At 73.1% G+C, this 55,370-nt stretch carries 53 protein-coding genes (2 of these 53 cut by a window edge); 24 read left to right on the top strand and 29 right to left on the bottom strand.

Going from position 1 to position 55,370, the window contains the following annotated elements:
* Positions 1-1,198, bottom strand: the 5' portion of a protein-coding gene (locus ACGF3A_RS02375) for an NAD(P)H-quinone dehydrogenase (protein ID WP_393724905.1). It extends 245 nt beyond the left edge of the window; only the first 1,198 of its 1,443 coding nucleotides appear in the window; it begins with the start codon at positions 1,196-1,198; its stop codon lies beyond the left edge, outside the window.
* A 99-nt stretch (positions 1,199-1,297) separates the two neighbouring features.
* Here ACGF3A_RS02375 and ACGF3A_RS02370 point away from each other — a divergent pair, with 99 nt between their 5' ends.
* Positions 1,298-1,735 (top strand): gamma-glutamylcyclotransferase, encoded by a 438-nt coding sequence (locus ACGF3A_RS02370; protein ID WP_393724903.1) that lies wholly within the window; start codon positions 1,298-1,300, stop codon positions 1,733-1,735.
* On the opposite strand, the gene ACGF3A_RS02365 is transcribed toward ACGF3A_RS02370, so the two are convergent.
* Together ACGF3A_RS02365 and ACGF3A_RS02360 are read right to left on the bottom strand one after the other, a co-directional pair.
* Positions 1,707-2,243: a tetratricopeptide repeat protein gene (locus tag ACGF3A_RS02365; protein WP_393724901.1), complete on the bottom strand. Its 537-nt coding sequence runs from the start codon at positions 2,241-2,243 to the stop codon at positions 1,707-1,709. The genes ACGF3A_RS02370 and ACGF3A_RS02365 overlap by 29 nt on opposite strands.
* Before the next feature lie 10 nt (positions 2,244-2,253).
* The gene (locus ACGF3A_RS02360) at positions 2,254-2,865 is read right to left on the bottom strand and encodes a CGNR zinc finger domain-containing protein (RefSeq protein ID WP_393724899.1); all 612 of its coding nucleotides are present in this window, start codon (positions 2,863-2,865) and stop codon (positions 2,254-2,256) included.
* 21 nt (positions 2,866-2,886) lie between these two features.
* Between ACGF3A_RS02360 and ACGF3A_RS02355 the strand changes: the two genes are divergently transcribed.
* From ACGF3A_RS02355 to ACGF3A_RS02335, 5 genes are all read left to right on the top strand, one after another.
* Positions 2,887-3,360, top strand: a complete 474-nt coding sequence (locus ACGF3A_RS02355; RefSeq protein WP_393724897.1) for a VOC family protein — start codon at positions 2,887-2,889, stop codon at positions 3,358-3,360.
* Between the two features lie 244 nt (positions 3,361-3,604).
* Positions 3,605-4,426 (top strand): purine-nucleoside phosphorylase, encoded by an 822-nt coding sequence (locus ACGF3A_RS02350; protein ID WP_393724895.1) that lies wholly within the window; start codon positions 3,605-3,607, stop codon positions 4,424-4,426.
* A gap of 34 nt (positions 4,427-4,460) precedes the next feature.
* Positions 4,461-6,170: a phospho-sugar mutase gene (locus ACGF3A_RS02345; protein ID WP_393724893.1), complete on the top strand. Its 1,710-nt coding sequence runs from the start codon at positions 4,461-4,463 to the stop codon at positions 6,168-6,170.
* A 60-nt stretch (positions 6,171-6,230) separates the two neighbouring features.
* Positions 6,231-7,070: an arylamine N-acetyltransferase gene (locus ACGF3A_RS02340; protein ID WP_393724891.1), complete on the top strand. Its 840-nt coding sequence runs from the start codon at positions 6,231-6,233 to the stop codon at positions 7,068-7,070.
* Positions 7,071-7,153: 83 nt separating this feature from the next.
* Positions 7,154-9,223, top strand: coding sequence for an NACHT domain-containing protein (locus tag ACGF3A_RS02335; protein WP_393724889.1), 2,070 nt, complete (start codon positions 7,154-7,156; stop codon positions 9,221-9,223).
* On the opposite strand, the gene ACGF3A_RS02330 is transcribed toward ACGF3A_RS02335, so the two are convergent.
* From ACGF3A_RS02330 to ACGF3A_RS02290, 9 genes are all read right to left on the bottom strand, one after another.
* Entirely contained in the window at positions 9,220-9,963 is a 744-nt protein-coding gene (locus ACGF3A_RS02330; RefSeq protein WP_393724887.1) for a PH domain-containing protein, read from the bottom strand. The genes ACGF3A_RS02335 and ACGF3A_RS02330 overlap by 4 nt on opposite strands.
* 61 nt (positions 9,964-10,024) lie before the next feature.
* Complete coding sequence (locus ACGF3A_RS02325) at positions 10,025-12,667, bottom strand: M20/M25/M40 family metallo-hydrolase (RefSeq protein ID WP_393724885.1); 2,643 nt, start codon at positions 12,665-12,667, stop codon at positions 10,025-10,027.
* Complete coding sequence (locus ACGF3A_RS02320) at positions 12,664-14,472, bottom strand: AMP-binding protein (protein WP_393724883.1); 1,809 nt, start codon at positions 14,470-14,472, stop codon at positions 12,664-12,666. Before ACGF3A_RS02320 ends, ACGF3A_RS02325 begins: the two co-directional genes overlap by 4 nt.
* Positions 14,469-17,816, bottom strand: a complete 3,348-nt coding sequence (locus ACGF3A_RS02315; protein ID WP_393724881.1) for an amino acid adenylation domain-containing protein — start codon at positions 17,814-17,816, stop codon at positions 14,469-14,471. The genes ACGF3A_RS02320 and ACGF3A_RS02315 overlap by 4 nt, the downstream gene beginning before the upstream one ends.
* On the bottom strand, positions 17,813-18,667 hold the full coding sequence (locus ACGF3A_RS02310; RefSeq protein ID WP_393724879.1) for a class I SAM-dependent methyltransferase: 855 nt from the start codon (positions 18,665-18,667) through the stop codon (positions 17,813-17,815). Before ACGF3A_RS02310 ends, ACGF3A_RS02315 begins: the two co-directional genes overlap by 4 nt.
* A 9-nt stretch (positions 18,668-18,676) precedes the next feature.
* Positions 18,677-19,750, bottom strand: a complete 1,074-nt coding sequence (locus ACGF3A_RS02305; RefSeq protein WP_393724877.1) for an ornithine cyclodeaminase family protein — start codon at positions 19,748-19,750, stop codon at positions 18,677-18,679.
* Between the two features lie 85 nt (positions 19,751-19,835).
* Positions 19,836-21,122: an MFS transporter gene (locus ACGF3A_RS02300; RefSeq protein WP_393724875.1), complete on the bottom strand. Its 1,287-nt coding sequence runs from the start codon at positions 21,120-21,122 to the stop codon at positions 19,836-19,838.
* The gene (locus ACGF3A_RS02295) at positions 21,119-22,204 is read right to left on the bottom strand and encodes a pyridoxal-phosphate dependent enzyme (protein ID WP_393724873.1); all 1,086 of its coding nucleotides are present in this window, start codon (positions 22,202-22,204) and stop codon (positions 21,119-21,121) included. The genes ACGF3A_RS02300 and ACGF3A_RS02295 overlap by 4 nt, the downstream gene beginning before the upstream one ends.
* Positions 22,205-22,576: 372 nt before the next feature.
* Positions 22,577-23,980, bottom strand: coding sequence for an MFS transporter (locus tag ACGF3A_RS02290; RefSeq protein ID WP_393727110.1), 1,404 nt, complete (start codon positions 23,978-23,980; stop codon positions 22,577-22,579).
* 188 nt (positions 23,981-24,168) lie between these two features.
* Between ACGF3A_RS02290 and ACGF3A_RS02285 the strand changes: the two genes are divergently transcribed.
* Positions 24,169-24,735, top strand: a complete 567-nt coding sequence (locus ACGF3A_RS02285) for a TetR/AcrR family transcriptional regulator (RefSeq protein ID WP_393724871.1) — start codon at positions 24,169-24,171, stop codon at positions 24,733-24,735.
* Between the two features lie 25 nt (positions 24,736-24,760).
* Here the strand turns inward: ACGF3A_RS02285 and ACGF3A_RS02280 are convergent, their stop codons facing one another.
* On the bottom strand, positions 24,761-25,399 hold the full coding sequence (locus ACGF3A_RS02280) for a LysE family translocator (RefSeq protein ID WP_393724869.1): 639 nt from the start codon (positions 25,397-25,399) through the stop codon (positions 24,761-24,763).
* A 163-nt stretch (positions 25,400-25,562) separates the two neighbouring features.
* On the opposite strand from ACGF3A_RS02280, the gene ACGF3A_RS02275 reads away from it, so the two are divergent.
* The 4 genes from ACGF3A_RS02275 to ACGF3A_RS02260 all read left to right on the top strand — a co-directional run bounded on the left by ACGF3A_RS02275 (position 25,563) and on the right by ACGF3A_RS02260 (position 29,490).
* Positions 25,563-26,132 (top strand): hypothetical protein, encoded by a 570-nt coding sequence (locus ACGF3A_RS02275; RefSeq protein WP_393724867.1) that lies wholly within the window; start codon positions 25,563-25,565, stop codon positions 26,130-26,132.
* An 85-nt stretch (positions 26,133-26,217) separates the two neighbouring features.
* Positions 26,218-27,174, top strand: a complete 957-nt coding sequence (gene deoC, locus ACGF3A_RS02270) for a deoxyribose-phosphate aldolase (RefSeq protein ID WP_393727108.1) — start codon at positions 26,218-26,220, stop codon at positions 27,172-27,174.
* Between the two features lie 14 nt (positions 27,175-27,188).
* Complete coding sequence (locus tag ACGF3A_RS02265; protein ID WP_393727106.1) at positions 27,189-28,622, top strand: aldehyde dehydrogenase family protein; 1,434 nt, start codon at positions 27,189-27,191, stop codon at positions 28,620-28,622.
* Positions 28,615-29,490, top strand: coding sequence for an aldehyde dehydrogenase family protein (locus tag ACGF3A_RS02260; RefSeq protein ID WP_393724865.1), 876 nt, complete (start codon positions 28,615-28,617; stop codon positions 29,488-29,490). Before ACGF3A_RS02265 ends, ACGF3A_RS02260 begins: the two co-directional genes overlap by 8 nt.
* A 56-nt stretch (positions 29,491-29,546) precedes the next feature.
* Here ACGF3A_RS02260 and ACGF3A_RS02255 read toward each other — a convergent pair whose 3' ends face one another.
* A complete protein-coding gene (locus ACGF3A_RS02255) occupies positions 29,547-29,990 on the bottom strand; it encodes an ATP-binding protein (protein WP_393724863.1) in 444 nt (147 codons plus the stop codon).
* A 192-nt stretch (positions 29,991-30,182) separates the two neighbouring features.
* Between ACGF3A_RS02255 and ACGF3A_RS02250 the strand changes: the two genes are divergently transcribed.
* Both ACGF3A_RS02250 and ACGF3A_RS02245 read left to right on the top strand, forming a co-directional pair.
* Positions 30,183-31,061, top strand: a complete 879-nt coding sequence (locus ACGF3A_RS02250) for a helix-turn-helix domain-containing protein (protein WP_393724861.1) — start codon at positions 30,183-30,185, stop codon at positions 31,059-31,061.
* Positions 31,062-31,070: 9 nt separating this feature from the next.
* The gene (locus ACGF3A_RS02245; RefSeq protein ID WP_393724859.1) at positions 31,071-31,310 is read left to right on the top strand and encodes a DUF397 domain-containing protein; all 240 of its coding nucleotides are present in this window, start codon (positions 31,071-31,073) and stop codon (positions 31,308-31,310) included.
* Here ACGF3A_RS02245 and ACGF3A_RS02240 read toward each other — a convergent pair.
* Positions 31,270-32,481 carry a pyridoxal phosphate-dependent aminotransferase gene (locus tag ACGF3A_RS02240; protein ID WP_393724857.1) on the bottom strand — a complete coding sequence of 404 codons (1,212 nt, stop codon included), beginning with the start codon at positions 32,479-32,481 and terminating at the stop codon, positions 31,270-31,272. The two genes, ACGF3A_RS02245 and ACGF3A_RS02240, sit on opposite strands and share 41 nt — an antisense overlap.
* Before the next feature lie 82 nt (positions 32,482-32,563).
* Here ACGF3A_RS02240 and ACGF3A_RS02235 point away from each other — a divergent pair, with 82 nt between their 5' ends.
* On the top strand, positions 32,564-33,154 hold the full coding sequence (locus tag ACGF3A_RS02235; RefSeq protein ID WP_393724855.1) for a winged helix-turn-helix transcriptional regulator: 591 nt from the start codon (positions 32,564-32,566) through the stop codon (positions 33,152-33,154).
* A gap of 257 nt (positions 33,155-33,411) precedes the next feature.
* Here ACGF3A_RS02235 and ACGF3A_RS02230 read toward each other — a convergent pair whose 3' ends face one another.
* Positions 33,412-34,053 (bottom strand): MBL fold metallo-hydrolase, encoded by a 642-nt coding sequence (locus ACGF3A_RS02230; RefSeq protein WP_393724853.1) that lies wholly within the window; start codon positions 34,051-34,053, stop codon positions 33,412-33,414.
* Entirely contained in the window at positions 34,053-35,141 is a 1,089-nt protein-coding gene (locus ACGF3A_RS02225) for an S-(hydroxymethyl)mycothiol dehydrogenase (RefSeq protein WP_393724851.1), read from the bottom strand. The genes ACGF3A_RS02230 and ACGF3A_RS02225 overlap by 1 nt, the downstream gene beginning before the upstream one ends.
* Positions 35,142-35,249: 108 nt before the next feature.
* Here ACGF3A_RS02225 and ACGF3A_RS02220 point away from each other — a divergent pair, with 108 nt between their 5' ends.
* Positions 35,250-35,882 (top strand): uridine kinase, encoded by a 633-nt coding sequence (locus ACGF3A_RS02220; protein ID WP_393724849.1) that lies wholly within the window; start codon positions 35,250-35,252, stop codon positions 35,880-35,882.
* Between the two features lie 158 nt (positions 35,883-36,040).
* On the opposite strand, the gene ACGF3A_RS02215 is transcribed toward ACGF3A_RS02220, so the two are convergent.
* Positions 36,041-36,871, bottom strand: coding sequence for a SigE family RNA polymerase sigma factor (locus ACGF3A_RS02215; RefSeq protein WP_393724847.1), 831 nt, complete (start codon positions 36,869-36,871; stop codon positions 36,041-36,043).
* Between the two features lie 170 nt (positions 36,872-37,041).
* On the opposite strand from ACGF3A_RS02215, the gene afsQ1 reads away from it, so the two are divergent.
* From afsQ1 to ACGF3A_RS02190, 5 genes are all read left to right on the top strand, one after another.
* Positions 37,042-37,719 (top strand): two-component system response regulator AfsQ1, encoded by a 678-nt coding sequence (gene afsQ1 / locus ACGF3A_RS02210; RefSeq protein ID WP_344527775.1) that lies wholly within the window; start codon positions 37,042-37,044, stop codon positions 37,717-37,719.
* 92 nt (positions 37,720-37,811) lie between these two features.
* Positions 37,812-39,488 carry an ATP-binding protein gene (locus ACGF3A_RS02205; protein ID WP_393727104.1) on the top strand — a complete coding sequence of 559 codons (1,677 nt, stop codon included), beginning with the start codon at positions 37,812-37,814 and terminating at the stop codon, positions 39,486-39,488.
* On the top strand, positions 39,485-40,132 hold the full coding sequence (locus tag ACGF3A_RS02200) for a hypothetical protein (RefSeq protein ID WP_393724845.1): 648 nt from the start codon (positions 39,485-39,487) through the stop codon (positions 40,130-40,132). The genes ACGF3A_RS02205 and ACGF3A_RS02200 overlap by 4 nt, the downstream gene beginning before the upstream one ends.
* A 68-nt stretch (positions 40,133-40,200) precedes the next feature.
* Positions 40,201-40,770: a VanZ family protein gene (locus tag ACGF3A_RS02195; RefSeq protein ID WP_393724843.1), complete on the top strand. Its 570-nt coding sequence runs from the start codon at positions 40,201-40,203 to the stop codon at positions 40,768-40,770.
* A gap of 93 nt (positions 40,771-40,863) precedes the next feature.
* Positions 40,864-41,070 carry a PspC domain-containing protein gene (locus ACGF3A_RS02190; protein WP_393724841.1) on the top strand — a complete coding sequence of 69 codons (207 nt, stop codon included), beginning with the start codon at positions 40,864-40,866 and terminating at the stop codon, positions 41,068-41,070.
* Between the two features lie 90 nt (positions 41,071-41,160).
* On the opposite strand, the gene ACGF3A_RS02185 is transcribed toward ACGF3A_RS02190, so the two are convergent.
* Both ACGF3A_RS02185 and ACGF3A_RS02180 read right to left on the bottom strand, forming a co-directional pair.
* Positions 41,161-41,493, bottom strand: coding sequence for an ATP-binding protein (locus ACGF3A_RS02185; RefSeq protein WP_393724839.1), 333 nt, complete (start codon positions 41,491-41,493; stop codon positions 41,161-41,163).
* A 188-nt stretch (positions 41,494-41,681) separates the two neighbouring features.
* Positions 41,682-42,812 (bottom strand): adenosine deaminase, encoded by a 1,131-nt coding sequence (locus ACGF3A_RS02180; protein WP_393724837.1) that lies wholly within the window; start codon positions 42,810-42,812, stop codon positions 41,682-41,684.
* 152 nt (positions 42,813-42,964) lie between these two features.
* On the opposite strand from ACGF3A_RS02180, the gene ACGF3A_RS02175 reads away from it, so the two are divergent.
* On the top strand, positions 42,965-43,723 hold the full coding sequence (locus ACGF3A_RS02175) for an alpha/beta hydrolase (protein ID WP_393724836.1): 759 nt from the start codon (positions 42,965-42,967) through the stop codon (positions 43,721-43,723).
* Positions 43,724-43,933: 210 nt separating this feature from the next.
* On the opposite strand, the gene ACGF3A_RS02170 is transcribed toward ACGF3A_RS02175, so the two are convergent.
* Positions 43,934-45,115 (bottom strand): serine hydrolase domain-containing protein, encoded by a 1,182-nt coding sequence (locus ACGF3A_RS02170; protein ID WP_393724834.1) that lies wholly within the window; start codon positions 45,113-45,115, stop codon positions 43,934-43,936.
* A 349-nt stretch (positions 45,116-45,464) separates the two neighbouring features.
* Between ACGF3A_RS02170 and ACGF3A_RS02165 the strand changes: the two genes are divergently transcribed.
* Entirely contained in the window at positions 45,465-46,034 is a 570-nt protein-coding gene (locus ACGF3A_RS02165; RefSeq protein ID WP_393724832.1) for a TetR/AcrR family transcriptional regulator, read from the top strand.
* A gap of 7 nt (positions 46,035-46,041) precedes the next feature.
* On the opposite strand, the gene ACGF3A_RS02160 is transcribed toward ACGF3A_RS02165, so the two are convergent.
* A complete protein-coding gene (locus ACGF3A_RS02160) occupies positions 46,042-46,977 on the bottom strand; it encodes a class I SAM-dependent methyltransferase (protein WP_393724830.1) in 936 nt (311 codons plus the stop codon).
* A gap of 90 nt (positions 46,978-47,067) precedes the next feature.
* Complete coding sequence (locus ACGF3A_RS02155) at positions 47,068-47,964, bottom strand: LysR family transcriptional regulator (RefSeq protein ID WP_393724828.1); 897 nt, start codon at positions 47,962-47,964, stop codon at positions 47,068-47,070.
* A 164-nt stretch (positions 47,965-48,128) separates the two neighbouring features.
* Here ACGF3A_RS02155 and ACGF3A_RS02150 point away from each other — a divergent pair, with 164 nt between their 5' ends.
* Complete coding sequence (locus tag ACGF3A_RS02150; RefSeq protein ID WP_393724826.1) at positions 48,129-49,391, top strand: MFS transporter; 1,263 nt, start codon at positions 48,129-48,131, stop codon at positions 49,389-49,391.
* A 224-nt stretch (positions 49,392-49,615) separates the two neighbouring features.
* Here ACGF3A_RS02150 and ACGF3A_RS02145 read toward each other — a convergent pair whose 3' ends face one another.
* Positions 49,616-50,515 (bottom strand): LysR family transcriptional regulator, encoded by a 900-nt coding sequence (locus tag ACGF3A_RS02145; protein WP_393724824.1) that lies wholly within the window; start codon positions 50,513-50,515, stop codon positions 49,616-49,618.
* An 86-nt stretch (positions 50,516-50,601) separates the two neighbouring features.
* Between ACGF3A_RS02145 and ACGF3A_RS02140 the strand changes: the two genes are divergently transcribed.
* Positions 50,602-51,438, top strand: coding sequence for an oxidoreductase (locus ACGF3A_RS02140; protein WP_393724823.1), 837 nt, complete (start codon positions 50,602-50,604; stop codon positions 51,436-51,438).
* 7 nt (positions 51,439-51,445) lie between these two features.
* On the opposite strand, the gene ACGF3A_RS02135 is transcribed toward ACGF3A_RS02140, so the two are convergent.
* The 5 genes from ACGF3A_RS02135 to ACGF3A_RS02115 form a co-directional block, all read right to left on the bottom strand.
* The gene (locus ACGF3A_RS02135) at positions 51,446-52,045 is read right to left on the bottom strand and encodes a Uma2 family endonuclease (protein ID WP_393724821.1); all 600 of its coding nucleotides are present in this window, start codon (positions 52,043-52,045) and stop codon (positions 51,446-51,448) included.
* A 108-nt stretch (positions 52,046-52,153) separates the two neighbouring features.
* Entirely contained in the window at positions 52,154-53,428 is a 1,275-nt protein-coding gene (locus ACGF3A_RS02130) for a thymidine phosphorylase (protein WP_393727102.1), read from the bottom strand.
* 40 nt (positions 53,429-53,468) lie between these two features.
* Positions 53,469-53,879, bottom strand: a complete 411-nt coding sequence (locus tag ACGF3A_RS02125) for a cytidine deaminase (protein ID WP_393724819.1) — start codon at positions 53,877-53,879, stop codon at positions 53,469-53,471.
* A gap of 4 nt (positions 53,880-53,883) precedes the next feature.
* Positions 53,884-55,206, bottom strand: coding sequence for an ABC transporter permease (locus tag ACGF3A_RS02120; RefSeq protein ID WP_393724817.1), 1,323 nt, complete (start codon positions 55,204-55,206; stop codon positions 53,884-53,886).
* Positions 55,203-55,370 carry the 3' portion of an ABC transporter permease gene (locus ACGF3A_RS02115; protein WP_393724815.1) on the bottom strand. Its footprint extends 960 nt past the window's final position, so 168 of the gene's 1,128 nt are visible here — the last part of the coding sequence; its start codon lies off the right edge, out of view; it ends in the stop codon at positions 55,203-55,205. Before ACGF3A_RS02115 ends, ACGF3A_RS02120 begins: the two co-directional genes overlap by 4 nt.

Raw genomic sequence — 55,370 nt, 5'->3', positions numbered from 1 at the left:
GCGGGTTGCGCAGCAGCGGCAGCTTCACGACGCGGGCGTCGATCTTCCCGTTGTCCACGTCCGCCTGGCTGTAGCCGACGGTGGCGATCTCCGGGTCCGTGAAGACGTTCGCGGAGACGGCCCGGAGGTTGAGCGGCGCCACCGCGTCGCCCAGGAAGTGGTACATCGCGATCCGGCCCTGCATCGCGGCGACGGACGCGAGCGCGAAGACGCCGGTGCAGTCACCCGCCGCGTAGACCCCGGGGGCCGAGGTGCGGGACACCTTGTCGGTGCGGATGTGCCCGGAGTCCTTGAGCGTGACCCCGGCCTCCTCCAGGCCCATGTCCGCCGTGTTGGGGATCGCGCCGACGGCGACCAGGCAGTGCGAGCCCGTGATCGTACGCCCGTCCTGCAGCGTGACCTCGACGCGGTCGCCGACGCGCTTGGCGGACTGCGCGCGGGACCGGCTCATCACGTTCATCCCGCGCCGCCGGAAGACGTCCTCCAGCACGGCCGCCGCGTCCGGGTCCTCGCCCGGCAGCACGCGGTCGCGCGAGGAGACGAGGGTGACCTGCGAGCCCAACGCCTGGTAGGCGCCCGCGAACTCGGCACCGGTGACGCCGGAGCCGACCACGATCAGCTCCTCGGGGAGCTCCTCCAGGTCGTACACCTGCGTCCAGTTGAGGATCCGCTCGCCGTCGGGGAGGGCGTCGGGGATCTCGCGCGGGTGGCCGCCGGTGGCGACGAGCACGGCGTCGGCGGTCAGCTCCTGGGACGTGGAGTCGGCGGCGGTGACGGTGATCCGCCGCGAGCCGTCCGTGGCCTGCCCCGGCTCCAGCCGCGCGCGCCCGCGCATCACGCGGACACCCGCGCGGGTGACGGAGGCCGTGATGTCGTGCGACTGCGCCAGCGCGAGGCGCTTCACGCGGCGGTTGACCTTCCCCAGGTCGACGCCGACGACGCGCGCCGGGTCGTCCGGGTCGTGCGTCGTGTCCTCGACGCGGATGCCCAGCTCCTCGTACGAGGAGTCGAAGTTGGTCATCACCTCGGCGGTGGCGATGAGCGTCTTGGACGGCACGCAGTCGGTGAGCACCGAGGCACCACCGAGACCGTCGCAGTCCACGACGGTCACCTCCGCGCCGAGCTGCGCCGCGACCAGCGCAGCCTCGTATCCGCCAGGTCCGCCACCGATGATCACGATCCGAGTCACATACTCCATTCTCCCGCACGCGCCATCCGCCCACCCGGCGGGGGTTCGGGTCGGGCGTGACGCCCGTGTGAAAGAGAGGACCGTGTGGGTCGGCGTACCCTCGTGCGCATGTCGCTCTATGCCGCCTACGCCGGCAACCTCGACGCACGGCTCATGTCGCGCCGCGCCCCGCACTCCCCGCTGCGCGGCACGGGGTGGGTCACCGACTGGCGGCTCACCTTCGGCGGCGAGCACATGGGCTGGGACGGTGCGCTGGCCACGATGGTCGAGGCGCCACGCGCCCAGATCTTCGTCGCGCTCTACGACATCGCGCCGATGGACGAGGACTCCATGGACCGCTGGGAGGGCGTCGGCCTCGACATCTACCGGCGGATGCGCGTCCGCGTGCACACCCTCGACGGCGACGAGCCCGCGTGGTGCTACGTGCTCAACGGGTACGAGGGCGGCCTGCCCTCCGCCCGCTACCTCGGGGACATCGCCGACGCCGCCGAGTCCGCGGGCGCCCCGCACGACTACGTCATGGAGCTGCGGAAGCGTCCGTGCTGAGGTCCGTCGCGTAGTGCGCGAGCGCCGCGCGGTACTCCCGTACGGACGGGTCTTCGCTGGTGTCCGCGAGGAGGACCAGGAGCAGCCGCATGGCCTCCTCGTGCGCCCCCGTGTTGTGCAGCGCCATCGCGAGGAACGCGCGCAGCGCGCCGTCCTCCGGGTACGCCCCGGCGGCCTCGCGCAGCAGGGCGACGGCCCGTTCGTGCGCGCCCAGCACGCGGTACGTGCTGCCGAGGCCGAGCAGCGCGCCCCGGCGGTCGTCGTCGGTGAGGGGCGGGTCCTGCGCCGCCAGCGCGCGCTCGTAGAAGGGCACCGCCTCGCGCTCCAGGCCGAGCACGTCGTGGGCCCACGCGGTCTGGTAGGCGATCTCGGCGTCCTCCGGACGGTCCGCGCTCAGCGCGAGCAGGCGCTGCCGCGCCGTCTCCCGCTCCCCGGCGCCCCGGAGTCGTACGGCCTCGGCGAGCGCCTCGTCCCTGTTCCCGCTGTCCCCGCTCCCTGTGATCGCCACGGGGCGGAGTCTACGCACGGCGTTCGCGCAGGGCTCTGACCTTGTGGCGGTTGCCGCAGCGCTCCATCGAGCACCAGCGGCGGCGGCCGGGGCGCGAGGTGTCCACGTAGACCAGCGCGCAGTTCTCGCCGGAGCAGACCCGGACGCGGTGCGCGTACGGGCCGGTCAGGAGCTCGACCGCGTCGCGCGCGACCGTCGCGAGCAGCGCGGTGCCGTCGGCGGGCACGGCCCAGTGCCGCTCCGCGCCGTCCGCCGCGAGGACGGGGACGAGCGGGGGGTGCGCCGCCGCGCCGTTGAGCACGGCCACGTCGGCGGCGGACGGCTCCGCGCCGCCCGCGCGGGCCGTGGCGGCGCGGAAGAGGGCGTCGCGCAGCTCCCGTGCGGCGGCGACCTCGCTCTCCGCGATGTCCAGCACGGGCGTCGGCGTCAGCCGGGAGCGCTCGGCCCACGCGGCGAGGTCGGCGGGGCCGTGCAGCATCTCGAACCGCCTGTACGGGCCCGGGCCGCCGGTCGTCAGCAGCTCCAGGCTGAGCGCGCCGGGGTCGAAGCGGAAGGGCGCGCCGGTGAAGGGACGCATCAGGATCCCGGGGCCCGCTGCCCCGGTGCTTGCCGTCGAGTCCATGTAACTAGTATAACCAGTTACATGACGGCACTGAACTGGAAACTGGTCATCGACTCCCAGGACGCCCCCGCCCTCGCGGACTTCTGGGCGGCCGCGCTCGGGTACGAGGTGGAGGACCCGAGCCCCCTCATCGGACAGCTCCTCGCGGCGGGGCACATCGGCGAGGAGCTGGTCGCCGAGCACGGGGGCCGGAAGATCTTCCGGGGCCTCGCGGGGATCCGGCACCCGGAGGACCCGTTCGACGAGGCGAGCGGGGTCGGCAAGGGGCGTCGCCTCCTCTTCCAGGACGTGCCGGAGGAGAAGACCGTCAAGAACCGGCTCCACGTCGATGTGCACGCGGGCCCGGACGGCCCCGAGGGACCCGAGGACACGGACGCGCTCGTCGACCGCCTGGAGAAGCTGGGCGCCACCCGCGTCCGCGAGGTCGACCAGGGCCCGGCGGGCCGCTGGTTCGTGATGCGCGACCCGGAGGGCAACGAGTTCTGCGCGGCGTAGCCCTTCGGGGGGCCGCCGTCCCTTGCCCGTGCCCTCTTTCCGGGCCCCGGGCAGGGGGTGCCCCGGCTGTGCCTCGCGGGCGTCCGGTTTCGTCGTGGCTTGTCGCGCAGTTCCCCGCGCCCCTGAAGGGGCGCCCGGAGAGCCCCGGGTGATCGTCCGACCGGGCCGCGGGGGCCCCTGTCGTATCGTCCGGACTTGGCGCTGCCGTCTACGCGCGTAGGCCGAGACGGGCTACGCTCGTCGCGTGAACGCATCTCCCACTACGCACACCGACGACGACCCGTACCGTTCCGCCGACGCCGCCGCCGCGCGGTTGCGGGAGCTGACCGGGGCCGACAGCCATGACGTCGCCCTCGTGATGGGCTCGGGCTGGGTGCCCGCAGCGGACGCGCTCGGCGAGCCCGAGCACGAGTTCGCGGTGACCGAGCTGCCCGGCTTCCCGCCCCCCGCCGTCGCGGGCCACTCCGGGACCATCCGCTCGCACCGGATCGGCGACAAGCGCGCGCTCGTCTTCCTCGGCCGTACGCACTACTACGAGGGGCGCGGGGTCGCCGCCGTCGCGCACGGCGTGCGGACCGCCGTCGCCGCGGGCTGCAAGACCGTCGTGCTGACGAACGGCTGCGGCGGGCTCCGCGCGGGCATGCGCCCCGGTCAGCCGGTGCTCATCAGCGACCACATCAACCTCACGGCCACCTCGCCCATCGTCGGCGCAAACTTCGTCGACCTCACCGACCTCTACTCGCCCCGGCTGCGCACGCTCTGCCAGGAGATCGACCCCTCCCTGGAGGAGGGCGTCTACGTCCAGCTCCCCGGGCCGCACTACGAGACGCCCGCCGAGATCGGTTTCCTGCGCACCATCGGCGGAGACCTCGTGGGCATGTCCACCGTCCTGGAGGCCATCGCGGCGCGCGAGGCGGGGGCCGAGGTGCTCGGCGTCTCCCTCGTGACGAACCTGGCCGCCGGGATGACGGGCGAGCCGCTCAACCACGAGGAGGTCCTCCAGGCGGGCAAGGACTCCGCCACGCGGATGGGGGCGCTCCTCGCACAGGTCCTGGAGCGGGTCTGAGCCCGGCACTCCCCCACTACGAGAGGTGACCGACGTGACCACCGACGCGACCGACTCGACCGGCGCTGACCACGTCATCCAGGCGGCCCGCACCTGGCTGGCCGAGGACCCCGACCCGGAGACCCGCGAGGAGCTGGCGAAACTCATCGAGGCGGAGGCGCTGGACGAGCTGCGCGACCGCTTCTCCGGCACCCTGCAGTTCGGCACGGCCGGGCTCCGGGGCGAGCTGGGCGCGGGGCCGATGCGGATGAACCGCGCCGTGGTCGTGCGCGCCGCGGCCGGGATCGCCGCGTATCTGCGCCGTACGGCGCGGAGCGACGGCCTCGTCGTGATCGGCTACGACGCCCGGTACAAGAGCCTCGACTTCGCGCGCGACACCGCCGCCGTGATGGTCGGCGCCGGACTGCGGGCCGCGCTGCTGCCGGAGCCGCTGCCGACGCCGGTGCTGGCGTACGCCATCGGGCATCTGGGCGCCGCCGCCGGGATCATGGTCACGGCCAGCCACAACCCGCCGCGGGACAACGGGTACAAGGTCTATCTCGGCGACCGTACGCAGATCGTGCCGCCCGTCGACGCGGAGATCGCCGCCGACATCGCCGCCGTCGGCCCGCTCGCCGGGGTGCCGCGCCCCGGCTCCGGCTGGGAGGTGCTGGGCGAGGACCTGCTCGACGCGTATCTCGCCCGTACCGGCGCCGTCCTCACCGAGGGCTCGCCGCGCGATTTGCGTACGGTGCACACGGCGATGCACGGCGTCGGCTCCCGCACGGTGCGGCTCGCGTTCGAGCGCGCGGGCTTCCCCTCGCCGGTGCCGGTGGCCGCGCAGGCCGAGCCCGACCCGGACTTCCCCACCGTCGCGTTCCCCAACCCGGAGGAGCCCGGCGCGATGGACCTCGCGTTCGCCACGGCGCGCGAGATGGCGGGCGGGCCGCCCGACGTGATCCTCGCGAACGACCCGGACGCGGACCGCTGCGCCGTCGCCGTCCCCGACCCGGAGTCCGAGGCCGGGTGGCGGATGCTCCGCGGCGACCAGGTGGGCGCGCTGCTGGCCACGCACCTGATCCACAAGCGGGCGCGGGGCACGTTCGCGACGACGATCGTCTCCTCGTCGCTGCTCTCCCGCATCGCCCGCGCGGCCGGGCTGCCGTACGAGGAGACGCTGACCGGCTTCAAGTGGCTCGCCCGCGTGGACGGTCTGCGCTACGGCTACGAGGAGGCGCTCGGCTACGCCGTGGACCCCGACGGCGTCCGCGACAAGGACGGCGTCACCGCGGCGCTGCTCGTCGCCGAACTGGCCGCCGAGCTCAAGCAGGCGGGGCGGACGCTGGGCGAACTGCTCGACGACATCGATGTCGAGTACGGCGTCCACGCCACCGACCAGCTCTCGGTGCGCGTCGAGGACCTGTCGCTCATCGCCGACGCCATGGTGCGGCTGCGCGGGAACCCGCCGCGGACGCTCGCGGGGCTGCGCGTGGAGCGGGCCGAGGACCTCAGCGAGGGCTCGGAGAGCCTGCCCCCGACCGACGGCCTGCGCTACCACCTGGCGGGCGACGCGGAGCGCGGCATCGGCTCCGGGCGCGTGGTCGCGCGCCCGAGCGGCACGGAGCCCAAGCTCAAGTGCTACCTGGAGGTCGTGGTGCCGGTGGACGGCGCCGACGGGCTGCGGGACGCGCGGGCGCTGGCGGCGGACGTGCTCGCCGCCGTGAAGCGGGACCTGGCGGAGGCGGCGGGGGTCCCGGCCCCCTGAGGCCCGCGCCCGCTACGGCTGGGGCGGAATAGGCGTCGGGGACGGGAGGTTGTCCCGCACATGTGGAGCAGCGAGCAACTCGACCTCGACGCCTATCTCGCCCACCTCGGACACGAGGGCGACCGTTCCCCGACGCTGGAGACCCTGCGCGCCGTGCACCGGGCGCACGTCCTGACCGTCCGCTGGGACACGCTCGACAGCTTCCTCCACCACGAGGTCCGCCTCGACCTGCCGACGGTCCAGGAGAAGCTGCTCCGCCAGGGCCGCGGGGGTTACTGCTACGAGCACGCGACGCTCTACGCCGCGGCCCTGGAGAAGCTCGGCTTCCGCTTCACCGCCGTCTCCGGCCGTATCCAGATGGGCGCCGACAACCCCCGCCCCGCGACGCACGCGATGCTCCTCGTCGAGCTGGACGGCGTCCGCTGGCTGACCGACATCGGCTTCGGCGCCAGCCCGCTGGCCCCCATCGAGCTCAGGGACGGCGCCCGGCTGACGGCCGACGACGGGCGGTCGTACGAACTGCGGCACGAGGCGGTCGTCGGCGCCGACCCCGGCTGGGCGCTCTACGAGCAGCCGGACGACCCGGAGAAGCGGCTGCGCCGCCACATCTTCACCGAGAACCCGCAGTACCCGGTGGACTACGCGGTGGGAAACCACTTCGTGGCCTCGAACGCGCGCTCCCCGTTCGTCATCCGCCCCTTCGTCCAGCGCCTCCGCACCGACCGCCTCGACCAGCTCGACGCGCTCGTCTGGACGACCGAGCGCCCCGGCCGGGAGCCGGTCAAGGAGACGGTCCGGGCGGACGAGGTGCCCAAGCTGCTCGCCGACGTCTTCGACATCCGCGTCGCCCGGGACGAGGCGGAGCTGCTGGTGAGCAGGCTGACGGCGCTCGTGCCGTAGACCCGGCGCACCGGCGCGCCCGGGTTGTCAACTCCCTTGCCGTGCATCAGACTTCGGGAGGCATGAGGCAGCCCAGGAGGGCCGTGCGAGACAGGGCGTGGTGGCTCCTGCTCGTCTTCTTCCTCGCCGTGGGGGCCGCCTGGGTCGCGGCGAGCAGCACCTCGTTCGTGAGGGACTCGGCGCTGGCGGACGCGATGGGGATCTCGCTGACCGCGCTGTTGGCGCTGGGCCTCACCGTCTACACGATCATCGACACCCGCCGGGCCAGGCGGTCGGACAGGCTGCGCCGCCTGGCCGACTTCAAGAACGAGGTCGACGAGCGCCTCTACCAGGCGCCACAGGGCTGGTTCGCGGGATCCGACAACGTCGTCCCGGTCGGCTACCGGGTCTCCGGCCGTACCCCGCGGACCGTGACGGAGCCGCTCGGCAGTTGCTTCCAAGGGCTGCCGGCGGGGCGGCACCGCCTGGTGATCCTCGGCGAACCCGGCTCGGGCAAGACCGTCGCCGCCACCCAGCTCATGGCGTACCTCATGGCGGGATGGCAGGAGGGGCAGCCGGTCCCCGTACGCGTCTCGCTGTCCACCTGGAACACCCGGCGCACGCTGGAGGAGTGGCTCACCGACCATCTGACGGCGTCCGGCCTCACCCCCTCCAGGCCCGACGCGCGCGAGCTGCTCGACAACAGGCTCGTCCTGCCGATCCTCGACGGGCTGGACGAGATGGATCCGCCCGATGTCCCCGCCCGGGAGTCCCGCGCGCTGGAGGCGCTGAGGCAGCTCAACGAGGGCTACGGCGGAAGGACAGGCCGGGCACCGCTCGTAGTGGTATGCCGCAGGAAGCGCTACGCCGAGCTGGCGGCGAAGGAGCGGCTGCGCCAGGCCACCACCGTCACGCTCCAGCCGCTCGACAGCGAGCAGCAGCTCGAATTCCTCCGTCAGAGCGGCCTGGAGGACGACTCCGGGGACTGGCTGCCCGAATGGCGCGGCGTCGCCGGGGCTCTCACCTGGAGCGGCACTCCGCGAGGACTCGCCGCCGTGCTGCGCACCCCGCTGCTGATGTCCCTGCTCATCACCGCGTACACCGAGAAGGACGAGCACCACAGCCCCCTGCGCTCCCCGGACGACCTGCTCGCCATGGCTCCGGCCGAGGTTCACGACCATCTGCTCGGCCTCTACACCCGCGTGGCAGCCGCGTCGTTCAACCGTCACCAGGCCCGGGCGCACAGGCGGCGGCGCGACCCCGAGCGGGTCGAGCGGCAGCTCGCCCTGCTCGCGCGGCGCATGCGGGAGAGCAGCCGCCCCGGAAACGCCCCGGCCAGCGGGAACGGGCGGGACGCCGAGGACGAGGTGGTCGCAGAGACGGACCTTGTCCTGCACCGTCTCTGGCGGCTCGGCCGCGCGGACCCGGGCGTCGCGGAGGGCCTCCTCCAGGCCCTCGTCTTCCTCGGCTCGATCATGCTGGCCCGAAGGCTCGGCCTGTACCTTCCGCAGGATCTGACCTCGTTCGCCGCGCTGGCCGCGGTGCTGTGGTACGTGTGGCTGCCCCAGGTCACCACCGCCCGCCGCAGGCCCGTGCCGCGCCAGCTCCACTGGGGTCGCCTGCCCGACTGGCGGTTCGTCGTCCCGGTGCTCTTCTGGACGGCCTCGCTCGCCCTCTACCTGTGGGACGGGCTGCGCGATCAGCCGGCGCTGTACGGGGCCATCCTGTTCGGCTATTTCGCGCCGATCCCCGTCTGGTGGGCCAGCAGACCGATCGGGGACCATCCGCAGGCCACCCTCACCGGACCGCGTGACCCGCTGCGCGCCGAGCTGCGCTACGCCCTGGCCATGGCGGCCAGCGCCTCGCTGGCGTTCGGGGCGATCGCCTCGGACGTGATGGACTCCAGCGTGGGCTTCGCCTACGGCATCACGCTCACGACACTGCCGGCGTTGAGCCACTACGCCCCCGGCTGGCTGCGCTACCTCGGGTTCAAGTCCGAGACGAGCCGCCTGCTGCCTCCTCGGCTGGGCGCGTTCCTCGACTGGAACTGCGAAGCGGGCATCCTGCGCGTGGAGGGATTCGCGTACCAGTTCCGCCACCGCGAGCTCCAGGACTGGCTCGCGAGAAGCGGACCGGCGGGACCGGCGGACCGAGAGCCGGAGCCCGCCTCCTAACCCGTGGCGAGCAGCACGGCCAGGGCGATGGCGCCGACGAGGGCCGGGCCCACGACCTCGTACGCCCAGCGCACCGCGACGCCGCCCTGCGCCGCCTCGCTCTCGGCGTGCTGGTCCAGCAGCTCGCGCAGCTCGTCGACGGCCTGGTCGGAGGGGGCCCGCTTGTCGGACAGGTCGGCGGGGTTCGGCACGACCTCCGGGACGGCGCGGCCCCCGAGGCCGAAGACGCCGCCGGGGCGGGGCGCCGGGCCCTGGCCCGAGGCGATGCGCTCGTTGTGCCGGTTGGCCTTCTTCCGGGCGCGGAGCGAGACCGGGATCGCCCAGAGCTGGTACTTGGTGCCGTCGGCGACGACCTCGCTGGAGTACCCGGCCCGTACGGACTCGACGGCGCCCCACGGCACGGTGATCGTCCGGAACGGGTTGCGGATCCGCATCCGCGTGTCCCCCGCGTACACGGCGGGGCGCAGGGTGAACGCGATGACGAGCGGCGCGGCGCACACCAGCGCCGCGAGCGCGGTGAGGGGCGTACGGCCGTCACCGCTGAGCACGGCGTCCCCGACGAGCCAGACGCCCAGCGCCAGCAGCACCACGCCGCCCGCCATCGCGGCGGGCGACCGGTAGCACCGGTCGGCGAACTTCTGCTCCGGCTCGGTCTCCGGCGCCGGTTCCGACTCCGGCGCCGGTGGCTCCGGCGGCCCGTCCTCGCGCCGCCCCTCGCCGTTCTCTGCGTCCTCGCTCATACCGCCGATTCTGCCCGAAGCCCCGCCGGGTGGGCCCTGGCGGGGTGTGAGGACCCTCACCTCACGGGCGGCGGCGCAGCTCCCCCAGCAGCGCGTGGACCGTCTCCGTGCCGTGGCGCAGGGCCTCCACGGAGATGTACTCGTCGGTGCCGTGCATGCGGCGGGTCATCTCGCGGGTCACCGTGAACGGATAGATCCCGTAGACCGGGACGCCCTTCTCGCGGAACGGCACGGCGCTCGTCGACGCCTCGAACTGGCAGGCCGTGGCGCGGACGCCGGGGTGGGTGCGGCGCACCGCGCGCTGCCAGGCGCGGAAGACGTCGGTGTCCGTGGACGAGTCCCGTACGGACAGGTCCCTGCGGAGCTGCTCGACCGTCTGCTTCTCCGTCTCGCCCGGCTTGGAGACCACGCTCAGCTCCGCCCGGTCGCCGATGAGGGCGCGCAGCTCGGCGACCGTACGGCCCGGGTCGTCGCCGCCGGGGAGGAAGGCGACCCGGAGTTCGGCGGTGGCCGTGCCGGGGACGATGCTCGGGTAGTAGCCCGCGCGGGAACCGGTGAACGCGGTGGTGGAGCGGAGCATCGCGTGGTGCAGCTCCGGGGTGGCGCTCAGGCGCACCACCTCCTCGCCCGCGCGGTCCCGCGCCTGCTCCGTCCTGGCCTCCAGCATCGCGCGGATCGCCCGGCCGAAGGCCCGGTCGTCGGTGGCCTCGGCCAGCTCCGCGAAGTAGCGGCGGGACAGGGCGTTGGGGCGGATGTGCGGGCGCCAGCCGTCGAGCAGCTCCAGCACGTGTCCGAGCCGCACCAGGGCCTGGCCCCGGAACGGCTTCGAGGTGTGCGTGGCGTACGAGGACGCCGTCACGCGCAGCCCGATCGAGCGCTTGTCGTTGCAGGTGAGGGTCGCGATCATCGCCTTCCCCGCGCCCTGTCCACCCTGGCCGCCCTGGCCGCCCTGCTGGTCCAGCACCCAGCCGCCCTCGGTGAGCACCGCGCCCGCCTCGGCGCGCTCCGGCTGCTCGCCGAGGAGCCAGCGCACGCCGTGCGGGCCCTGCTCCTCGTCGCAGTCGGACCAGAAGACGATGTCGCGGTCGAAGCGCGCGCCGTCCTTCACGTGGCGCAGCAGCGCGGCGACGAACGAGGCGTTGACGCCCTTCATGTCGAGCGCCCCGCGCCCGTAGAGCCTGCCGTCCTCGACGAGCCCGGCGAAGGGCTCCTTCTCCCACGTGTCGCCCGTCGCGGGCACGACGTCCGAGTGGCCGAGCAGGACGAGCGGCTTCGCGCGGGGCTCGCCGTGCGCCGGGACCCGCGCGAAGAAGTGGACGTTGTCCTTCTTCGGCGTCGGCACGATCTCCGTACGGACACCCGCCCCCTCGAAGAGGCCCCGGAGCATACGGGCGTGGGGCAGCGTCACCGCGCCGTCCCCGGGGTTGCTCGTGTCGTGCCGGACCATCGCGACGGCGAGCGCGAGGGGATCGGTGGGATCACCGCCGAAGGACCCGCCACCGGGCGGAACGGGCGCGGCAGCGACCTTCGGAGCCGCCGCGCCCCCGGGGGCCGCCGTGGCCTTCGGGGCCGTCGCCGTCGCGGCGGCCGAGGACGCGACGAGCCCGGCGGCGACAGCCGCGCCGGTACCGAGGACCGAACGGCGCGTACGACCGCCGTCGGCGCCGTCGCGGTACGGGCCAGGACTGCCGTCCGGGGCGCCCTCCTGTCCGGTGCCGTACCTGCCGGGTCCCGCATCCCCGCCGGGACCGCCGGAGCCGCCGTCGGCGGGATCCTCACCAGGCACGGACAACACGGCTCGGCCGACCCCGCCGGGGCTCCGCTCCCTACCGCCCCCGCCCGGGCTGGCGGGGCCGCCAGGCCCGCCGGGACCGCCGGAACCGCGGGGGCCGCCGGGTCTGCCGCCATCGGCAGGTCTCCCGCCACCGGCCCCGCCGCCGTCGCCGGGCCGCCCGTCTCCATCCGCACCCGGCAGCGGGTCCAGGCAGGTCGTGAGGGCCGCCTGGGGGTTCTCCTGGTGGGCGTAGTGGCCGCCCGGCACGGGGAGTACGGCGCTGCGCGATGTCGTGTACGCGGTCCAGCGGCGGACGTCCGGCTCCGGGACGTGCGGGTCGTCCGTCGCGTGCACCGCGATCAGCTCGACCGGCAGCGCGGGGGCCCCGCTCCCGTCGTACGCGGCGGCCAGCCGCAGGTCGGCGAGGACCGGGGGCAGCAGGACCTCCTCGAAGTCGGGGTCCGCCAGCAGCTCGGGGTCGGTCAGGGCCGTGTCCCGGACGAAGGCCCGCGCGTCGTCGAGGGTCACCTCTGCGCGCCCGCCTCCCACGTCGCACGGGGCCTGACCGGCGACCGCGCACAGCCGCGCCACCGGCGTCCCGCCGTCCAGCAGACGGCGCGCCGTCTCGTACGCCAGCAGCGCGCCCAGGCTGACGCCGATGAGTACCAGCCGCGTGCCGGGGGCCTGTTCGCGCAGCTCCGCTGCGACGGATTCGGCGTACGCCGCGACGTCCGTGACGGCCTCCTCGTCGATGCGGTGCCCGCGCCCCGGCGGGGTGACCAGGGCGAGGGAGGTGTCGGCGGGGAGCGCGCCGCGCCAGTCGGCGAACGTCGCGCCGTGCGCGCCCGTCGGCGGGAAGCAGACGGCGAGCGTGCCGCCGGGGAGCCGCCCCTCGCGGGTGCCGACGTGTCTGAGCCAGGTCTCCGTCATGCGTTCCCCTCTGCTGTCTGCTGCGCCCGTGCCTCGTGGCAGAGGGCGGCGATTCCGGCGACGGTGGGCGCGCTGAGGATCCGCCGGAGCGGGACGCGCCTCCCCGCGGTCTTCTCCAGCCGGGCGGCGAGGCGTACGGCGAGCAGCGAATGCCCCCCGGCGTCGAAGAAGTTGTGGTCGGCCGACTCCGGCGGGGCGCCGAGCAGCGTCTGCCAGGCGGCGGCGACGGCGCTCTCCACCTCGTCGGCGGGCCGGAAGGCGGCCTCGGGGCGCCGTTCGGCGCGCTCGGCGAGGGAGCGCAGCGCCGCGCGGTCCAGCTTGCCGTTGGCGCCCAGGGGCAGCCGGGGGACCCGGCGGACGTCGGCGGGCACCATGTAGTCCGGCAGGCGCTCGCGGAGGCGGGCGCGCAGCGCGGCGGCGTCGGTCTCCTCCTCGTCCGGCGCGGTCACGCAGGCGATGATCCGCGGTTCGCCGTCGGCGCCGGGCGCCTCCTCGGCGTAGACCCCGGCCTCCTGGACGCCGGGCGCCTTGCGCAGCGTGGACTCGATCTCCTCCAGCTCCACGCGGTAGCCCCGCACCTTGATCTGGTTGTCGGCGCGGCCGGTGATCTCCAGTGCGCCACCCGGCAGCACGCGGCCCCGGTCGCCCGTGCGGTAGTGGCGCACGCCGTCGGCGTCGGTGGTGAACCGGTCCTCGTCGTCGCCGCCGAGGTAGCCGAGCGCGAGCGGCGGGCCCGCGACCCACACCTCGCCGGGCGTGCCCTGGGGCAGCCGCCGCCCGAGCCGGTCGCGCACGGTGAGCGTGGCGCCCGCGACGGCCGCGCCGACGGGCACGCGCGCGGCGTCGGCGGGCAGCGCGGCGGTGTCGTACGCGCCGACGTTGGAGGCCGTCTCCGTCATCCCGTACAGGTTCAGCAGCCGGGCCTGCGGCCAGACCTCGCGGAAGAGCCGCACGGTGGCGACGGGCAGCGCGTCGGCGCCGCTGGTGACCAGCACCGGCGCGTGACCGCCGGCGGGCAGCTTCGCGCTCTCCTCCAGCAGCCCGGCGAGGAGGTGCGGGGTGAGGAAGAGATGGGTGATCCGCTCGCGGGCGACGGCGGCGGCGAACAGCGCGGGGTCGAGCACCTCGTCGCCGCTGAGCACGACGGAGGGCACGCCGCGCAGCAGCCCGCCGAGCAGCTCCCAGGGCGAGGCGACGAGCGCCACGGACTTCTGCACGGCCAGCACCGCGTCCGCCGGGAAGGGGTGGTCGGCCCACATCCACTCCAGGCGCCCGCGGACGGAACGGTGGCTGATCCGCACGCCCTTGGGGTTACCCGTGGTGCCCGAGGTGTAGACGAGATGGAAGAGATCGCCGTCGGCGGGAGGGGCGAACGGGCCCTCGTACGGAGTCCCTTCGCCTGGCCCTTCGGCCAGCTCCTCCCGCGCGACGAGCCGCACGCGCGGCACGTCCAGCGTCGGGAACTGGTCGAGCCCCGGCTCCGCCAGCACCAGGTCCGGACCCGCCTCCTGCACCATGCGGCGCTGCCGCCGTACGGGGATCGCGGGGTCGAGGCCCAGGTAGGCGGCGCCGGTCCGCAGCACGGCCAGCACCCCGGCGAGCGCCGCCGGGCCCCGGTCGACGGCGAGCGCCACGAGGGAGCCGGGGCCCGCGCCCCTGGCGGCGAGCCGGGCGGCCAGTGCGCCGCTCCACTCGTCGAGCGCGCGGTAGGTGAGGGTGCCGCCGCTGTGGCGTACGGCGACGGCGTCGGGCCGCTCCGCCACCTGCGCGGCGAAGAGGTCGGTGAGAGTGGGTCGCTCCGTCATGAGGGATCGCCTCCGGGCAGCAGGTCGAGTGCGCGGACTGTGGTGCGCGCGGCGCGGGCGGGGTCGGTCAGGGCCCGCAGCGCGATGAGGGTGGACTCCAGGACGTCGTGCGCCGCGCTCTCGTCGAGCAGTTCGCACTGGTAGGCGAACTGGAGCAGCAACTGACCCGTGCCGTGCGGCTGTACGTACAGCGCGCAGTCGTACTTCGTGTATCCGGTGTCGAGTTCGAGGAAGCGGAAGGTGACGCCGCCCGCCGTGGTGCCGCGCGCCGGGTACGGCAGCATGTTGAGCATCGTCTGGAAGACGGGCGTCGCGGACGAGCTGCGCGAGGCGGCCCGCAGGCGGCGCAGGGTCCAGCCGAAGGGGTGGTCGGCGGCCTCGTACGCCGCGTAGACCGTCTCCCGCACCTGCTCCGTGAAGGCGGCCAGCGTGCTGTCCGGCGCGACGCGCAGCCGCAGCGGCAGCATCGCGAGCATGAACGCGGGCACCTCGGCGGCCTCGGGGCGCTCCCGGTCGGCCATGGGGGCGCCGACGATCACCTCGTCCGCGTCGCCGTAGTAGCTCAGCGCCAGCGCGTAGGCCGCGAGCAGCGGGACGAAGGCGGTCGCGGACGCGGCGCGCGCCGCCTCGCCCAGCCGGGCCGACGCCGCCTCGTCGAGCACGGCCTCGACGCTCTCCCCCCGGTAACCGGGCGCGGCCGGGCGCTGCTTCCGCGCGATCTGGAGGACGGGCAGCTCGCCCGCCAGCTCCCGGTCCCAGTACGCGCCCGCCGCCGCGACCTCGTCCGAGGCCAGCAGCCGCCGGTGGTGGTCGAGATAGCGGTCGTAGCGCGTGGCGCGCTCGGGGTCGGGGCGCCCCGTGCGCGACTCGTACAGCTCGGCCAGGCGCTGGAAGAGGACTGTCGCGCCCCAGCCGTCGAGCAACAGCTCGTGCATGGTGACCAGCAGCCGGTGCTGCCCGTCGGGGAGCCGGAACAGGTGCGCGCGCAGGGCCGGTTCGTCCTCCAGGCCGAAGGGGCGCGCGGCCTCCTCGGCGGCCAGCGCGCGGAACGCCTCGGCCGTCACCTCGCGCGCCGCGCCGGGCAGCGGCACGTCCCAGTACGGGTAGTGGTGCAGGACGCCCTCGCCGTCCGCGCCCTCCTCCTCGGTCTCCGTCTCGGTGAACCGGGCGAGCAGCAGCGGGTTCTCGGCGAGCAGCACGCCCCAGGCCCGCGCGAGGCGGGGCAGGTCCAGCGGGCCGTCCATCTCCAGGGCGCCCTGGTAGCTGTAGTACGGGCTGTCCGGGTCGAGGCGCCAGTGGAAGTAGACGCCCGCCTGCTGCGGGGTGAGGGGCCGGGCGCGGGTCCCGCCGGGCTCCTCCACCTGCCGAGGCTCCGGGCCGGGCCCCGGCTCCCAGCCGTACGCCGCGAGCGCGGCCGGAGAGCCGTCGCGCAGCACGTCGCGCAGGCCCGCGCGGGAGCCCGCGCGGCGCAGCTCCGCCAGCAGCCGCATCGCCAGCAGCGAGTCGCCGCCGAGGGCGAGGAACGCGTCGCCGCGCCCCACCCGGCCCACGCCCAGCACCCGGGCGAGCGCGTCGGCGATCCCCGACTCGGCCTCGCCGCGCGGCGGTTCGTACGCGAGGCCGCGGGGGCGTTCGCGGCGCGGCGGGGCCGGGAGGGCCCGGTGGTCGACCTTGCCGTTACGGGTGAGGGGCAGCCGGGGCAGCGGCACGAAGGTCTGCGGCACCATCGCGGCGGGCAGCCGCTCGGCGAGATGCGCCCGCAGCGCGTCGCCGTCCACGGCACCGTCCACGCCCGTGCCCTCGACGTAGGCGACCAGCCGGGGCGGTCCGGCCGCCGCCGGGGCGTGGGCGCTCTCGCGGGAGACCAGCGCTCCGCCGTCGTCGGGCGTGTGGACGGTGACCGCGCAGCCCGACACCGCCGGGTGGGCGCCGAGCACGGCCTCGATCTCGGCCAGCTCCATGCGCACGCCGCCGATCTTGACCTGGCGGTCGATCCTGCCGAGGTACTCCAGCTGCCCGTCGGGCCGTACGCGCACGGCGTCGCCCGTACGGTAGAGCCGCCCGCCCTCCTCGAACGGGTCGGCGAAGAAGGCCCGCGCGGTGCGGTCCGGGTCGCCGAGATAGCCGCGGCCCACCACGGGCCCGCCGACGAAGAGTTCGCCGGTCTCGCCGTGCGCGCACGCCTGCCAACCGTCCGCCGCTTCGTCGGCCCGCAGCACGTACAGCGCGGCGTTGCCGACCGGCGTCCCGATCGGGAGGTGCCGCACCTCGGGTCCCGGGGTCTCCAGCACGGCGTGCGTCACATCGTCCGAACACTCGGTGGGCCCGTACGCGTTGAGCAGGCCCACGTCCGGGAACGCCGCGATCCAGCGCCGCGCGACCTGCGGCGGCAGCTCCTCACCCGTGGCGATCATCCAGCGCAGCGACCCGGCGTCCGTGCCCTCGCGCATGTCCAGCAGCGCGCGGATCAGGGTCGGCACGACCTCCAGCACGGTGGTGCCTGTGCGCAGCACCGTGTCGAGCAGCGCGCCGCCGTCCTGGGCCCGCTCGTCGTCGTAGATCTGCGTCCGGCCGCCGACGAGCAGCGGTGCGAGCATCTGCCACACGGAGATGTCGAAGCCCAGCGGAGCGGTCTGCGCCAGCCGGTCGCCGGCGCTCAGCGCGAGGTCGTCGGCCTTGGCCCACAGGTGGTTGAGCATGCCCCGGTGCTCGACGACGGCGCCCTTGGGGCGTCCCGTGGATCCCGAGGTGTAGAGGACGTAGCGGACCTCGTCGGGCCCCGGCGGCGTCCCGCGTGCGTAGAGCCGCGAGGTGTCCCCGGCGATCCGGTCCAGCGGCTCCGTCCGTACGCCCGCGGCGCGGGCCCCCTTCTCCAGCTCGGCGGTGTGCTCCGGGCCGCCCGTGGTGAGCAGGAGGGCGGCGCCGCTGTCGGCGAGGAGGGACTCGGCACGGGCGGCGGGCCAGTCGGCGTCCACCGGGAGATAGACGGCGCCCAGCAGCTCCAGCGCGAGGAACGCGGTGATCACGTCGGCGCCGCGCCGCCCGCCGACGGCGACGACCTGGCCCGCGCCCACGCCCTGGCCCGCCAGCCCCGCCGCTGCGGCGCGGGCACGGCGGTCGAGCTCGGCGTAGGTCAGGGTGCGTGCGTACGGCCCGTCGCCGGTGTCCTCGACCGCCGTACGGTCCGGGTGCGCGGCGGCGTGCCGCTGGACGTAGGCGTGCACGCCGTCGCGGAGCGCGTAGGGCTCGGTGCGGGTGAGCGCGGCGGCGCGGGCGCGCTCGCGGGCGCCCGGCGCGAGCGGCAGCGGGGCGTAGCTCTCCGGGAGGGCGAGACGTCCGGTCACGGCGCTTCCCCCTCCTTCTCCGGGGCCTTCTCCACGACGGCGAGCAGATACTCGACGGGCACGCCCGTGCCCCGCTCGTCCGTCGTGTGGAACTCCTCGGTCATCTCGACCATCTCCGCGCGCAGTTCGCGCCAGCGGGAGGCGGGCGAGATCGTGTTCTTCGCGGTGATGCAGGGCCCGAAGCACTCCTCGAAGAACGCGACGAGGTCCTCGGCGGTCGCGAACGGGTAGAACAGCTCCCGGCGTTCGCCCCGCACCGTGCAGCCGGGGCCGAACAGCTCCGCGAGATGGTCCTCCGAGCCCCAGAGCATGGGCTGCCCCTGGTGCCCGTTGGGCGAGGGGAAGTACGCGGAGAGGATCTCCTGGAAGTGCGCGGTCCAGCTCCGCGCCGTCCAGTTGCACATCCCGACCCGGCCGCCGGGGCGCAGCACCCGGGCCATCTCCCCCGCCGCCGCGGCGTGGTCGGGCGCGAACTGCACCCCGTACGTGGACGTGACCAGGTCGAACGAGGCGTCGGGGAACGGCAGCCGCTGCGCGTCGCCCCGGTGCAGCCCGACGGTGACGGACGCCTCGGCGAAGCGCTGCCGCGCGTCGGGGAAGAACTCGTCGGTCAGGTCGAGCCCGTCCACGGCGCAGCCGCGCAGGGCGGTGAGCAGGGCCACGTTCCCGTTGCCCGTGGCCACGTCGAGGTGGCGGGTGCCGGGCGCGGGCGCGAGCCGTTCGACGAGCTCGACGGCGCCGGGGCGCAGCAGGTCGGCGACGTGGCGGTACTCGCCGTTCGACCACATCGCGGTGTTGATCTCCTGGACGTGCGCATCGATGTGCGCATCGGTGTGCGGGTCGATCGTCATGCGGTCACCTCAGAGCGAGAGGGGGGTGCCGAGGCCGGCGGCCTCGGCCTGGAGGCGGACACGGTCCGCGACGGCGACATCGAGCACCGACATGCCGAACGGATTGCTGACGACGGTCTCGTCCTCGCGCGTACGCCCCGGGTGCTCCCCCGCGAGCACCTCGCCGAGCGTCGCGTCGACCCTGCGGGCGCCGGGCCGCGCGGTGACGCCCTCGCGCGGGGCGCCGTCCGGCCCGAGGAGGGTCCCGGCGCGGTGCATCCGGCCGAGCAGACGGCGCGGGTCGTCCCGTACGAGGTGCCAGTCGTCCACCACCACCGTGTCGGCGGCGAGGACGGCCGCCTCGGTGAGGTCGTCCAGCGAGACGTGGCAGACGAGGGCGCCGGGCCGCAGCCAGTCCGGCTCGATGTAGCCCTCGGTGACCGTGGTGACGGGGACGACGAGTTCGGCGTCGCGCACCGCCTCGCGCGCGCTCCCGGCGACGGACGCGGTGACGCTCGCGGTGGGCACGGAGGCCGCCAGCTCCTTCGCGCGCCCCGCCTCCACGTCGTACAGCACGACGTGCCGCAGCGTCGGCACCGTCTCCAGCAGCAGCCGCACGTGGGCCTGCGCGAGCGCGCCGCAGCCCAGCAGCGCGAGGCGGCGCGGCGCCTCCACCGCGAGGTGCCGGACGGCCAGCGCGGTGACGGCGGCGGTGCGCATCGCGCTGATGTACGCGGCCTCCATCAGCGCGACGGGCCGGGCCGTCTCCGGGTCGAGGAGCAGCGTGAAGCCCTGCGAACGCGGGATGCCCCGGGCCGGGTTGCCCAGCGAGGCGTTGATCGTCTTGAGGCCGACGACGGGCGGCCCGCTCCCGTCCTCGCCGCTCCCGGTGAACGCGCCCGGCATGGCCAGCAGCCGGGCCGCGTCGCCCTCGGGGGTGGTCCAGCCGAGGTACGCCTCCTCGGGCAGCACCGTGCGCCCCGCGGTGTGGGCGCGCAGCGCGTCGGCGACGGTGGCCACGAGGTCCACGCCGCGCGCGGCCTCGACGACGTCGGCACGGGTGAGATGACGGAATCGGCTGTCGGGGTATCGCTCGAAGTCCACGGCTGACACGGCTCCTTGGTCTGGGGAGGAGGGGGCAAGGGCAGCGGAGAGGAGAGCGGGGGCGGGGGCAGGAGCAGGGGCGGGGTCAGCCGGTGCGCGCCGTCCCGGCGGCGACCGGGCGCGGGCCGTCGTCGCCGCGCGGCGGCCCGGGTCTTCCCGTGCGCCGCAGCACCGCCACCGGCACGAGCGCGGCGAGCACGAGCGCACCGGCGAGCACGAGCCATCCGGCGGTGCCCAGCGCGAGCACGACCCCGGTCATCAGCACGGGCCCGGCGACCCGGTTGGCCACGGTGCGGCTGGTGTTGAACAGCACGAGGTACGCGCTGCGCTCCTCCTCGGGCGCGAGGGCGAAGGAGAGCGTCCAGGAGGCGCCGACCTGGAGCAGCTCGGCGAAGGAGAGCAGCACGACGGCGCCGCAGAGCGCGAGCAGCGCGCCCGTACGCCCGAGGCCGGAGGTGGCGGCGGCGGCGAACGCCACGGCCGAGGCGGCGAGCAGCAGCGCGGAGCCGCCGTAGGAGAACCAGGCCCTGCGGGTCGTGCGGTAGAACCAGTTGAGGGGGTACTGGAGGGCGATGCACAGCACGGTGTTGACCGCGTAGAGCACGCCGACGTGGCGCTCGGGGACGTCGGTGGCGGTGACGAGCCAGAGCGGGAAGGCGACGTTGAGCACCGGCATCCACAGCGACAGCAGCGCGTTGTACGCCGTGAAGCCCAGCAGCGGGCGGTCCTTGAGGAGCCGGGCCACCCCCGGGCGCTCCACGGCCGTGCCGCCCGCCTCGCCGCGCGCGAGCGCGAACACCGCTGCGACCAGGACGTACGCGCACGCGCCGCCGATGAGCAGCGGCCGGAAGGCGTCCGGTGAGCCCGAGCCGAGCGCGGCGCCCGCGATCAGCCCGCCCAGGCTGATGCCGACGTTGACGACGGTGCGCTGCACGGCCATCACCTTGGCCCGCAGGCTCTCGGGCGTACGGGCGCCGACGTACGCCTGGACCAGCGGCGGCGAGGACTGCTCGGTGAGCGCGACGGCGGAGATCACCAGCAGGAAGCTCCACCAGCCGTCCACCCACAGATAGCCGAGCGTGGCGGCGGCGCGCAGCAGCATCACGCCGCTGAGCACGGCCCTGGGCCCGAACCGCGCCGCCAGCCGGGCCACGGGCAGCGCGGCGACGAGCGCGACGGCGCCGCCCGTGGTCAGCCCGGTGCCGACGGAAGAGGTGCTGAGGTGGACGACCTTGACGAAGTAGATGGTCGAGACGGCGAGGAACAGGCCCGTGCCCGTCCACTCGATGAGGGTCGCGGTCTGCACCAGCGGCAGGAACCGCCGGACTCCGTGACCGTCCCCGTGGGGTTCCGGTGCGGCGGTCGCGCTCATGTGCGGCGGGGCTCCTGGGGCTGTGGGGGGTGGGCGGTGGCCCCTCGCGGGGCGGGCAGGGAGAAGCGGAGGCCGTCGGCGCGCAGCCGCCGCGCCGCGTCCGCGATCTCCCCCGCGACGCCCTGCTCGGCGGCCCAGACGTCGGAGTAGAGCGTGTCGCGGTACTTCGCGCCGCCGTCGGCGGCCAGGCAGACGGGCAGGCCCTCGCCCACCGCGTCCCGTTCGAGATCGGCCAGCAGGGCGCGGAGCGCGCAGCCGCTGGAGCCGCCGAGGGCGAGCCCGAGGTCCTCGGCGAGGATGCGGCAGACGGCGATGGCCTCGGCGTCGTCCACATGCGCCACCCGGGCGTGCGGATCCTCGGCGAAGGTCCCGACGAGGAACGACGAGGGGCGGCTCGCGCCGATGCCGGGGATCAGCCGGCGCCCGGCCCGGCCGCCGACGGCCAGCGAGCCCTTCAGGTCCACGGCGACGGCGGCCACCCCGGGGCTGTGGGCCCGCAGATGGGCGTGGATCCCGGCGAAGGTGCCGCCCGTGGAGACCGGGACGTAGACCGCGCCGAGCTCCGGGCCCGCCTGCTGCGTCAGCTCCGGGCCGGTGGTGACGCGGTGCACCTCGGGGGAGGCCCGGTTCTCGTACTGGTTCGGCCAGCGGTACCGCGGGTTCTCCGCGCACAGGTCGCGGACGGCGCGCAGCCTGCTGAGCAGATAGCCGCCCTGGCCGTCGGGCTGCTCGACCACCACCACGCGGGCCCCGCCGTCCGCGAGCGTCCTGCGGGTGGCGGGCGGGGTCTTGGGGTCCACGACCGCGAGGAACGCGCAGCCGAACCGGGGCGCGAGGCGCGCGAGAGCGAGGCCGAGATTCCCGGACGTGGATTCCACAATCACCGTGCCGGGGGCCATCGGGCGCTCACGGGAAAGGGCGTCCAGCAATCCTCGCGCGGTGCGGTCCTTCACGGATCCGGTCGTCCCGCACGCCTCCAGCTTCAGCCCGAGGCGCCGCTTTCTCCCCTGGTGGTGAAGGGTCAGATGCCGGAGCGGGGTCCTGCCGGAATCCGGTGCGAGGGCAGGCTCGACGTACGACATCCATTCCCCCCTAGGCGCAACTGAGGTCTCCGCGCCGGAAATCCAGAGGAATGAGATGTGCCGCTTTTCTCTCCACCCGGAAACTGGCACAGCACGGCCACGAGGATTGGACAGACAATCTCCGCAGCATTTCTCGATTACGGATCGATATACAAGCACACACGGACCGTAGCCAGCAAGCGCTTTTTTTCGGAATGCGGACACCGATGGCCGGAATGCGCCCGGTCGCAACTGGCCAGCTCTGCCCCAGTTGCACGGACTCCAGTACGACTCACGCACCCCTTTCTTCACACCCGAATCACGGGTAACGAAGGTCGATCACAGCCCCAGAGCCAGAGTGTCCGGAATCCCGCCCCCGCCCCCCCGCCTACGTCACACGGGACCCGGAGCATCGGCCTTGGCCTCAACACCCTCCCGCGGCGCCGCGGAAGCCTCCGCGGCCTTGGACCCCGACCCCGGACCCGACCCCGACCCCGACCTCGCCAGCCACAGGCCGGTGAACACGGCGGTGACCAGGGTGACGGCCCCGGCCGCGAGGAAGGCGCTGTTGAGCCCGACCTCGAAGGAGGCGCCGCCCGACTGCCGGGCGCGGACGACGGCCCCGAGCACCGCCACGCCGAGCACCGCGCCGATCTGCCGGGTGGTGCTGCTGATGCCCGACGCGAGGCCGCCCTCCTGCGGGCTGACGGCCTGGATGGCGGCTCCCGTCAGCGGGGACATGGCCAGCGCGAAGCCGGTGCCGACGACGCCCATCCGCCACCACACGTTCCCGTAGCCGGTGTCGGCGTGCACCATGCCGAGCGCCAGCAGCCCCAGACCGGCCAGGGTCAGGCCGGTGGTGGCCACGCCGCGGAACCCGTACCGGGCGGCCAGCCGTCCCGCGAACGGGCTGACGATCACCATGGCGAGGGACAGCGGCAGGGTCTGCAGCCCGGCGCGCAGGATCGAGCTGCCCTGGACGTACACGAAGAACTGGGAGAAGAAGAACGACGAGCCCATCAGCGCGAACCCCACCACGACCATGGCGGTGTTGGAGACGGTGAACAGCCGCTGCCGGAACAGCCGCAGCGGCAGCATCGGCGCGGAGCGGCGCGCCTCGACGGCGAGGAAGGCGGCGAGGAGGACCGCCGCGGCGGCGAAGCTGCCCAGGATCACCGGCGACGTCCAGCCGCGGGCACCGCCCTCGATCAGGCCGTAGGTCAGCGCCCCCACCGTCAGGACGGACAGCACCGTCCCCGGGACGTCGATCGCGGGGGCGGCCGGATTGCGGGCCTCCTCAAGGGTGCGCAGGCCGACCAGCAGCAGGACCACGCCGATGGGCAGATTGACCAGGAAGATGGCGGGCCAGCCGAAGGCGTCCGTCAGCACGCCGCCCGCCACGGGGCCGGCGGCCAGACCGATTCCGCTGAATCCGGCCCACAGCCCGATCGCCTTCATCCGTTCCTGCGGCACGGGATGGGCGGCGGCGAGCAGGGCCAGGGAGGCGGGGCTCAGCGCCGCGGCCCCGACGCCCTGCAGCACCCGACCGGCGACCAGCCAGCCGACCGAGGGCGCGAGGCTGCACAGCACCGACGCGAGGGTGAACACCACCACGCCGGTCAGGTACACGCGCTTGCGGCCGAACCGGTCGGCGAAGATGCCGCCGGACAGCAGCAGCATGGCGACCAGCAGGACGTACGCGTCGACGATCCATTGCAGACCGGTCAGCTGGGTGTGCAGCCGGTGCTGCATGTCGGGCAGCGCCGCTCCCACGATCGTGTTGTCGAGCAGGACCATGAACTGGCCGAGGCAGGTCACCGCGAGCAGCACGGCCCGGTTCGACCGTCCGCCTGCGACCTCATGCGATGCGGCTATGGGAATCCCTCTCAATCATCCGTCTCTCTAACGCAGTCGGCGACTGCGTTAGGAGACTGTAAGGAGGAGTGCGCACAAACGCAAGTCCTGACTGCGTTAAGGTGGGGCGCATGAACGAACGACAGCCGGCCCGGCGGCCCGGCGGGCGCAGCGCCCGCGTCGGCGCGGAGGTGCACCAGGCCGTGACCGACCTGATCGGCGAGCGCGGGTACGGCAAGTTCACCGTCGGCGACGTCGCCGCCCGCGCGGGCGTGGCCGACAGCAGCGTCTACCGCCGGTGGGGCAGCCTGGAGGCCCTGCTCACCGACGTGGCGCTCACCCGCCTCAACGCGCGGTCGCCGATGCCCGACACCGGGAGCCTGGAGGGCGACCTGCGTACGTACGCGGCCCAGGTGGCCCGCGAGATCACCGGACCCGACGGCCCGGCGGTGCTGCACCTGGCCGTCGCGCTGTCCGGCAACGGCCAGCAGGGCATGGGGGCCGGGGAGGAACTCCGCACCGAACGCACCCGGCAGCTGCAGTCCATGCTCGATCGCGCCCGCGACCGCGGCGAGGCCGCCCCCGACGCCTTCGAGGTGCTGGACCACGTCCTGGCCCCGATGTACATCCGCGTCCTGTTCGGCATGACCCCGCTCACCCCGGAGTACGTGGACGGACTGGTCGACCGCCTGCTGTGACCCCGCGCCCGGTCGGCCGCCGCGCTCAGTCCGGCGCCGCGACCAGGCGGACAGCCAGGCCCGCGAAGACCGTGCCGCTGAAGAGGTTGAGGCCACGGGCCACGCGGCGGCTGCGCCGCAGGAGCAGGGAGAGCCGCCCGGAGAGCAGACCGATCACGGCGTCCACGGCGAGGCCGACGAGGACCAGCGTGAGGGCGAGGACCGCGAGCTGGCCGCCGACGTGACCGAGGCCCGGGTTCACGAACTGCGGCAGGAACGCGACGTTGAAGAGAATCACCTTCGGGTTCAGCAGATTCGTGACCGTCCCCTGCCAGAAGGCCCGGCGGCGCCCGGGCCCGCCGCCCGCGCCCGCCGTCCCGGACTCCCCCACAGGATTCCCCCGCTCGCGGAACGCCTTCCACGCGAGGAAGAGGAGATACGCCGCACCCGCCCACCGCAGCGCGTGATAGAGCACCGGCAGCGCCGTGAAGAGCGCCGAGAGCCCCAGGATCGCGGCGACGCCGTGCACCAGGGCCCCGAAGGCGACGCCGAGCGCGGCCATCACTCCCGTCGCCTGGCCGCCTTTTCCGCCCATGGCCACGATGAACATCATGTCGGGCCCGGGAGTCAGGCAGAGCGCGAGGGCGGCGGCGAGGAACGCCGCGTAGAGGGAGGCGTCGACCATGGCGCCATGCTCGTCACCCGGCACCCGCCTGTCGAATGGATTTCCGCCACGGGGCGGCCCGTTCGGACCGTTCGGGTACGGCCGAATCGTCTTCTCCGGCCCTCGCCGCGGGAGCAGCGTGGGCGCCGCTCCCCCTCGGTGCACCGGAAGGACGGCATTGCCCATGACCACTCGTATCCGAACGATCGTCGCGCTGGCGGCGTGCGCCGCGGCCACGGTCCCGTTCCTCGCGGCCTCCGGCACGGCCGGGGCCACCCCACGTGCCGAGCGGAAGGCGCCCGCCGCCGCGTCCGGCATGCACGGCCCCGTCGTCACCCACCCCGAGCAGTCCGAGATCACCACCAAGAGGGGCGAGGTGTGCCCGTTCCCGACGCACGCCACGTTCCCGGTCGCCGATCTGACGCTGAAGACGTGGTCGAACGACGCGGGCGACCCCGTCTTCGCCATCGAGAGCGGGCCGCTCGTGATGCGCGTGAAGAACCTCGACACCGGCAAGACCATCACGCGCGACATCTCCGGCCAGGGGACGCACACGTACCCGGACAAGAACACCACGGTCTGGGCCGGTCCCGACTGGGGAGTCCTGCTCCGCAAGGGCGACCAGCCCGCCAACAAGTGGCTGATCTCGCGCGGCTTCATGGCCGTCGAGTCCACGAAGGACGGCGACAGGACGACGAAGCGCGTGATCGCCCTCGACGGCGACTACGAGGACATCTGCAAGACGCTCGGCTGACGCTCCCCGGCCACCGGTTGCCCACCCCCGTCGATGCACGGGGGTGGCACACGGCTACGCGCGTAGATATGGTGCCCTGGTGACCATGCCTACCGAAGCGGCAAGCCAAGCGACTCAACCCGGAACGGTGACGTCCGACGCCGCGCTCCGCCGCCATCTGCACGGGCTCCCCGGCGTCGACGCGGTCGGGCTGGAGGCCCGCGCCGCCACGCTCGGGACCCGGTCCATCAAGACCACGGCCAAGGCGTACGCCATCGATCTCGCGATCTCGATGATCGACCTGACCACGCTTGAGGGCGCCGACACCCACGGCAAGGTGCGGGCCCTGTGCGCGAAGGGCCTGAACCCCGACCCGACCGACCGTACGGCGCCGCGCGTCGCGGCCATCTGCGTCTACCCGGACATGGCCGCCGTCGCGAAGCAGGCCCTCGCGGGCTCCGGCGTCCATGTCGCCTCCGTCGCGACCGCGTTCCCCGCCGGGCGCGCGGCCCTCGACGTGAAGCTGGCGGACACCCGGGAGGCCGTCGCCGCCGGGGCCGACGAGATCGACATGGTGATCGACCGGGGCGCGTTCCTCTCCGGCCGCTATCTCCAGGTCTTCGAGGAGATCCAGGCCGTCAAGGCCGCCTGCGGCGGCGCGCACCTCAAGGTCATCTTCGAGAACGGCGAGCTGGCGACGTACGACAACATCCGCCGCGCCTCCTGGCTGGCGATGCTCGCGGGCGCCGACTTCATCAAGACCTCGACGGGCAAGGTCGCCGTGAACGCGACCCCGCCGAACACGCTGCTGATGCTGGAGGCGGTGCGCGACTTCCGCGCCGCGACCGGGCGCCAGGTCGGCGTGAAGCCCGCGGGCGGCATCCGTACGGCCAAGGACGCGATCAAGTATCTGGTGATGGTGAACGAGACGCTGGGCGACGACTGGCTGAGCCCCGACTGGTTCCGCTTCGGCGCCTCCAGCCTGCTCAACGATCTGCTGATGCAGCGTCAGAAGCTCACCACCGGACGCTACTCCGGCCCCGACTACGTGACGGTGGACTGATCCCCATGGCCCCCATGTCCCTCTTCGAGTACGCCCCGGCGCCCGAGTCCCGCGCCGTCGTCGACCTCGCCCCGTCCTACGGGCTCTTCATCGACGGCGAGTTCCGCGAGCCCGGCTCCGGCAAGAGCTTCAAGACCCTCTCCCCCGCGACCGAGGAGACGCTCTCCGAGGTCGCGTACGCGGACGCGGCGGACATCGACGCGGCGGTACGGGCGGCCCGTACGGCCTTCACGGCCTGGTCCGCGCTGCCGGGCGCCGAGCGCGCGAAGTACCTCTTCCGGATCGCGCGCATCCTCCAGGAGCGCTCGCGCGAGCTGGCGGTGCTGGAGACGCTCGACAACGGCAAGCCGATCCGCGAGACGCGCGACGCCGACCTCCCGCTGGTCGCCGCGCACTTCTTCTACTACGCGGGCTGGGCCGACAAGCTCGCCTACGCCGGACACGGCCCGGATCCCCGGCCCCTCGGCGTCGCGGCCCAGGTCATCCCCTGGAACTTCCCCCTCCTCATGCTCGCGTGGAAGATCGCCCCGGCGCTCGCCACCGGCAACACGGTGGTGCTGAAGCCCGCCGAGACGACCCCGCTCTCCGCGCTCTTCTTCGCCGACATCTGCCGCCAGGCGGGCCTGCCGCGCGGCGTCGTCAACATCGTCACCGGCGACGGCGCGACGGGCGCCGAACTGGTCGCGCACCCGGACGTCGACAAGGTCGCCTTCACCGGCTCGACCGGCGTCGGCAAGGAGATCGCCCGTACGGTCGCGGGCACCCGGAAGAAGCTCACCCTCGAACTCGGCGGCAAGGGTGCCAACATCGTCTTCGACGACGCCCCGCTCGACCAGGCCGTCGAGGGCATCGTCAACGGGATCTTCTTCAACCAGGGCCAGGTCTGCTGCGCGGGCTCCCGGCTGCTGGTCCAGGAGTCGGTCCAGGACGAGCTGCTGGACGCGCTCAAGCGCCGCCTGGCCACGCTCCGCGTGGGCGACCCGCTCGACAAGAACACCGACATCGGCGCGATCAACTCCGCCGAGCAGCTGGCCCGTATCACCGAGCTGGCCGAGGCCGGGGAGGCCGAGGGCGCCGAGCGCTGGTCGCCGGAGTGCGAGCTGCCCACGGACGGCTACTGGTTCGCGCCGACGCTCTTCACGAACGTCACGCAGGCGCACCGCGTCGCCCGCGAGGAGATCTTCGGCCCGGTGCTCTCGGTGCTCTCGTTCCGCACGCCGGACGAGGCCGTGGCCAAGGCCAACAACACGCCGTACGGCCTCTCGGCGGGCATCTGGACCGAGAAGGGCTCGCGCATCCTGAAGATGGCGAACCAGCTGCGGGCCGGGGTCGTGTGGGCCAACACCTTCAACAAGTTCGATCCGACCTCGCCCTTCGGCGGCTACAAGGAGTCGGGGTTCGGCCGCGAGGGCGGCCGGCACGGTCTGGAGGCGTACCTGAATGTCTGAGACACGTCTGAGCGTCCTCAAGACCTACAAGCTGTACGTCGGGGGCAAGTTCCCGCGGAGCGAGAGCGGCAGGGTGTACGAGGTGACAGCGGCGAAGGGCGGAGAGTGGCTGGCCAACGCGCCGCTCGCCTCCCGCAAGGACGCGCGGGACGCGGTCGTGGCCGCCCGTAAGGCCTTCGGCGGCTGGTCGGGCGCCACCGCCTACAACAGGGGCCAGGTGCTCTACCGCGTCGCGGAGATGCTGGAGGGGCGGCGCGAGCAGTTCGCGGCCGAGGTCGCGGCGGGCGAGGGCCTCTCGCGGGCCAAGTCCCTGGCGCAGGTGGACGCCGCGATCGACCGCTGGGTCTGGTACGCGGGCTGGTCCGACAAGATCGCCCAGGTCGCCGGGGGCGCGAACCCCGTCGCGGGGCCGTTCTTCAACCTCTCGACGCCCGAGCCGACGGGCGTGGTCGCCGTCCTCGCGCCCCAGGACTCCTCGCTGCTGGGCCTGGTCTCGGTGCTCGCGCCCGCGATCGTCACGGGCAACGCGGCGGTGGTCGTCGCCTCCGAGCGCGCCCCGCTGCCCGCGCTCTCCCTCGCGGAGGTGCTGGCCACCTCGGACGTGCCGGGCGGCGTCGTCAACGTCCTCTCGGGCCGTACGGCCGAGATCGCGCGGCCCCTCGCGGCGCACCAGGACGTGAACGCGCTGGACCTCGCGGGCGCCGCGGGGGACGCGGAGCTGGCGACCGAGCTGGAGGTGGCCTCGGCCGACAACCTCAAGCGCGTCGTACGCCCGTCCGGGACCGCCGACTGGACGGCGGACCCCGGCACGGACCGCCTCCTCTCCTTCCTGGAGACGAAGACGGTCTGGCACCCGATCGGCGCGTAGGAGCCCGGATGGGCCGCGCCCGGCGTACCGGGCGCGGCTCACCGGCTCAGCTCGGCTCAGCTCAGGCTGAACCAGACGGACTTCCCCTCTTCCCTGCCGTGCTGGCAGACGCCCCAGTCGGTCGCCTCGTGGGTGACGAGCATCAGCCCGCGCCCGCACTCCTCGTCCTCGCTCTCGTCCCCGTCCTGGAGCGGATCGTCGGGCTCCGCCGGGTCCCCCGGCCCCTGGTCCCGCACGAGCACATGGATCGCCCCGTCGGGCGTCCACCCGGCACGCAGCCCTATGGGGCCCGGCGTGAGGCTGTTCCCCGCGGCGGCCACGGCGTTCGTCACGACCTCCGAGGTCAGCAGCATCGCGGTCTCGATCAGATCCTGCTTCGCGCCCACGACCGTGTTCATGGCGGTGCGGACCGCCTCGCGCGCGCTGCGCACCCACACGGGGTCGGGCGGAAAGGTCATCGCAAGGGCGTTCACGGGCACGGCTGCGCGGACAGGACACATGGGGACGCTCCTTCTCGGTTCCGGCCACCACACCCCAGCTCCACATCCGGTAGGCGCCGGTCCGGGTGCTAGGGGACGAACCTAGGCATGTGAGTAATACCGATACAACTCACGTCCAGATCATCACTCCATCGAGTGATTCCAGCCAGAAGTCATGGACACAACCGTGGTGCGTGTGCGGGAAGTTGACCCATGGGATTGCGTGCGAATCCAAGCCAACGCCAGAAGCGACTCGGCCAAGAACTCCGGAGAATCCGCGAGGACAGCGGCCGGAACCGGGAAGACGTCTGCCGTCATGTCGGCCTCCACAAGCCCCACTTGAGTCATATCGAGGCGGGCAGGACCGCCTGCTCCGAACCGCGTCTCCGAGCGCTGCTCGCCTACTATGGTTGCACCGATAACACCCTGCTGGAAGCGCTTGTGGAAATGTCCCTGGCCACCGGCAAGGGCTGGTGGACCGAGTACCGGGACCTCGCCCACGACAGGCTCCGCGATCTCGCCGAGCTGGAGTCCACGGCCACGGCCCACCGCGCGTTCCAGTGGATGTACGTCCCCGGTCTCCTCCAGACCCGCGACTACGTCACGGCCCTGTTCAGCCAGAGCGACCCGCCGGTCTCCGCCGAGGACGGCACCCGCTTCGCCGAGTTCCGGCTGCGGCGCCAGCACCCCCTGCACGCCGATCCACCGCCCCGGTACCACGCCGTCATCCACGAGGCGGCGTTCCACATGCACTTCGTGAGCCGCAAGATCCGGCGCGCCCAGCTGGACCACCTTGTAGAGCTCTCACAACTCCCGTACATGACGATCCAACTGCTGCCCTTCCGCAGCGAGATGCCCCCCGCGGCCCCCGGAGCGCCCTTCACCGTCCTGGACGGCCGCGCGCCCCAGCTCCGTACCGTCTATGTGGAACACCCGGTGACCTCGACCTTCCTGGCAGACCCCGAGCAGATCCAGGAGTTCACGAATGCCTTCAACCGGCTGAGCATGGTGGCCCTGGACCCCCTGGACCCGGCCCAGCTCCACGACGGCAGCTCGTACCGCCTGGTGCAGCATCTGCTCTACGTCCTGTAGGGAGGACACATGCTGGACCAGGAACCCACCTGGCAGAAGTCGAGCTTCAGCAGCAGCAACCCGAACAGCGACTGCGTCGAACTCGCCGCGGGCCCCGGCGGCACCGTCCTCCTCCGCGAGAGCGACCACCCCGCCGCGGTCCTCTCCGGCACCCCCACCGCCGTCCGCATGCTGCTGACCCACCTCAAGTCCGGCGCCGTGGGCCCTCCTACTGCCGGTAGCCGTCGAGGAAGCGGCCGATGCGGCTGATGGCGGCGTCCAGGTCGTCCGCGCGGGGCAGGGTGAGGATGCGGAAGTGGTCCGGCGAGGGCCAGTTGAAGCCGGTGCCCTGGACCACCTGGATCTTCTCGCGGAGCAGCAGGTCCAGCACGAAGCGCTCGTCGTCGTGGATCGCGTGGACGGCGGGGTCGAGGCGCGGGAACGCGTAGAGCGCGCCCTTGGGCTTCACGCAGCTCACGCCCGGGATCTCGTTGAGCTTCTCCCATGCCTTGTCGCGCTGCTCATGGAGCCGCCCGCCCGGCAGCACAAGCTCTTCGATCGACTGGCGACCACCCAGCGCCGCCTGGATGGCGTACTGCGCGGGCGCGTTCGGGCACAGCCGCATCGAGGCGAGCATGCCCAGCCCCTCCAGGTAGCTCTTCGCGTGCTGCTTGGGCCCGGAGACCATCAGCCAGCCGGACCGGAAGCCCGCCACGCGGTACGCCTTGGAGAGCCCGGAGAAGGTCAGACAGACGAGATCGGGCGCCAGCGCCCCCACGTGGTGGTGCTCGACGCCGTCGTAGAGGATCTTGTCGTAGATCTCGTCGGAGAAGACCATCAGCCCGTGCCGACGGGCGAGATCGAGAATGCCCTCCAGCAACTCGCGCGGATACACAGCACCCGTGGGATTGTTGGGACTGATGATGACGACGGCCTTCGTCCGGGACGTGATCTTCGCGGCCATGTCGTCGAGGTCCGGCAGCCACCCGGCCTGCTCGTCGCACACATAGTGCACGGCCTTGCCGCCGGCCATGGTCGTGACGGCCGTCCACAGCGGGAAGTCCGGCGCGGGGATGAGCACCTCGTCGCCGTCCTCGACCAGGGCCTGCACGGACATGGAGACCAGCTCGGAGACGCCGTTGCCGAGGTAGATGTCGTCGACGTCGGCCTCGGGGAAACCGCGCTGCTGGTAGTGCTGCGCGACCGCGCGGCGCGCGGGGAGGATGCCGCGCGACTCGGTGTACCCGTGGGCCTGCGGGAGCATCCGGACCATGTCCTGGAGGATCTCCTCGGGCGCCTCGAACCCGAAGAGCGCGGGATTCCCGGTGTTGAGCCGCAGCACACTGTGCCCAGCCTCCTCCAGCGCGTCGGCATGCTCGATCACCGGCCCCCGGATCTCGTAGCAGACCTCGCTGAGCTTGCTCGACTGCCGGAACTCCATGTCCCACCCTCCTCAGTGCTTCACTTGGTTCTACCAAGTGAGCACTTGGAAAGTCCAACCCATTGCGGCTTAGACTGACGCCATGCCGAGCCGAACCCGCCGCAGCTATGACCAGTTCTGCGCGACAGCGCGCGCCCTCGACTCCGTCGGAGACCGCTGGGCCCTCCTGATCGTCCGCGAGCTCCTCGCGGGCCCGCGGCGCTACACGGACCTGCACGCGGACCTGCCCGGCGTCAGCACGGACGTCCTCGCGGCCCGGCTCAAGCAGATGGAGGCCGACGGGCTCGTCTCGCGCCGCCCCCAGCCGAGGGTCTACGAGCTGACGGGGCGGGGCCGCGCCCTCCTCCCCGTCCTCGACGCCCTGGCCCACTGGGGCGCGCCCGAACTCCCGCCGGTGCCGGGTGAAACGGACGCGGTCCGGGCCCACTGGTGGGCCCTCCCCCTCCGCGCGGCCCTCCGCGCCGCCGTGCCGGACACGACCGCCGTCATCGACGTCTCCCTGCCCGGGGGCGTCTTCCATCTCCGCCTGGACGACGAGGCCCCGTCCGTCTACGGAGAGGGCCCGGCCCCGGAGGGCTCGACCGCGACCCTCGCCCTGACCCCCGAGTCCTGCGCGACCCTCCTCCAGGACCGAGCCCAGGCAGAGAAGACCTTGCGCGCAGCCTTGCCCTGACCTACCACCAGAGCCCACCCCTTCTCCCTAAGGGGCGCGGGGAACTGCGCGACAAGCCACGACGCGGCCGCAGCCCGCGAAGCACAGCCCGGGGCACCCCGAACCCGGCCCTGTACACGGGGCACCCGGCGCAGGGGGCTGCGCTTGCCAACCCTGCTCCCCCAAGCTCTTCGAGCAGGGGGGACCCCCAGCGCAGACTTCCCAAGCTTCGCAGGGCGGAGGGAGAAGCGAAGGTGCCCCCTGCTCAGCGGAGCGGATTAGTGGCCGCGGGCGATCCATTCGGCGAGGTGGGGGGCCTCGGCGCCGATCGAGGTCACGTCACCGTGTCCGGTACGGACAACCGTGTCGCCCGGCAACGTCAGCAACCGTTCACGGATCGACTCGACGATCGTCGGGAAGTCCGAGAAGGAGCGCCCAGTGGCCCCCGGTCCCCCCTGAAAGAGCGTGTCGCCGGAGAAGACCGTGCCCAGCGAGGGCGCGTAGAAGCAGACGGCACCCGGGGCGTGCCCCGGAGTGTGCAGCACGCGCAGGGCGACCCCGGCGACGTGCACCTCCTGCCCGTCCGCCAACTCCCCATCCGGACCCCGGTCCGGATGGGTCTGCTTCCACAGCGGCAGATCGTCGGGGTGGAGCAGCACAGGCGCCCCGGTGCGCGCCGCGAGCGCGGGCGCCGCGTCCACGTGGTCGTTGTGCGCGTGCGTGCACAGGATCGTGCGGAGCGTACGGCCGCCGAGCGCGTCGGCGATCGCGTCCGCGTCGTGCGCGGCGTCGATGACGACGGCCTCGGTGTCGTCCCCGACGATCCATACGTTGTTGTCGACGTCCCACGTCCCGCCGTCCAGGCTGAACGTGCCGGACGTGACCAGGTGCTCGATACGAGCGGTACCGGCGTCAGTCATCACAGCACCACCACCGAGCGCAGCACATCGCCGCCGTGCATCCGCTCGAACGCTTTCTCGACCTCGTCCAGCGCGATCGTCTCCGTGACGAACGCGCCGAGGTCGAGCCGCCCCTGCAGGTGCAGGTCGACCAGCATGGGGAAGTCGCGGGAGGGCAGGCAGTCGCCGTACCAGGAGGACTTCAGCGAGCCGCCGCGTCCGAAGACGTCCAGCAGCGGCAGGTCGATCCGCATGTCCGGCGTCGGGACGCCGACCAGGACGACCGTTCCGGCCAGGTCACGGGCGTAGAACGCCTGCTCGTACGTCTCGGGGCGGCCCACCGCCTCGATCACGACGTCGGCCCCGAAGCCGCCGGTCAGCTCGCGGACGCTCTCGACGACGTCCGCCGAGCGGGAGTTCACGACATGAGTCGCGCCCATCTTCTCGGCGGTGGCGAGCTTACGGTCGTCGATGTCCACGGCGATGATCTTCGCGGCGCCCGCGAGCCGCGCGCCCGCGATGGCCGCGTCGCCCACGCCGCCGCAGCCGATGACGGCGACGGTGTCGCCGCGGCCGACCTCACCGGTGTTGATCGCGGCGCCGATCCCGGCCATCACTCCGCAGCCCAGCAGCCCGGCGACGGCCGGGGAGACGGCGGGGTCGACCTTGGTGCACTGGCCGGAGGCGACCAGCGTCTTCTCGGCGAAGGCTCCGATGCCGAGGGCCGGGGAGAGCTCGGCCCCCGACCCGGCGAGCGTCATCTTCTGCTTCGCGTTGTGCGTGTCGAAGCAGTACCAGGGCCGTCCGCGCAGACAGGCCCGGCACTGGCCGCAGACCGCGCGCCAGTTGAGGATCACGAAATCGCCCGGCTCGACGTCCGTGACGCCCTCGCCGACCGACTCGACGACGCCCGCCGCCTCGTGCCCGAGGAGGAAGGGGAACTCGTCGTTGATGCCGCCCTGCTTGTAGTGCAGGTCGGTGTGGCAGACACCGCACGCCTGCACCTGGACCACGGCCTCGCCGGGCCCGGGATCGGGCACGACGATCGTCTCGACCCGCACGGGTTCGTTCTTGCCGGGTGCGATGACACCCCGTACTTCCTGGGCCATGCGAACGGCCTCCTTTTCGCGGGTCTTCTGCGTCTGCTGCGCTGTGCGACCGACCATTCTCCCTGTCCAGGAGCATGAGAGCGAGGCAATGACAGACAATGGTTCCTCGTGACCGACTCCAGCGACAGACTCCCCGCCCGTGTGATCCTGCTGACCGGGCCGTCCGGCTCCGGCAAGTCGCGGCTCGCCGCCCGTACGGGGCTGCCGGTGCTGCGGCTCGACGACTTCTACAAGGAGCAGGGCGACCCGACCCTCCCGACCGTCGGCGGCGTGTCGGGCGGTGACATCGACTGGGACTCGCCGCTCTCCTGGGACGAGGACGCGGCCGTACGGGCGCTGCGTGAGCTGTGCGAGGAGGGGCGGACGACGGCGCCGCTGTACGACATCTCCGTGAGCGCCCGGGTGGGCGAGGAGACCGTGCGGCTCGACGGCGCCCCGTTCGTCGTCGCCGAGGGCGTCTTCGCCGCGGACATCACGGCGCGCTGCCGGGAGCTGGGGCTGCTGGGGGACGCGATATGTCTGCGCGGGCGGCCGTTCACGACGTTCCGCCGCCGCCTGGTGCGTGACATCCGGGAGGCCCGTAAGCCGCTGCCGTTCCTGCTGCGCCGGGGGTGGCGGCTGATGCGTACCGAGGGCGTGATCGTCGCCCGTCACGAGTCGCTGGGCGCCCGCGCCTGCACCCGCGACGAGACGTACGCCCGCGTGGCCCGGCTCCTGCGCGGCGCCTCGCTGCACACATGAAGCCGCACACATGAAAGAGCGGTTCCAGTCAGACCCCCCGGCCGACTGGAACCGCTCTCTTTCCCCCCTGCTACCCCGTTACCCCCCGTGTTCCCCCATTTTCCCTTTTCCCCCGGTTCCCCCCGGGATCCCCCGTGTTTCCCCCGTACCCCCCTCGGTCAGGCGACCAGTTCGTCGAACGACTCTTCCTGGTCCCTGCCGAAGCTCAGCACCTCGTCGTCACGGAGACGGCGCAGGGAGCGCCAGATGCTGCTCTTCACCGTGCCGACGCTGATGTTCAGTATGTCCGCGATCTCCGGGTCCGTACGGCCCTCGTAGTAGCGCAGGACAAGCATGGTGCGCTGCAGCTCGGGCAGCCGGGCGAGGGCCTGCCACAGGACGGTGCGCAGCTCGGTGCCGCGCATCGCGTCCTGCTCGCCGACCGTCTCCGGCAGCTCCTCCGTCGGGTACTCGTTGAGCTTCCGCCGGCGCCACGCGCTGATGTGCAGGTTCGTCATGGTGCGACGCAGGTAGCCCCCCACGGCTGCCTTGTCGCTGATCCTGTCCCAGGCGCGGTACGTCGAGAAGAGGGCACTCTGGAGCAGGTCCTCCGCCTCGAAGCGGTCGCCGGTCAGGTGGTAGGCGGTGGCGTACAGGGAGGCGCGGCGATCGCGCACGTAGGCGGTGAACTCCGCCTCCGAGGCGCTGTCACGCCGTTCCCCCGAATCCTCCCTGTACGTGCCATTCCCCCGCGGTTCCCCCCGCTTTTCCCCCGTGGTTCCCCCGGTGTCCCCCCGGTTCTCCCCCGTGTTCCCCCCGAGAGGCTCCCCCCGGAGCCCCTCCACCACCGCGATGTGCGGCGGACGCTTCCGCCCGGTGCCGCGAGCGCACCCCCGCCCGCTCACGGCACCGGACTTCTCTGCGGACCGGGCCTGGGAGGCGGGAACCGAAGGGATGTGCAGGCGCGTGTGAAGTACTGCGCTGGTTGCGGTGCTGTGCAGTGTGTTCATCTCGCGCCCCCTCGGAGCCAACCCGGTCGCTTGCTTGATGCCGTAAACACTGCCGGGCCAGTTTCATCGGGAGATCCCCCGTCTGTCACAGCGGTGTCACAAGCGCCCCTGTGGATCGAGGCGCTACCGCCGGTCGAAGTCTCAGGGTGGGATGGGCCAGAATGGCGCGCGTGCCTTTCCTGTTGCTGATCGAGGACGATGACGCTGTCCGTACCGCCCTGGAGATGGGTCTGACCCGCCAGGGGCACCGCGTGGTGACCGCCGCGACCGGCGAGGACGGCCTCAAGCTGCTGCGCGAGCAGCGGCCCGACCTGATCGTGCTGGACGTGATGCTGCCCGGGATCGACGGCTTCGAGGTCTGCCGCCGGATCCGCCGCACCGACCAGTTGCCGATCATCCTGCTCACGGCCCGCAGCGACGACATCGACGTCGTGGTGGGCCTGGAGTCCGGCGCCGACGACTATGTCGTCAAGCCCGTGCAGGGCCGCGTGCTGGACGCGCGTATCCGCGCCGTCATGCGCCGCGGGGAACGGGAGTCGAACGACGCCGCCACCTTCGGCTCGCTGGTCATCGACCGTTCGGCGATGACCGTGACGAAGAACGGCGAGGACCTGCAACTCACCCCCACGGAGCTGCGGTTGCTGCTGGAGCTGAGCAGGCGGCCGGGGCAGGCGCTCTCGCGCCAGCAGCTGCTGCGCCTGGTGTGGGAGCACGACTACCTCGGTGACTCGCGGCTGGTCGACGCCTGCGTGCAGCGGCTGCGCGCGAAGGTGGAGGACGTGCCCTCGTCGCCGACCCTGATCCGTACGGTCCGAGGAGTGGGCTACAGGCTGGACACTCCCCAGTGACAAAAGCTCCCCCCACCGCCGGTTCCACCGGTTCCACTGGTTCCACCGCTCCCCCCACGAAGAGCAGTCGCGTGCGCGGATGGTTCGCCGGGATGCTGCCGACGCTCCGGCTGCGGCTCGTCGTCGTCTTCGCACTGGTCGCGCTGACCGCCGCCGTCTCCGCCTCCGGCATCGCCTACTGGCTCAACCGCGACGCGGTGCTCACCCGGGCCCAGAACGCGGCGCTGAACGACTTCCGCAAGTCCATGGAGGACAACGCGGGCAACCTGCCCCGCAACGTCGAGTGCGGGCAGCTGCGCGAGGCGGCCAAGAAGATGGCCCGTACGACGCAGAACTACCAGGTGCTGCTCATCGGCAGGACCGAGCAGGGCCAGCCCTGCGCGGCGGCGTCCAACGAGGACGACTTCACGCTCCAGCACGTGCCCGGCTCGCTGCGCGGCGCGGTCGCGAAGAAGCGCAATGTCGACTCGGCGAACTCGTACCCGTACCACCTGTACTGGCAGCGGATCACCAAGGACGGCAATCCGTATCTGGTCGGCGGCGCGAAGGTGATCGGGGAGAGTCCGACCCCGACCGGTTACATGCTGAAGTCGCTCGCGCCCGAGCGTGACGACCTCAACTCGCTCGCCTGGTCCCTGGGCATCGCGACGGGGCTCGCGCTGATCGGCGCGATGCTGCTCGCGCAGGCCGCGGCGACGACCGTGCTGCGGCCCGTACGGCGCCTCGCGGAGGCCGCGCGGCGGCTGGGCGAGGGCAAGCTCGACACCCGGCTGCGGGTCTCGGGCACGGACGAGCTGGCGGAGCTGTCCCGTACGTTCAACAGGACGGCGGAGTCGCTGGAGCACCGGGTCGCCGAGCTGAGCGCGCGGGAGGAGTCCAGCCGCCGCTTCGTCGCCGACATGTCGCACGAGCTGCGCACCCCGATGACGGCGATCTCCGCGGTGACCGAGGTGCTGGAGGAGGAGCAGGAGAACCTCGACCCGATGATCGCGCCCGCCGTGCAGCTCGTGGTCAGCGAGACCCGGCGGCTCAACGACCTGGTCGAGAACCTGATGGAGGTCACCCGCTTCGACGCGGGCACGGCCAAGCTCGTCCTCGACGACGTGGACGTCGCCGACATGGTGACCGCCTGCATCGACGCGCGCGCGTGGCTGGACGCGGTCGAGCTGGACGCCGACCGGGGCATCATGGCCCGCCTCGACCCGCGCCGCCTCGACGTGATCCTCGCGAACCTGATCGGGAACGCGCTCAAGCACGGCGGCTCGCCCGTCCGCGTCTCCGTACGGACCGAGGCCCGCGAGGACGGCGGCGACGAGGGCGACGAGCTGGTCATCGAGGTCGCCGACCAGGGCCCCGGCATCCCCGAGGAGGTGCTGCCGCACGTCTTCGACCGCTTCTACAAGGCGAGCGCCTCGCGCCCCCGCTCCGAGGGCAGCGGCCTGGGCCTCTCCATCGCCATGGAGAACGCGCACATCCACGGCGGCGAGATCACCGCGCGCAACGCCTCCGGGGGCGGCGCCGTCTTCGCCCTCCGCCTCCCGAGGGACTCGCGCCGGGTCGCGGAGGAGCGCGAGAACGGCGACGCGGACAGCGACGACGGCGGCGAGCGCGGCGAGCGCGGCGACAGCGCGGGCGACGGCGACGACGGGCCCCGGAACGACGAGCACAAGCGCAAGAAGAAGAACTGGTTCGGCAGGAAGAACGGCGGCAAGCGCGTGAGCGGGGACAGGGACGGCGACGGCGACGGGCGCGAGCGGGGCGGGGCATGAACCGTACGCGCCGGGCCAGGGCGCCCCTGGCCGCTCTCGTGGCCGTCTCCGCGCTCGGCGGGCTGCTCGCCGGGTGCGGGATCCGCTCGACCTCCGTCCCGGTGGACGCGGGTGCCGCGCCCTCGCGGGTGGGCTGCGTCCTGCCCGGCGACGACGGCAAGGACGCGGCGAAGGAGCCCGGGGTCCGCGTCTACCTGGTGTGCGGCTCGCGCGTGGCGCCGGTGGAGCGCCAGGTGCGGATGCCGGAGGGCCGCTCGTCGGCCGAGCGGCTGCCCGTCGCGCGCAAGCTGCTGGAGGAGCTGAAGCGGCAGCCGGACGCGACGGAGGAGGACGCGGGCTTCGAGACGGACCTGCCGGACGACCTGGAGATCACCGACGGCCGCAAGGGCGATCCCGACGAGGCGCTGCGGCTGAGCGAGCCGCTGGACGAGTTGCCGTCGTTCGCCCTCGCACAGATCGTCTGCACGTTCGCGGACACGGCCGCGGCCGACGCCAACAACGCGGTCACCCTCGGCGGCCCCGAGGGCGGCGAGGACGCCGACGGGGACGGCGGGAAGGCGGGACCGCCCCTCCAGCGCTTCGAGTGCGGGACGGCGCTGCGCACCCGCCCGGAGGCGGCGGAGACCGCGGGCACCAAGGTGTGACGCCGCTGTGACGGCTCTGGCACGTCGCCCCCGGAACCGGTGCCGCCGGGGGTGACGTCCTCAGAAGCGTGCAGCGCCTTGGCTCTGGCGGCGAAACCGCCGACCCCCGAATCCGTGTCGCGGGACTTCTCCTGCTGGCCGCGCATCTGCTGTTCGTCGGATGGCTGACGCTGCGCCCTCTGTCGGTGCCCTGGGTGGCACCCGCGAACCTGCATCCGCTCGCCACGATCCGCTCCGACCTGGACAGCGGGCCGCGCGCCGCGTTCGAGGGCATCGGGAGCGGACTGCTGCTGCTCGCCCCGCTCGGGGTGCTCCTGCCGCTGGCCGCCGGGCGGCTGCACCGCCCGCTGCCGGGCACGGCCGCCCGTACGGTCTTCGCGGGTGCGATGCTCTCGCTCGGTATAGCGCTGCTGCAGAGCGGGGTGCCGGGGCAGGTCGTCAACATCGACTCGGTGCTGCTGAACACCGTGGGGGTCGCCCTCGCGCAGTTCCTGCTCTTCCCGCCGCTGCGCCGGCTGATCCGGGGCCGCGACCGTACTCCCCCGTCTCCTCCCCGGGCCCGTACGCGGGTCCCTCTGCGGGAGGAGGGGGCTCAGGGATCGACCCCGAGAGCGACCAGGGTCGGCATCGCCCCGTAGCCCGACGCCCCGGGAGGCGGGCCGTTCTACCTTCGAAAGCAGAAGGAAACGAACGAGTCCGAGCAAGCCTCCCGAAGCGAAGGAGTCCCTGACATGTCCGCACTTACCCGCCCGCGTGAAGGCAGGATGATCGGCGGCGTGTGCGCCGGACTCGCCCGCCGCTTCGGCACCACCCCGACGACGATGCGCGTCATCTTCCTCGCCTCGTGCCTGCTCCCCGGCCCCCAGTTCCTGCTCTACCTGGCGCTCTGGGCCCTGCTGCCCGGCGCCGACCGCAAGACGGCCACGACGGCCTGGTGACGCAGCTGCCTGATGGCACCGCGCGCACGCCGACGGCGGGCGTCCCTCCGGTGAGGGGCGCCCGCCGTCGTACGTCCGTGGGCCCGGGGCTCAGCTGCTCAGCGGGAGGCCCTTGAGCGGGATGCCGCCCAGCATGCCGCCGCCGGGGGCCGAGGCGCCCGTCTCGCCGCCCGCCAGCGAGGTCTTGCCGGTCGCCTCGCCCTTCTGGCCGCCGTTGAGGGACTTGCCCGTCGCGTCGAGGGTGTCCGCGACCTCGCCGGGGAGGTCGGCGGCGGAGATGTTGTCGACGGCGGTGGTGGCGGTCTCGCCGACCGTGCCGAGCGTGTCGGTGGGACCGGCGGCGGAGGCGACGCCCGCGCCTGCGGCGGCGACGACGGTGCCCAGCGCGACGACGCCGAGGGACTTCTTGGTTGCACGCTTCATCTGTAACTACGTCCTCGTGATGGGGGCTTGAGCAGCCTGGCGAACGTAGCCAGGAATTCAGAGCACTGGCAAACACGTCGAAGCGGCCGGGAGTCGCGGGGAACGAAAGAGTCCCCGCGCCGTCACGGCCGCTTTTCCGCGCCGTCGGAACCCGCGGGAGCGACGGCAGAACCGCTGGTCACCAGGGTTCAGCGAGCGGAATCCCTGAACAGCCATTCGGATTTCAACTCCGCGTACCCCGGCTTGATGACTTCATTGATCATGGCGAGACGTTCATCGAAAGGAATGAACGCGGACTTCATCGCGTTGACGGTGAACCACTGCATGTCATCGAGCGTGTAGTGGAAGGTCCGCACCAGGTGCTCGAATTCCCGGCTCATGCTCGTGCCGCTCATCAGCCTGTTGTCCGTGTTGACGGTCGCCCTGAAGTGGAGCCTGCGCAGCAGCCCGATGGGGTGCTCGGCGTACGAGGGGGCGGCGCCGGTCTGGAGGTTGGAGGACGGGCACAGCTCCAGGGGGACGCGCTTGTCACGGACGTAGGCGGCGAGGCGCCCCAGCTTGACGGAGTCGTCGTCGTTCACCTGGATGTCGTCGATGATGCGCACCCCGTGCCCGAGCCGGTCGGCGCCGCACCACTGGAGGGCCTGCCAGATCGAGGGCAGGCCGAACGCCTCACCGGCGTGGATGGTGAAGTGGTTGTTCTCCCGCTTGAGGTACTCGAACGCGTCGAGGTGGCGGGTGGGAGGGTAGCCCGCCTCGGCGCCCGCGATGTCGAAGCCGACGACGCCCAGGTCGCGGTAGCGGTTGGCCAGCTCGGCGATCTCCAGCGCGCGGGCCGCGTGCCGCATCGCGGTGAGCAGCGCGCCGACCCGGATGCGCCGGCCCGCCTCGCGGGCACGGCGCTCGCCCTCGCGGAAGCCCTCGTTCACCGCCTCGACGACCTGCTCCAGGGTGAGCCCGCGCTCCAGGTGCTGCTCGGGCGCGAACCTGACCTCCGCGTAGACCACCCCGTCGGCGGCGAGGTCCTCGGCGCACTCGGCGGCGACCCGGAAGAGCGCGTCGCGGGTCTGCATCACGCCGACGGTGTGCGAGAACGTCTCCAGATACCGCTCCAGCGAACCGGAGTCGGCGGACTCGCGGAACCAGGTCTCCAGGCGGTCGGCGTTGGTCTCCGGCAGCGCGTCGTACCCGGTCTCGCGGGCGAGGTCGACGACGGTGGCGGGGCGGAGCCCGCCGTCGAGGTGATCGTGGAGCAGGGCCTTGGGGGCGCGGCGGATCTGCTCGCTGTCGGGAACGGTGCTGAGGGATTCGCTTACCATCACGGCACTCTAGCTCCTACGCGCGTAGATCGCATCCGTTCGCTCAACTTCGGTCGTGCGCAGCAGGGTTGGGGCCCGTGCCGCGCACAGTGATACGGAATGGTGATCGCGCGCTCCACGCCGTACACCGCGACTTCTGCCATCGTTCTGCCATGGCTCAGCGAGCGTTGCCCGAAAGGGAAGCACGACTGGGACGGCCGATGGGGGCCGTGAGCACGGCTCCGCAGGCCGTGGTACTGGTGCTGCCGGGAGGCGGCGCGGCCGAGAGCGTACGGCGCGGATCCGCCGTCGCGACGGCGACCGCGCTCCCGCTCGCGCGCCGTCTGGCGCGCGCCGCGCGGGAGGAGTTGCTCACCGCGCACGTCCTCCACTACCGCTTCCGCGGCTGGAACGGCGACGCGGCGCACCCCGCGCGGGACGCCGAGTGGGCGGTCGAGGAGGTCGTGCGCCGGTACGGCGACGTCCCGGTCTGCCTCGCCGGTACGGACGTGGGGGCGCGCGCCGCGCTCCGCGCCGCCGGGCACCCCGCCGTCGTCTCGGTGATGGGACTGGCGCCCTGGCTGCCGGACGGGGACGCGGCCGAGTCGGAACCGGTCAAGCATCTCGTGGGGCGCCGGGTGCTGCTGGTGCACGGCACGGACGACAGCCACACCGACCCCGAGCTCTCGTTCCGCTACGCGGAGCGGGCGAAGAAGGCGAACGGTGACGTCTGCCGCTTCGAGGTCCACAGCGACGGGCACGGGCTCCGCCAGCACGCCTCCGAGGTCACGGCGCTGGCCCGCGACTTCGTCCTCGGCACCCTCTGCGGGCGCGACTTCAGCCGCCCCCTCACCGACGCGATGGCCGCTCCCCCGCCCCTGGGCCTGCGCATGCCACTGGCCTCGGGCTTCGGGAAGACGCTCCGGGAGTAGGCCGTGCCCGATGGGGCTGCTGGGCAGGGGCTGCCCCTACCTGTCCGTCGCAGACCGCGGGTTGTGGCTGGTTGCTCGCGCAGTTCCCCGCGCCCCTGGGTCTCAGGGGCGCGGGGAACTGCGCGACAAGCCACGACGACGGCCGCGGCCTGCAACGCGCAGCAAGGGGCAGCCCCTGCCCAGCCCTGAGACGAGGGCAACCATGATCCGTCACCTGGCCTCGCAGAGCGCGGTGGTGACGAGGGCGTCCATGTCGTCGTCCTGGGCCTCGGTGCCGCCCGGGTCGAGGTTGGCCATCGCGGTCACGCGGCGGCCGTCGCGCGTGGCGCCCGCCGCCGTCTGGAAGCCGAGGCTGTCGCCGGTGTGCCCCCAGAAGAGGCCGCCGCAGGGCAGGGGCAGGCTCTCCAGACCGAGGCCGTACGCGCGTCCGTTGGGGTTTCCGGTCGGGCGGGTCGTCTTCATCGCGCGCAGTTCGGCCGGGCGCAGCAGCCGCCCGTCCAGGAGCGCGCCGTAGAACCGGTTGATGTCCCTGCCGCTGGAGATCATGCCCCCGGCGGACCCGCCGACCGTCGGGTTGTACGCGGTGCGGTCGAGGAGCCCGGAGGAGCCCGGGGGCTTCACGTAGCCGCGCGGGTGCGTGCCCGGGATGCGCGGGTCGTCGCCGGGGACGGAGGTGTCGTGCAGGCCGAGCGGCTGGATGACGCGGCGCTCGATCTCGGTCCCGTAGGGGTTGCCGGTGACCTTCTCGATGAGCATCCCGGCCACGATGTAGTTCGTGTTCGAGTACTTCCACTCGGTGCCGGGCTCGAACTGCCGGGGGTGGTCGAGCGCGAGGCCCACCAGGTCCTCGGGCTCGTAGTGGGTGAACGGGTTCTCGATGACGCGCTGCGGGGTGAGGTGTTCCAGGAAATCGGGCAGGCCGCTGGTCTGCTGGAGGAGCTGGCGCACGGTGATGTCGCGGCCGTCGTTGCCGTTTCCTCTGATCACGCCGGGCAGGTAGCGCTCGACCGGCACGTCGAGCGCGATCCGGTGCTCGCCGACGAGCTGCAGCACCACGGTCGCGGTGAAGGTCTTGGTCATGCTGCCGACGCGGAACCGGCTGGCGGGCGCCATCGGCGCACGGGTGGTGACGTCCGCGACGCCGCTGGTCATCGCCGTACGGCCGCGGTGGCGGACGTCCACCTCGGCCAGGGCGCCCGGCGCCCCGTCGGTGGTGGTCAGCCGCCGCAGGATCCGGCGGGTGTCGTCGTACGACGTGGTGTCCGTCGCCGTGTCCGTCGCCGCGGCGGGGGTCCCTGCGGCGTGCGCCGGGTTCGCCGGGGCCGCCGCGCTCACCGTGAGCGCCGCCGCCGCGGCGCACACGGCGCCGATCACGCGGGTACGTCTGGGCATTCCGTTCTCCTCACCCTCGGGTGAACTCACGCTAGAACGCCCGGACTTGCCCCGCCTCGCCCCTGTGGACCACCCGCCACACCCTCCCCCCTTAAGGGCCACCCGGAGGCTCCACCTAGCGGCGGGTGCCGGGCTTGGGGAGGGGGCGGCGGGGCGGGAGGGAACGGGGCATCGGGGCGTGCTGGGGGCGGTTGCCGCGGTGGGGGTGGTGCCGGTTCTTCGACGGGCGCATACGGTCTCCTCTTCGAGGACGGCAGTTGATGTACTCTGCTTGCAGTGGTTAAAACGTAGTACTGCACCCGCAGTGGTGTCAACGCCCTCTCCGCAACCGAATCCCGGGAGCCCGCCCATGCGACAGAATCCGGAACGCCGCACCGCGCTGCTCGACGCCGCCATCGAGGTCCTCGCCAGAGAGGGGTCGCGCGGGCTCACCCTGCGCGCGGTCGACAAGGAGGCCGGGGTCCCCACCGGCACCACGACCAACTACTTCTCCGACCGCGCCGAGCTGCTCCGCCAGATCATGGCCCGTACGAACGAACGCCTCACGCCGGACCCGGAGGCGCTGGCGGAGACCATGAAGGCGGCGCCGGACCAGAGGCTGAACGTCACGCTGCTGCGGCAGCTCGTGGAGCGGATGCGCGGCGACCGCAGCAGCCACCTGGCCATGCTGGAGCTGCGCCTGGAGGCCACCCGCCGCCCCGAGCTGCAGGAGGATCTGACCCGCACCTTCACGCGGATGCTCGACTCCAACATCGAGTGGCACCTCGGCGCGGGGCTGCCCGGCGACCGCGACACCGTCCTGCTGCTCTACCTCGCCATGCTCGGCGTCATCGTCGACGACCTGACCGTGCCGGGGCTGCTGGAGCCGTACGGCGTCGACCACATCATCGAGACGCTCGTCGCCCGCAGCCGCCCCTGAGCCGCGGCTACGGCGTCCGCTTCATCCCCGCGTGCACCGTCGCCGCGACGAGGAGGAAGGCGTCGGGGCGGGTGCGGAGGGAGTGCGGGGACGCGTCGTCCAGCAGCGCGTCGAGGGTCTCGACGTCGTCCTTGGCGAGGCGGTCCGCCAGGACCTCGCGGGCGCGCGCGGTGTACGCGACGAGGTGCTCGCGCGCGGCCGCGCCCAGCGGGGCGCGCAGTTCGGTGACGAACGTACGGCTGCCGGCCGGCGTCAGGCCCGCCTCCGTGAGCATCGCGGGCCAGTCCTCCACCGTGCGCACGGCGTCCGGCAGGTCGTCGCGCATCTCGCCGAACCACTCCTCGTTCGCCGCGTCCAGGCGGGCCTGGAGGCCGGGGCGGCCGAGGCCGATGTCGCGGGGCAGGAAGCGCAGGGGCAGGCCCCCTTCCCGTACGGCCAGCACGCCGCCCGGGTTGAGCGTGCGGGCGAGCGCGCCGAGGGCGGCCCGCTGGTCGCCGAGATGGTGGACGACATGGCTGGTCCAGACGAGATCGGCGGCGCCCAGTCCGGCGAGCCCCTCGGGGAGTTCGGCCCGGAGGGCGGTGACCCGGTCGGCGAGGCCCTCGCGGGCGGCGCGGGCCCGCGCGCGGTCGAGGAGCCCCTCCGCGCCGTCCACGGCGACGGTCTCGGCCTGCGGGAAGCCGTGCGCGAGCGCGGCGGTGCTCACGCCGGGGCCGCTGCCCAGGTCGATGACGCGGCCGACGCTCGCCGCGCCGCAGCCGCCCTCCAGCAGCAGGCCGCGCAGCCAGGCCACGGACTCCTCCATGGCGTCCGCGCGGAGTTCGGCCTCGCGTTCGAGGCGGTCGGCCATGGCCTCCCAGTCGAAGTCGTAGTCGCCGTCGCCGCTGCCGCCGCCGTCATGACCGTGGCCGTGGCCGTGACCGTGGTGGTGGTGTGCGCTCACGGGTCCTCCTCGTTCCTCGCGTACGTACGGCGAGCGTGCCGCCTCCCCGGGACCACGGCAATTCCCATTGCCGTTTCCGGGACGGAAGTCTCAGCCCGAGAGGAGCTGGCCCCGGCGGCCGAGCAGGAACTTCTTGAACGCGGCGACCGGCGCCGTGTCCGGGCGGCCCGCCCGCCACGCGAGGCCGATCTCGCGGACGGCGCGCGGCGCGGTGACCGTCAGCTCGTGGACGCCGGGGCGGGCGATGACCGGCGGCGGGAGGAGCGCCACGCCCAGGCCCGCGGCGACGAGCCCGCGGATCGTCTCGGCCTCCTCGCCCTCGAACGCGATACGCGGCCGGAACCCGGCCTCCGCGCACAGGGTGTCGAGGATGCGCCGCATCCCGTAGCCGGGCTCCAGGGTCACGAAGGACTCGTCGGCGGCCTCGGCCAGCCGGACCCTCTTGCGCGCCGCGAGCCGGTGGTCGTCGGGTACGACCAGGCGCAGGCGCTGCTCGTCGAGGCGGCGGGCGACGAGGTCCGGGGCCTCGGGGCCCGGCACGGGCGAGGTGAGGCACAGGTCGAGTTCGCCCGCGCGGAGCCGGTCGAGCATGGCCTCGCCGTAGTTCTGCACGAGCGAGAAGCGGACCCTGGGGTGCTCGGCGCGGAACTCGCGCAGCAGCCCCGGCACCGTCTCCCAGCCCAGGGTGTGGAGGAAGCCGAAGGCGACCTTGCCGGTGGCGGGGTCGGCGTCGGAGCGCACGGACTCGGCGGCCTGCTCGACGGCGGCGAGCGCGCGTTCGGCCGAGGCGAGGAACGTACGGCCCGCGGGCGTGAGCGAGACGGCGCGGCCGTGGCGGGCGAACAGGGCGACTCCGAGGTCCCCTTCGAGCCGGGCCAGCGCGCGGCTGAGCGAGGACTGCGGCACGCCCAGCTCGTGCGCGGCGCGGGTGACGTGCTCGTGGCGGGCGACGGCGGCGAACTGCGCGAGGCGCGGGGTGAGCGCCATGCCCCACTCCGCCCCCTCCCCCACTGTGCCTGATGTGACGGAAGTGTCTTTGCCGTTGCGTGACGGTGACATGGCACGTCCCTAGCTGCGGTGATGCATAATTGGAACGATTCTTGCAGTTCCGTGCATTGGACGGATGAAAAGGGCCGCCGTACGTTCAGGGCATGCCTCCTGTTGATACCAAGGCGTCCGTCGACACGACGGGCGCCAGTACCGCCGATCCCGAAGCGACCAAGCTCAGCCCCGGCGACCCCGGGCACGGGCGGATGCGGCTCGCGCTCTTCGCCGCGGGCCTCTCGACGTTCGCGCTGCTCTACTCGACGCAGGCCATGCTCCCGGAGATCTCCCACGACCTGGGGGCCGCGCCCGACCAGGCCAGCTGGACCGTCTCCGGCGCGACGATCGGCCTCGCCGTCGCCGTGCTGCCGCTGGCCGCGCTCTCCGAGCGCTTCGGACGGCGCCGGATGCTCACGCTCTCCATGGCGGTGGCCGTCGCGCTCGCGCTGCTCATCCCCTTCGCGCCGGACCTGAGCACGCTGATCGCGCTGCGTACGCTCCAGGGCGCGGCCGTCGCGGGCGTACCCGCCTCGGCGATGGCGTTCCTCGCGGACGAGGTACGGGCGCGGCATCTGGTCGGCGCCGTCGGGCTCTTCGTCGCGGGCAACAGCGTCGGCGGGATGAGCGGACGCATCCTCACCGGCTGGATCACGGAGGCCTGGGGCTGGCGCGCGGGCCTGGGCGCGGTGGCGCTCACCTCGCTGCTGTGCGCGATCGCGTTCCGGCTGCTCGTGCCGCCCGCGCGGCACTTCACGCCCGCCTCGCTGCGGCCCCGCGAGGTAGCGGCCACCGTGCGCGGGCACCTCGGCAACCCGCTGCTGCTGCGGCTGTACGCGATCGGGCTGCTGTTCATGGTCGTGTTCGGCGCGGTCTACACGGTCATCGGCTACCGCCTGGTCGCCGAGCCGTTCGGCCTCTCGCAGGGCCTCGTCGGCTCGATCTTCGTCATCTACCTCGTCGGTACGGTCGCCTCCGCCACGGCCGGACGGCTCAACGCGCGGCTGGGCCGCCGCGGCACGCTCTACCTCGGCATCGGCACGGCCACGGCGGGCCTGCTGCTGAGCCTCGCCGACAGCCTCGTCGCGATCGTGCTCGGCCTGGTCCTGATCACGGCCGGGTTCTTCGCGGGCCACGCGGTGGCCTCCGGCTCGGTCAGCCGCACCGCGACGCACGGCGCGGCGCAGGCCTCCGCGCTCTACCAGATGGCGTACTACATCGGCAGCTCGCTGGGCGGCGCGCTCGGTGCCCTCGCCTTCGCGGCGGGCGGCTGGGCGGCGACCGTCGCCCTGGGCCTCACCGCGATGACCCTCGCGGGCGGCATCACGCTCTATGCGACCCGGCGGGCTGCCGTTACTGCCCGTACGGCCTAGGTGATTGCCCTCAGCTGTGGCTGCTGAACAGGGGTAGCCCCGTGCCCATGCGTTGCAGGCTGCGGCTGCGTCGTGGCTTGTCGCGCAGTTCCCCGCGCCCCTAGAGGTACGGGGCGCTCCGAGGAGCGCCCCGTACCTCTAGGGGCGCGGGGAACTGCGCGAGCAACCACCCACCACCCGCAGCCTGCGACACACAGGCAGGGGCAGCCCCTGCCCAGCCCCGACTACGCGCCCGTGGCCCGCTCGCACGCGCGTACGTAGTCGCGTACGAGCGGGCTGCGGTCGTCCGCGCGCCAGGCGAGGGCCAGCCTGCTGGGCGTGATGTCACGCACCGGACGGGTGACGACGCCGCCGAGGGTGATCAGCGGCGCGTTGCCCGTGGCGACCAGGACGACGCCGCGGCCGTCGACCAGCGCCTCGTACGTCTCCTCCGTGCTGGAGATCTCCCCGCCGATACGGGGCGCGCGGCCGTCGCGCGCGTCGAGGGCCAGCCAGTAATCGCGCAGTTCGCCCGCGCTCTCGGGGAGGGCGAGGAACGGCTCGTCCCGCAGCTCCGCGAAGTCCACCTCGTCCCGCGCGGCGAGCGGGTGGGACTCGGGCAGCGCGACGAGCCGGGGCTCGGTGGCGACGACCAGCCAGCGGAAGCGCTCGGCGCCGGGCAGCGGCAGCCAGACGAACGCGACGTCGCACCCGCCGTCCGCGAGGCCCGCCGTCGGATCGTCCCAGGAGACCTGGCGCAGCCGTACGTTCACCACGTCGCGCAGCTCGGTCAGGCGCGACCGTACCGAGGGCAGCAGGCCGCTGCGTCCCGGGCTGGTGCTCATGCCCACGACGAGGGTCTCGCGCTGCTCCTGCACGGCCCGTTCGACCGCGTGCCGGGCGGTGTCCCACTCGTCGAGCACCCGGCGGGCGTGCGGCAACAGCGCCGCGCCCACCGGTGAGAGCCGTACGCCCTGCCGGTCGCGCGCGAACAGCTCGGCGCCGAGCTGCCGTTCGAGCATCCTGATCTGCTTGCTGAGCGCGGGCTGCGACACGTAGAGCCGCTCGGCGGCGCGCGTGAAGTGCAACTCCTCGGCGACGGCGAGGAAATACCGCAGGTCTCTCCCGTGCACGTCCATAACCATCAGCTATCACGCCAGGTCTTGGACGGGCAACGGCCGGACACGGAAGTCTGTTCGTCAGAACGACGGCTACGGGAGGAACGGAACTCATGAGCAAGGTCTGGCTGATCACGGGCGGCGGCAGCGGATTCGGGCGGGCGCTCACGGAGGCGGCGGTCGCGGCGGGCGACGTCGTCGTCGCGGCGGCACGGCGCACCGCGCCGCTGGCCGACCTGGTGGCGGCGCACCCGGACCGGGTCGAGGCGCTGGCGCTGGACGTGACGGACGGGGCGGCCGTCGAGGCGGCCGTACGGGACGTGGTGGAGCGGCACGGCCGTATCGACGTCCTGGTCAACAACGCGGGCCGCACCCACGTCGGCGCCGCCGAGGAGACCACGGAGGCGGAGCTGCGCGAGCTGTTCGAGGTCCACGTCTTCGGCCCGGCGGCCCTGGTGCGGGCCGTGCTGCCGCACATGCGGGCCCGGCGGTCCGGGGCCATCGTGCAGATGAGCAGCATGGGCGGCCAGATGTCCTTCCCCGGCTTCTCCGCGTACAGCGGTACGAAGTTCGCGCTGGAGGGCATGTCCGAGGCCCTGGCCGCGGAGGTCGGCCCGCTCGGCATCGACGTCCTGATCGTCGAACCCGGCGCCTTCCGCACCGGCCTCTTCTCCGGCGACCCGGTGAGCGCCCTCGTCGAAGGTTCGGAGGACTACGAGGAGACGGTGGGCCCGACCCGCCGCATGGTCGCCACCTCCGACGGCACGCAGCCGGGCGACCCGGCGAAGGCCGCCGCGGCGATCCGCGCGGCCCTCGACGCGGACCGCACTCCGCTCCGCCTCCCGCTGGGCGGCGACGCGGTCGACGCGCTCCTGTCCCACCTGGACACGGTCCGCGCCGACGTCACGACCTGGGAGAAGCTCTCCCGCGACACCCTCGTGGAGGAGTGAGTCCGAACTACTCGCCCTCGTCGGGGAAGACCTTCGTGTCAAGTACGAGGTCGAACGGGCCCGGAAGTTCGATCTGCCCCCCGAACGGCACGGCCTTCAGCACCCGGTAAACCCCGTCCTTGGGCTCACCGTAGAGCGTGACAGTGGGGCCGCCGGGTGCGTACCGGTCGACGAGGAGGTAGAGGGGAACGCCTGCCTTGGCGTAGGTCTCGGCCTTCTTGATCCGGTCGTGGTTCGCGTTGGCCGCGGACGTGACCTCGACGACCAGCTCCGCCGCTGCGGCGGGCACGTAATGGCCGCTCTCGGAGAGCACCACTGTGTCCGGCACCACGGCCAGGTCTGGGATGAAGAGGCTGCTGCGGGACGGGACGGCGGCACCGAGGGTCTGGTAGATGCCCCAGTCCTCCGGAATCACGGAGTAGAGGCGGCGCTGGATCCTCTCGGCGATGTAGTTGTGCCTGTTGTCGGGCGGCGGTGTCACGGTGACGATCCCCTCGATGATCTCCACCTTGCAGCCCTCGGGCGCGTCCGTCTCCTCCCAGATCCGGACGAGGTCGTCCCACTCGTGCCCGTTGGAGGCCGAGTGGTCGACGGTGAGTGCGCTCATGGCGGTCTCCTCATATCGATGCGTCACCGATACCAGCATGCCGAACGGAGCCCGTGCCGGTCCACGGACTCCGTTCACCCAAAAGGGAATCGCCAGGTCAGGGCGGTGTCAGCCCACCCGGTCCAGGATCAGCGGGGTCGGGGTGAAGGACTCCGACGGGCCCACCTCGTACGCGCCGTCCAGCGCCGCCTCCGCGTAGGAGAAGGCGTCGGGGGTGTCCGTGTGGAGGGTCATCAACGGGGTGCCCTCCTGGACGCGGTCGCCGGGGCGGGCGTGGAGTTCGACGCCCGCGCCCGCCTGCACCGGGTCCTCCTTGCGCGCGCGGCCCGCGCCCAGGCGCCAGGCGCAGAGGCCGACCGCGTAGGCGTCGAGGCGGGTGAGGACGCCGGACGAGGGGGCCCTCACTACGTGCTGTTCGCGGGCGCGCGGGAGGGGCGCGTCCGGGTCGCCGCCCTGGGCGGCGATCATGCGGCGCCAGACGTCCATCGCGCGGCCGTCGGCCAGGGCCTTGGCCGGGTCGGCGTCGCCGAGGCCCGCCGCGTCCAGCATCTCGCGGGCCAGCGCGACGGTCAGCTCGACCACGTCCGCCGGGCCGCCGCCCGCGAGGACCTCCACCGACTCCCGGACCTCCAGCGCGTTGCCCGCCGTGCGGCCGAGCGGGGTCGCCATGTCGGTGAGGAGCGCGACCGTCCGTACGCCGTGGTCGGTGCCGAGCTCGACCATGGTGGTGGCGAGTTCGCGGGCGTCGTCCAGGTTTTTCATGAACGCGCCGGAGCCCGCCTTGACGTCCAGGACGAGGGAGCCCGTGCCCTCCGCGATCTTCTTCGACATGATCGAGGAGGCGATGAGCGGGATCGACTCCACGGTGCCGGTGACGTCCCGGAGCGCGTAGAGCCGCTTGTCGGCGGGGGCGAGGCCGTCGCCCGCCGCGCAGATGACGGAGCCGACGTCGCGCAGGACGTCCAGCATCTCCTCGTTGGTCAGCGAGGCGCGCCAGCCGGGGATCGACTCCAGCTTGTCCAGCGTGCCGCCGGTGTGGCCGAGGCCGCGGCCGGAGAGCTGCGGCACGGCCGCGCCGCAGGCCGCGACGAGGGGGGCGAGCGGGAGGGTGATCTTGTCGCCGACGCCGCCCGTCGAGTGCTTGTCGGCCGTCGGGCGGGGCAGCGCGGAGAAGTCCATGCGCTCCCCCGAGGCGATCATCGCGGCCGTCCAGCGGGCGATCTCGGGGCGCGTCATCCCGTTGAGGTAGACCGCCATGGCGAGCGCCGACATCTGCTCGTCGGCGACCTCGCCCCGGGTGTAGGCGTCGATGATCCAGTCGATGTGGTCCGCGGTCAGCGGGTGTCCGTCGCGCTTGGCGCGGATGACGGAGATGGCGTCCATCCCGACCATGTGGTGCTTCCTTTCGGTGGGGACCCGGGGGCTACGGAAGCTCCTCCGGGCCGAACGCGTCCGGCAGCAGCTCGGACAGGGGGCGGATGCCGGAGGGCGCCTCCAGCAGCAGGCCCGGTCCGCCGTGCTCCCACAGCAGTTGGCGGCAGCGGCCGCAGGGGGCGACCACGCGGGCGTCGTCGCCGCCCACGCAGGTGAAGGCGACCAGACGGCCGCCGCCCGTCGCGAACAGCGCCGAGACCAGGCCGCACTCGGCGCACAGCCCCACGCCGTACGACGCGTTCTCGACATTGCATCCGGTGATCACGCGGCCGTCGTCGACGAGCGCCGCCGCGCCGACGGGGAAGCCCGAGTAGGGGGCGTAGGCCCGGGCCTGGGCCTCCAGGGCGTGCGCCCTGAGGGCTTCCCAGTCGACCCCGTCGGCAGCGTCGGCGTCCGTCACCGGCTCACGTCCCTTCGCCTCTGCGGTACGTCTTGCCGATCGCCTTCGGCGGTCTCAGCCGCTGCGCCGCGAGGGAGAGCACGAGCAGCGTCGTGATGTACGGCGTCATCTCGACGAACTCCAGCGCGACGGTGTCGGTCAGCGCGTACCAGAGCACCAGCAGTACGGCGATGATGAGGCTGACGCCCGCCTGGATCTTGGCGGCACGCCGCGCCGCGGACAGGCCGCCGCGCAGCTTCCAGATCGCCAGGCCCACGAGCAGCACCGCGACGAGCAGCAGCAGCGCGTGGACGGTCGGGCCGCCCGCGCGCAGCCGCAGCGCGTCCATGAAGCCGAAGAGGCCCGCGCCCATCGCGACGCCGCCCGGCCGCCAGTTGCCGAAGATCATGGTGGCGAGGCCGATGTAGCCACGGCCGCCCGTCTGGTTCTCCTGGTAGATGTGCACGCCGATGGCGAGGAACGCGCCGCCGAGCCCGGCGAGCGCGCCGGAGACGGTGAGCGCCGCGTACTTGTACGTGTAGACGTTGACGCCCAGCGACTCCGCGGCCGTCGGGCTCTCGCCGCAGGAGCGCAGGCGCAGCCCGAACGAGGTGCGCCACAGGACGAAGAAGGTCGCCACGAAGAGCACGGCGGTCAGCAGCGTCAGCCAGGACACCTCGAAGACCAGCGAGCGCAGGATGCCCGCGAGGTCGGAGACGAAGAACCAGCCGTGCTTCTCGATGTCATGGAGCCAGTCGGAGAGCCAGGGCACGGTGAACGTCGGCATGTCGTCCATCGGTGGCGACTGTTTGGTGTTGCCCCCCGCGGCCTGCGCCTCGCTGCCGTCCTCGCCGAACCAGAGCTTGGCGAGATAGCGGACGAGGCCCAGCGCCAGGATGTTGATGGCGACACCGGAGACGATGTGGTCGACGCCGAAGGTGACGGTCGCCAGGGCGTGCAGGAGGCCGCCGAGGGCGCCGCCCAGGATGCCCGCGAGCGCCGCCATCCACGGCCCGTGCTGCCAGCCGATCCACCCGGCGGCGAACGTGCCGAGCATCATCATGCCTTCGAGGCCGATGTTGATGACCCCGGCCCGCTCGGCCCACAGACCGCCGAGTCCGGCGAGGCCGATCGGGACGGCCGCGCCGAGCGCGGAGGAGAACTGCCCGCTGTCGGTGAGCTGCTCGGAGCCCGTGACGATCCGGGTGAGGGAGAACAGGACGAGCCCGCCCGCGATGATCAGCAGGACCATCGGGTACGTCAGCCGGAACCGTCCGGTGTCCGGCGCGGCCTTGGCCCCGTTCGGGCCCTTGGGCCCCTTGGGCGTGGCCGTGGCTTGCGTGGTCACGCGGACACCTCCGCCTTGTCCTGGGTGGCTGCGCGCGCGCCGAGCTCCGCGCCGACCTTGCGCTGCTGGGCGCGGAGCCCGTAGCGGCGCACGGTCTCGTACGCGATGACGACGCAGAGCACGATCACGCCCTGCATGACGCCGACGATCTCCTGCGCGTACTC

Origin of the sequence: Streptomyces sp. NPDC048172, assembly GCF_043202595.1 — a bacterium.
GTDB lineage: Bacteria > Actinomycetota > Actinomycetes > Streptomycetales > Streptomycetaceae > Streptomyces.
The sequence above is the reverse complement of the archived record's forward strand: the minus strand, read 5'-3'. Positions and strand labels throughout refer to the sequence as shown.

Coding starts and splice junctions, on each gene's coding strand:
- ACGF3A_RS02370 (WP_393724903.1), top strand. CDS start 1,298: ATGTCGCTCTATGCCGCCTACGCCGGCAACCTCGACGCACGGCTCATG.
- ACGF3A_RS02360 (WP_393724899.1), bottom strand. CDS start 2,865: ATGGACTCGACGGCAAGCACCGGGGCAGCGGGCCCCGGGATCCTGATG.
- ACGF3A_RS02355 (WP_393724897.1), top strand. CDS start 2,887: ATGACGGCACTGAACTGGAAACTGGTCATCGACTCCCAGGACGCCCCC.
- ACGF3A_RS02340 (WP_393724891.1), top strand. CDS start 6,231: ATGTGGAGCAGCGAGCAACTCGACCTCGACGCCTATCTCGCCCACCTC.
- ACGF3A_RS02330 (WP_393724887.1), bottom strand. CDS start 9,963: ATGAGCGAGGACGCAGAGAACGGCGAGGGGCGGCGCGAGGACGGGCCG.
- ACGF3A_RS02325 (WP_393724885.1), bottom strand. CDS start 12,667: ATGACGGAGACCTGGCTCAGACACGTCGGCACCCGCGAGGGGCGGCTC.
- ACGF3A_RS02320 (WP_393724883.1), bottom strand. CDS start 14,472: ATGACGGAGCGACCCACTCTCACCGACCTCTTCGCCGCGCAGGTGGCG.
- ACGF3A_RS02310 (WP_393724879.1), bottom strand. CDS start 18,667: ATGACGATCGACCCGCACACCGATGCGCACATCGATGCGCACGTCCAG.
- ACGF3A_RS02300 (WP_393724875.1), bottom strand. CDS start 21,122: ATGAGCGCGACCGCCGCACCGGAACCCCACGGGGACGGTCACGGAGTC.
- ACGF3A_RS02295 (WP_393724873.1), bottom strand. CDS start 22,204: ATGTCGTACGTCGAGCCTGCCCTCGCACCGGATTCCGGCAGGACCCCG.
- ACGF3A_RS02290 (WP_393727110.1), bottom strand. CDS start 23,980: ATGGTCCTGCTCGACAACACGATCGTGGGAGCGGCGCTGCCCGACATG.
- ACGF3A_RS02285 (WP_393724871.1), top strand. CDS start 24,169: ATGAACGAACGACAGCCGGCCCGGCGGCCCGGCGGGCGCAGCGCCCGC.
- ACGF3A_RS02280 (WP_393724869.1), bottom strand. CDS start 25,399: ATGGTCGACGCCTCCCTCTACGCGGCGTTCCTCGCCGCCGCCCTCGCG.
- ACGF3A_RS02275 (WP_393724867.1), top strand. CDS start 25,563: ATGACCACTCGTATCCGAACGATCGTCGCGCTGGCGGCGTGCGCCGCG.
- deoC (WP_393727108.1), top strand. CDS start 26,218: ATGCCTACCGAAGCGGCAAGCCAAGCGACTCAACCCGGAACGGTGACG.
- ACGF3A_RS02265 (WP_393727106.1), top strand. CDS start 27,189: ATGTCCCTCTTCGAGTACGCCCCGGCGCCCGAGTCCCGCGCCGTCGTC.
- ACGF3A_RS02260 (WP_393724865.1), top strand. CDS start 28,615: ATGTCTGAGACACGTCTGAGCGTCCTCAAGACCTACAAGCTGTACGTC.
- ACGF3A_RS02255 (WP_393724863.1), bottom strand. CDS start 29,990: ATGTGTCCTGTCCGCGCAGCCGTGCCCGTGAACGCCCTTGCGATGACC.
- ACGF3A_RS02250 (WP_393724861.1), top strand. CDS start 30,183: ATGGGATTGCGTGCGAATCCAAGCCAACGCCAGAAGCGACTCGGCCAA.
- ACGF3A_RS02245 (WP_393724859.1), top strand. CDS start 31,071: ATGCTGGACCAGGAACCCACCTGGCAGAAGTCGAGCTTCAGCAGCAGC.
- ACGF3A_RS02240 (WP_393724857.1), bottom strand. CDS start 32,481: ATGGAGTTCCGGCAGTCGAGCAAGCTCAGCGAGGTCTGCTACGAGATC.
- ACGF3A_RS02235 (WP_393724855.1), top strand. CDS start 32,564: ATGCCGAGCCGAACCCGCCGCAGCTATGACCAGTTCTGCGCGACAGCG.
- ACGF3A_RS02230 (WP_393724853.1), bottom strand. CDS start 34,053: ATGACTGACGCCGGTACCGCTCGTATCGAGCACCTGGTCACGTCCGGC.
- ACGF3A_RS02225 (WP_393724851.1), bottom strand. CDS start 35,141: ATGGCCCAGGAAGTACGGGGTGTCATCGCACCCGGCAAGAACGAACCC.
- ACGF3A_RS02215 (WP_393724847.1), bottom strand. CDS start 36,871: ATGAACACACTGCACAGCACCGCAACCAGCGCAGTACTTCACACGCGC.
- ACGF3A_RS02205 (WP_393727104.1), top strand. CDS start 37,812: ATGCTGCCGACGCTCCGGCTGCGGCTCGTCGTCGTCTTCGCACTGGTC.
- ACGF3A_RS02200 (WP_393724845.1), top strand. CDS start 39,485: ATGAACCGTACGCGCCGGGCCAGGGCGCCCCTGGCCGCTCTCGTGGCC.
- ACGF3A_RS02190 (WP_393724841.1), top strand. CDS start 40,864: ATGTCCGCACTTACCCGCCCGCGTGAAGGCAGGATGATCGGCGGCGTG.
- ACGF3A_RS02185 (WP_393724839.1), bottom strand. CDS start 41,493: ATGAAGCGTGCAACCAAGAAGTCCCTCGGCGTCGTCGCGCTGGGCACC.
- ACGF3A_RS02180 (WP_393724837.1), bottom strand. CDS start 42,812: ATGGTAAGCGAATCCCTCAGCACCGTTCCCGACAGCGAGCAGATCCGC.
- ACGF3A_RS02175 (WP_393724836.1), top strand. CDS start 42,965: ATGGCTCAGCGAGCGTTGCCCGAAAGGGAAGCACGACTGGGACGGCCG.
- ACGF3A_RS02170 (WP_393724834.1), bottom strand. CDS start 45,115: ATGCCCAGACGTACCCGCGTGATCGGCGCCGTGTGCGCCGCGGCGGCG.
- ACGF3A_RS02165 (WP_393724832.1), top strand. CDS start 45,465: ATGCGACAGAATCCGGAACGCCGCACCGCGCTGCTCGACGCCGCCATC.
- ACGF3A_RS02155 (WP_393724828.1), bottom strand. CDS start 47,964: ATGGCGCTCACCCCGCGCCTCGCGCAGTTCGCCGCCGTCGCCCGCCAC.
- ACGF3A_RS02150 (WP_393724826.1), top strand. CDS start 48,129: ATGCCTCCTGTTGATACCAAGGCGTCCGTCGACACGACGGGCGCCAGT.
- ACGF3A_RS02145 (WP_393724824.1), bottom strand. CDS start 50,515: ATGGTTATGGACGTGCACGGGAGAGACCTGCGGTATTTCCTCGCCGTC.
- ACGF3A_RS02140 (WP_393724823.1), top strand. CDS start 50,602: ATGAGCAAGGTCTGGCTGATCACGGGCGGCGGCAGCGGATTCGGGCGG.
- ACGF3A_RS02135 (WP_393724821.1), bottom strand. CDS start 52,045: ATGAGCGCACTCACCGTCGACCACTCGGCCTCCAACGGGCACGAGTGG.
- ACGF3A_RS02130 (WP_393727102.1), bottom strand. CDS start 53,428: ATGGACGCCATCTCCGTCATCCGCGCCAAGCGCGACGGACACCCGCTG.